The 57,191-nt window shown below is 73.0% G+C and carries 47 protein-coding genes, 1 tRNA gene and 1 pseudogene (2 of these 49 cut by a window edge); 27 read left to right on the top strand and 22 right to left on the bottom strand.

Annotation, left to right across the window (positions count from 1 at the left end; translation table 11 throughout):
- Nucleotides 1–317 carry the start of a dolichyl-phosphate-mannose--protein mannosyltransferase gene (locus tag ACIP5K_RS22765; RefSeq protein WP_401412088.1) on the bottom strand. The gene continues 1,474 nt to the left of window position 1, outside the view, so only the first 317 of its 1,791 coding nucleotides appear in the window; it begins with the start codon at nt 315–317; its stop codon lies off the left edge, out of view.
- A gap of 87 nt (nt 318–404) precedes the next feature.
- Between ACIP5K_RS22765 and rsmI the strand changes: the two genes are divergently transcribed.
- The 9 genes from rsmI to ACIP5K_RS22720 all read left to right on the top strand — a co-directional run bounded on the left by rsmI (nt 405) and on the right by ACIP5K_RS22720 (nt 11,799).
- Nucleotides 405–1,316, top strand: coding sequence for a 16S rRNA (cytidine(1402)-2'-O)-methyltransferase (gene rsmI, locus ACIP5K_RS22760; protein ID WP_401412086.1), 912 nt, complete (start codon nt 405–407; stop codon nt 1,314–1,316).
- Between the two features lie 197 nt (nt 1,317–1,513).
- Nucleotides 1,514–1,966: a hypothetical protein gene (locus ACIP5K_RS22755; protein ID WP_401412084.1), complete on the top strand. Its 453-nt coding sequence runs from the start codon at nt 1,514–1,516 to the stop codon at nt 1,964–1,966.
- A 45-nt stretch (nt 1,967–2,011) separates the two neighbouring features.
- Nucleotides 2,012–2,893, top strand: coding sequence for a TatD family hydrolase (locus ACIP5K_RS22750; protein ID WP_401412083.1), 882 nt, complete (start codon nt 2,012–2,014; stop codon nt 2,891–2,893).
- 148 nt (nt 2,894–3,041) lie between these two features.
- Entirely contained in the window at nt 3,042–4,352 is a 1,311-nt protein-coding gene (locus ACIP5K_RS22745; RefSeq protein WP_401412081.1) for a ubiquitin-like domain-containing protein, read from the top strand.
- 720 nt (nt 4,353–5,072) lie between these two features.
- Nucleotides 5,073–5,939, top strand: a complete 867-nt coding sequence (rsmA, locus tag ACIP5K_RS22740) for a 16S rRNA (adenine(1518)-N(6)/adenine(1519)-N(6))-dimethyltransferase RsmA (protein ID WP_401412080.1) — start codon at nt 5,073–5,075, stop codon at nt 5,937–5,939.
- On the top strand, nt 5,936–6,844 hold the full coding sequence (locus ACIP5K_RS22735; RefSeq protein ID WP_401412078.1) for a 4-(cytidine 5'-diphospho)-2-C-methyl-D-erythritol kinase: 909 nt from the start codon (nt 5,936–5,938) through the stop codon (nt 6,842–6,844). Before rsmA ends, ACIP5K_RS22735 begins: the two co-directional genes overlap by 4 nt.
- Before the next feature lie 346 nt (nt 6,845–7,190).
- Complete coding sequence (locus ACIP5K_RS22730; RefSeq protein WP_401412076.1) at nt 7,191–8,996, top strand: ABC-F family ATP-binding cassette domain-containing protein; 1,806 nt, start codon at nt 7,191–7,193, stop codon at nt 8,994–8,996.
- 439 nt (nt 8,997–9,435) lie between these two features.
- Nucleotides 9,436–10,863, top strand: coding sequence for a PQQ-binding-like beta-propeller repeat protein (locus tag ACIP5K_RS22725; RefSeq protein ID WP_401412074.1), 1,428 nt, complete (start codon nt 9,436–9,438; stop codon nt 10,861–10,863).
- A 231-nt stretch (nt 10,864–11,094) separates the two neighbouring features.
- Nucleotides 11,095–11,799, top strand: a complete 705-nt coding sequence (locus tag ACIP5K_RS22720; RefSeq protein ID WP_401412073.1) for a LuxR C-terminal-related transcriptional regulator — start codon at nt 11,095–11,097, stop codon at nt 11,797–11,799.
- A gap of 237 nt (nt 11,800–12,036) precedes the next feature.
- Here the strand turns inward: ACIP5K_RS22720 and ACIP5K_RS22715 are convergent, their stop codons facing one another.
- Together ACIP5K_RS22715 and ACIP5K_RS22710 are read right to left on the bottom strand one after the other, a co-directional pair.
- On the bottom strand, nt 12,037–12,315 hold the full coding sequence (locus ACIP5K_RS22715; protein WP_401412071.1) for a hypothetical protein: 279 nt from the start codon (nt 12,313–12,315) through the stop codon (nt 12,037–12,039).
- Between the two features lie 17 nt (nt 12,316–12,332).
- Nucleotides 12,333–14,015, bottom strand: coding sequence for a sodium:solute symporter family protein (locus ACIP5K_RS22710; protein WP_401412069.1), 1,683 nt, complete (start codon nt 14,013–14,015; stop codon nt 12,333–12,335).
- Between the two features lie 210 nt (nt 14,016–14,225).
- Here ACIP5K_RS22710 and galT point away from each other — a divergent pair, with 210 nt between their 5' ends.
- From galT to galK, 3 genes are read left to right on the top strand one after another with little or no spacing between them, the layout of a single operon-like run.
- Nucleotides 14,226–15,290, top strand: coding sequence for a galactose-1-phosphate uridylyltransferase (galT, locus tag ACIP5K_RS22705; RefSeq protein WP_401412068.1), 1,065 nt, complete (start codon nt 14,226–14,228; stop codon nt 15,288–15,290).
- Nucleotides 15,290–16,270 (top strand): UDP-glucose 4-epimerase GalE, encoded by a 981-nt coding sequence (gene galE, locus ACIP5K_RS22700; RefSeq protein WP_401412066.1) that lies wholly within the window; start codon nt 15,290–15,292, stop codon nt 16,268–16,270. The genes galT and galE overlap by 1 nt, the downstream gene beginning before the upstream one ends.
- A 13-nt stretch (nt 16,271–16,283) precedes the next feature.
- Complete coding sequence (galK, locus tag ACIP5K_RS22695) at nt 16,284–17,447, top strand: galactokinase (protein ID WP_401412064.1); 1,164 nt, start codon at nt 16,284–16,286, stop codon at nt 17,445–17,447.
- Nucleotides 17,448–17,465: 18 nt separating this feature from the next.
- Here galK and ACIP5K_RS22690 read toward each other — a convergent pair.
- Nucleotides 17,466–17,911: pseudogene (locus ACIP5K_RS22690) on the bottom strand (GNAT family N-acetyltransferase).
- Between the two features lie 264 nt (nt 17,912–18,175).
- Between ACIP5K_RS22690 and ACIP5K_RS22685 the strand changes: the two are divergent.
- Nucleotides 18,176–18,925 (top strand): LuxR C-terminal-related transcriptional regulator, encoded by a 750-nt coding sequence (locus ACIP5K_RS22685; RefSeq protein WP_401412063.1) that lies wholly within the window; start codon nt 18,176–18,178, stop codon nt 18,923–18,925.
- A gap of 506 nt (nt 18,926–19,431) precedes the next feature.
- Here ACIP5K_RS22685 and ACIP5K_RS22680 read toward each other — a convergent pair.
- Nucleotides 19,432–19,929, bottom strand: a complete 498-nt coding sequence (locus ACIP5K_RS22680) for a MarR family winged helix-turn-helix transcriptional regulator (protein WP_401412062.1) — start codon at nt 19,927–19,929, stop codon at nt 19,432–19,434.
- A gap of 89 nt (nt 19,930–20,018) precedes the next feature.
- On the opposite strand from ACIP5K_RS22680, the gene ACIP5K_RS22675 reads away from it, so the two are divergent.
- Nucleotides 20,019–20,834, top strand: a complete 816-nt coding sequence (locus tag ACIP5K_RS22675; RefSeq protein WP_401412061.1) for a trans-aconitate 2-methyltransferase — start codon at nt 20,019–20,021, stop codon at nt 20,832–20,834.
- Here ACIP5K_RS22675 and ACIP5K_RS22670 read toward each other — a convergent pair.
- The 4 genes from ACIP5K_RS22670 to ACIP5K_RS22655 all read right to left on the bottom strand — a co-directional run bounded on the left by ACIP5K_RS22670 (nt 20,762) and on the right by ACIP5K_RS22655 (nt 25,054).
- Nucleotides 20,762–21,763 (bottom strand): formylglycine-generating enzyme family protein, encoded by a 1,002-nt coding sequence (locus ACIP5K_RS22670; RefSeq protein ID WP_401412060.1) that lies wholly within the window; start codon nt 21,761–21,763, stop codon nt 20,762–20,764. The two genes, ACIP5K_RS22675 and ACIP5K_RS22670, sit on opposite strands and share 73 nt — an antisense overlap.
- A 55-nt stretch (nt 21,764–21,818) precedes the next feature.
- Entirely contained in the window at nt 21,819–23,219 is a 1,401-nt protein-coding gene (locus ACIP5K_RS22665) for a sulfatase (RefSeq protein WP_401412058.1), read from the bottom strand.
- A gap of 140 nt (nt 23,220–23,359) precedes the next feature.
- Complete coding sequence (locus ACIP5K_RS22660; RefSeq protein WP_401412056.1) at nt 23,360–24,043, bottom strand: TetR family transcriptional regulator; 684 nt, start codon at nt 24,041–24,043, stop codon at nt 23,360–23,362.
- 12 nt (nt 24,044–24,055) lie between these two features.
- A complete protein-coding gene (locus ACIP5K_RS22655; RefSeq protein WP_401412054.1) occupies nt 24,056–25,054 on the bottom strand; it encodes an acyl-CoA desaturase in 999 nt (332 codons plus the stop codon).
- Nucleotides 25,055–25,411: 357 nt separating this feature from the next.
- On the opposite strand from ACIP5K_RS22655, the gene ppc reads away from it, so the two are divergent.
- On the top strand, nt 25,412–28,150 hold the full coding sequence (ppc, locus tag ACIP5K_RS22650) for a phosphoenolpyruvate carboxylase (RefSeq protein WP_401412052.1): 2,739 nt from the start codon (nt 25,412–25,414) through the stop codon (nt 28,148–28,150).
- 45 nt (nt 28,151–28,195) lie between these two features.
- Here the strand turns inward: ppc and ACIP5K_RS22645 are convergent, their stop codons facing one another.
- The 7 genes from ACIP5K_RS22645 to ACIP5K_RS22615 form a co-directional block, all read right to left on the bottom strand.
- Complete coding sequence (locus ACIP5K_RS22645; protein ID WP_401412050.1) at nt 28,196–28,660, bottom strand: hypothetical protein; 465 nt, start codon at nt 28,658–28,660, stop codon at nt 28,196–28,198.
- Between the two features lie 64 nt (nt 28,661–28,724).
- Complete coding sequence (gene pth / locus ACIP5K_RS22640; RefSeq protein ID WP_401412048.1) at nt 28,725–29,318, bottom strand: aminoacyl-tRNA hydrolase; 594 nt, start codon at nt 29,316–29,318, stop codon at nt 28,725–28,727.
- A 99-nt stretch (nt 29,319–29,417) separates the two neighbouring features.
- A complete protein-coding gene (locus ACIP5K_RS22635) occupies nt 29,418–30,011 on the bottom strand; it encodes a 50S ribosomal protein L25/general stress protein Ctc (protein ID WP_401412046.1) in 594 nt (197 codons plus the stop codon).
- Nucleotides 30,012–30,200: 189 nt separating this feature from the next.
- Nucleotides 30,201–31,178 carry a ribose-phosphate diphosphokinase gene (locus ACIP5K_RS22630; protein ID WP_111665951.1) on the bottom strand — a complete coding sequence of 326 codons (978 nt, stop codon included), beginning with the start codon at nt 31,176–31,178 and terminating at the stop codon, nt 30,201–30,203.
- A gap of 120 nt (nt 31,179–31,298) precedes the next feature.
- Nucleotides 31,299–32,756: a bifunctional UDP-N-acetylglucosamine diphosphorylase/glucosamine-1-phosphate N-acetyltransferase GlmU gene (gene glmU, locus ACIP5K_RS22625; protein WP_401412044.1), complete on the bottom strand. Its 1,458-nt coding sequence runs from the start codon at nt 32,754–32,756 to the stop codon at nt 31,299–31,301.
- 117 nt (nt 32,757–32,873) lie between these two features.
- Nucleotides 32,874–32,944: transfer RNA gene (locus tag ACIP5K_RS22620), tRNA-Gln, on the bottom strand.
- Nucleotides 32,945–32,955: 11 nt separating this feature from the next.
- On the bottom strand, nt 32,956–33,828 hold the full coding sequence (locus ACIP5K_RS22615) for a hypothetical protein (RefSeq protein WP_401412043.1): 873 nt from the start codon (nt 33,826–33,828) through the stop codon (nt 32,956–32,958).
- Between the two features lie 166 nt (nt 33,829–33,994).
- Between ACIP5K_RS22615 and ACIP5K_RS22610 the strand changes: the two genes are divergently transcribed.
- On the top strand, nt 33,995–35,329 hold the full coding sequence (locus tag ACIP5K_RS22610) for a sensor histidine kinase (protein WP_401412041.1): 1,335 nt from the start codon (nt 33,995–33,997) through the stop codon (nt 35,327–35,329).
- A 205-nt stretch (nt 35,330–35,534) separates the two neighbouring features.
- On the opposite strand, the gene ACIP5K_RS22605 is transcribed toward ACIP5K_RS22610, so the two are convergent.
- Both ACIP5K_RS22605 and ACIP5K_RS22600 read right to left on the bottom strand, forming a co-directional pair.
- Nucleotides 35,535–36,020, bottom strand: a complete 486-nt coding sequence (locus ACIP5K_RS22605) for an SUKH-3 domain-containing protein (protein ID WP_401412038.1) — start codon at nt 36,018–36,020, stop codon at nt 35,535–35,537.
- Complete coding sequence (locus ACIP5K_RS22600; protein WP_401412037.1) at nt 36,020–36,568, bottom strand: YwqJ-related putative deaminase; 549 nt, start codon at nt 36,566–36,568, stop codon at nt 36,020–36,022. The genes ACIP5K_RS22605 and ACIP5K_RS22600 overlap by 1 nt, the downstream gene beginning before the upstream one ends.
- 243 nt (nt 36,569–36,811) lie before the next feature.
- On the opposite strand from ACIP5K_RS22600, the gene ACIP5K_RS22595 reads away from it, so the two are divergent.
- The 7 genes from ACIP5K_RS22595 to ACIP5K_RS22565 all read left to right on the top strand — a co-directional run bounded on the left by ACIP5K_RS22595 (nt 36,812) and on the right by ACIP5K_RS22565 (nt 44,614).
- Entirely contained in the window at nt 36,812–37,810 is a 999-nt protein-coding gene (locus ACIP5K_RS22595; protein WP_401412035.1) for an SMI1/KNR4 family protein, read from the top strand.
- Nucleotides 37,811–37,817: 7 nt separating this feature from the next.
- Nucleotides 37,818–40,148, top strand: a complete 2,331-nt coding sequence (locus ACIP5K_RS22590; protein WP_401412033.1) for an SUKH-4 family immunity protein — start codon at nt 37,818–37,820, stop codon at nt 40,146–40,148.
- A 79-nt stretch (nt 40,149–40,227) separates the two neighbouring features.
- Nucleotides 40,228–41,316 carry an LCP family protein gene (locus ACIP5K_RS22585; protein WP_401412032.1) on the top strand — a complete coding sequence of 363 codons (1,089 nt, stop codon included), beginning with the start codon at nt 40,228–40,230 and terminating at the stop codon, nt 41,314–41,316.
- A 145-nt stretch (nt 41,317–41,461) separates the two neighbouring features.
- Nucleotides 41,462–42,400: a cellulose-binding protein gene (locus tag ACIP5K_RS22580; protein WP_401412030.1), complete on the top strand. Its 939-nt coding sequence runs from the start codon at nt 41,462–41,464 to the stop codon at nt 42,398–42,400.
- An 82-nt stretch (nt 42,401–42,482) separates the two neighbouring features.
- Nucleotides 42,483–43,094, top strand: coding sequence for a peptide deformylase (def, locus tag ACIP5K_RS22575; protein WP_401412029.1), 612 nt, complete (start codon nt 42,483–42,485; stop codon nt 43,092–43,094).
- 115 nt (nt 43,095–43,209) lie between these two features.
- Entirely contained in the window at nt 43,210–43,746 is a 537-nt protein-coding gene (locus tag ACIP5K_RS22570) for a CAP domain-containing protein (RefSeq protein WP_401412027.1), read from the top strand.
- A 109-nt stretch (nt 43,747–43,855) separates the two neighbouring features.
- Nucleotides 43,856–44,614 carry a metallophosphoesterase family protein gene (locus ACIP5K_RS22565; RefSeq protein ID WP_401412026.1) on the top strand — a complete coding sequence of 253 codons (759 nt, stop codon included), beginning with the start codon at nt 43,856–43,858 and terminating at the stop codon, nt 44,612–44,614.
- 15 nt (nt 44,615–44,629) lie between these two features.
- Here ACIP5K_RS22565 and ACIP5K_RS22560 read toward each other — a convergent pair whose 3' ends face one another.
- From ACIP5K_RS22560 to ACIP5K_RS22550, 3 genes are all read right to left on the bottom strand, one after another.
- Nucleotides 44,630–46,246, bottom strand: a complete 1,617-nt coding sequence (locus ACIP5K_RS22560; RefSeq protein WP_401412288.1) for a cation acetate symporter — start codon at nt 46,244–46,246, stop codon at nt 44,630–44,632.
- A 29-nt stretch (nt 46,247–46,275) separates the two neighbouring features.
- Nucleotides 46,276–46,626: a DUF485 domain-containing protein gene (locus ACIP5K_RS22555; RefSeq protein WP_401412024.1), complete on the bottom strand. Its 351-nt coding sequence runs from the start codon at nt 46,624–46,626 to the stop codon at nt 46,276–46,278.
- A 614-nt stretch (nt 46,627–47,240) separates the two neighbouring features.
- Entirely contained in the window at nt 47,241–48,740 is a 1,500-nt protein-coding gene (locus ACIP5K_RS22550; protein ID WP_401412022.1) for an MFS transporter, read from the bottom strand.
- Between the two features lie 293 nt (nt 48,741–49,033).
- On the opposite strand from ACIP5K_RS22550, the gene ACIP5K_RS22545 reads away from it, so the two are divergent.
- From ACIP5K_RS22545 to ACIP5K_RS22530, 4 genes are all read left to right on the top strand, one after another.
- On the top strand, nt 49,034–49,822 hold the full coding sequence (locus ACIP5K_RS22545; RefSeq protein ID WP_401412020.1) for an ABC transporter ATP-binding protein: 789 nt from the start codon (nt 49,034–49,036) through the stop codon (nt 49,820–49,822).
- Complete coding sequence (locus tag ACIP5K_RS22540) at nt 49,819–52,401, top strand: ABC transporter permease (protein ID WP_401412019.1); 2,583 nt, start codon at nt 49,819–49,821, stop codon at nt 52,399–52,401. Before ACIP5K_RS22545 ends, ACIP5K_RS22540 begins: the two co-directional genes overlap by 4 nt.
- Before the next feature lie 184 nt (nt 52,402–52,585).
- Nucleotides 52,586–56,119 carry a transcription-repair coupling factor gene (gene mfd, locus ACIP5K_RS22535; RefSeq protein WP_401412017.1) on the top strand — a complete coding sequence of 1,178 codons (3,534 nt, stop codon included), beginning with the start codon at nt 52,586–52,588 and terminating at the stop codon, nt 56,117–56,119.
- Nucleotides 56,120–56,252: 133 nt separating this feature from the next.
- Nucleotides 56,253–56,996 carry an HNH endonuclease family protein gene (locus ACIP5K_RS22530; protein ID WP_401412287.1) on the top strand — a complete coding sequence of 248 codons (744 nt, stop codon included), beginning with the start codon at nt 56,253–56,255 and terminating at the stop codon, nt 56,994–56,996.
- A gap of 85 nt (nt 56,997–57,081) precedes the next feature.
- Here ACIP5K_RS22530 and ACIP5K_RS22525 read toward each other — a convergent pair whose 3' ends face one another.
- A protein-coding gene (locus ACIP5K_RS22525; RefSeq protein ID WP_401412015.1) for a DUF4352 domain-containing protein crosses the window boundary here: on the bottom strand, nt 57,082–57,191 show its end. Its footprint extends 742 nt past the window's final position; the window shows 110 of its 852 coding nt (coding positions 743–852); the start codon falls outside the window, past its right edge; its stop codon occupies nt 57,082–57,084.

Raw genomic sequence — 57,191 nt, 5'->3', positions numbered from 1 at the left:
CGCAGCAGTCCGGCGACGAGCGTGACGAGCAGCGGGCCGCCCCAGCCCACGATCCGGGACAGCCGGGCGGCGGAGAACCCGCCGAGCCCCCACGCCGCCCACAGCCGCGACGACGGCGCGGGATGCGGGGGCACGAGCCGGTCGCGGACGCCGCCGTCCCTGACCTCCGCGCCCCCTTCCGCCTCCGGGCCGCGGTAGCCGAACCTGCGCAGCCCGCGCAGCCACGCCGGGGCCTGCGCCGACGGATCTGCCAGGGGGGCCTGGTCCGGCGGGGGACTGGTCGGGTTCGCCTTGGCCGACGACGAGGTACTGGTCACCGCGCCATCGTAGGGAACAGCGCTGTGCGAGTCCCGTGAGAGGGCGCAGCCGGGCCGGCCGCGTCCCGTGCCTGCGAGGATGGAACCGTGACAGGAACCGCAGATTCAACCGGAACGCCGGCGGGGCCCGCCGCCGGTGCCCAGGCCGGCACGCTCGTGCTCGCCGGGACGCCCATCGGCGCCGTCTCCGACGCCCCGCCGCGGCTCGCCCAGGAGCTGGCCGTCGCCGATGTCGTCGCCGCCGAGGACACCCGCCGCATGAAGCGGCTCGCGCAGGCGCTCGGGGCACAGGTCGGCGGCCGCGTCGTGTCGTACTTCGAGGGCAACGAGAGCGCGCGCACGCCCGAGCTGGTCGAGGCGCTGGCGGGCGGCGCGCGGGTGCTGCTCGTCACCGACGCGGGGATGCCGTCGGTGTCCGACCCGGGCTACCGCCTGGTCGCCGCGGCCGTCGAGCGCGACATCCGGGTCACCGCGGTCCCCGGCCCCTCCGCCGTGCTCACCGCCCTCGCCCTGTCCGGGCTGCCCGTCGACCGGTTCTGCTTCGAGGGATTCCTGCCGCGCAAGGCCGGCGAGCGCCTCTCGCGCCTTCGGGAGGTGGCCGAGGAGCGGCGCACCCTCGTGTACTTCGAGGCCCCGCACCGGCTGGACGACACCCTCGCCGCGATGGCCGAGGCGTTCGGCGGCGAGCGCCGGGCCGCCGTGTGCCGCGAGCTGACCAAGACCTACGAGGAGATCAAGCGGGGCTCCCTGAAGGACCTCGCCGAGTGGGCCGCCGAGGGGGTGCGCGGCGAGATCACGGTCGTCGTGGAGGGCGCCCCGGAGAAGTCCGGCGACGACCTCACCCCCGATGAGCTGGTGCGCAGGGTGCGGGTGCGCGAGGAGGCGGGGGAGCGGCGCAAGGAGGCCATCGCGGCGGTCGCCGCTGATGCCGGGCTACCCAAGCGGGTCGTCTTCGATGCCGTGGTCGCGGCAAAGAATGCGAATCGAAGCACCCCATAGGGGCGTAAAAGACAGGCACCGAAAGCAAAGCGAAGACCGGGTGGCAGGCCGTCCAGGGCGGGGAAATGCCAAATCGGCTCCAACAGTCGACAGGTCTTTTGCGCTCGGCCCGGCGCGGGCGTCCACTGGTTGAAGGGACGCACCCGTCCCCACGCTGCCTCCGGGCAGCGCTTGTCCAGCGGACAAGAGGAGCTGGCATGAGCGAGATCGCGGCCTCCGAGACGGCCACCACCACACCCGCGCACCCGGCGACGAGCCGGGGCACGGCGATATCCGTCGTCCACGAGGCGTACGCGTTCGCCTGCATGCGCTGCGGGCACGGCTGGGAGCAGTCCTACGAGATCGAGCACCACATCGACGGGGAGGGTGCCGAATTCGTCATGTACGTGGCGAACGGCGAGCGGGTGCCGTCGCCGCTGTCCAGTCCCACCTGCCTGAACTGCGGGGGCCACCTCGTACGGATCATGCGGTCCGGCCGCGTCTCGTCCGTGCGCGAGGTGCTGGACCGCAAGCACACCCCGCCGGCCGCCGGACCCGTCGAGGTCCCCGGACCGGCCACCGGGCCCGAGCCCGGCGAGCACCACCACTGGCACCTGTCCGACCTCCTGCACCCCTTCGCCCACCACCGCAAGGACGGGCCCAGGTCCTGACCCGCGGCCCCGGGGTCGCGGCCGGGGCTTCGTAGGATCGGGGGCATGAGCCCCGATCGTGCCAAGGACGTCACCCCGCCACCGCTGCCCGCACCGCTCCCGGTCGAGGTCGCCGACTCCCACACCCACCTGGACATGCAGGCGGGCACCGTGGAGGAGGCCCTCGCCAAGGCGGCGTCGGTGGGGGTGACGACCGTGGTGCAGGTCGGCTGCGACCTCGCCGGATCGCGCTGGGCCGCCGCGGTGGCCCGGGAGCACGCGGCCGTGCACGCCACCGTCGCCCTGCACCCCAACGAAGCGCCGCGCATCGTCCACGGCGACCCCGACGGCTGGTCCCGGCAGGGCGCCCGCACACCGCTCGGCGACGCCGGGCTCGACGAGGCGCTGGCCGAGATCGACCGGCTCGCCGCGCTGGACCAGGTCAAGGGCGTCGGCGAGACCGGCCTCGACCACTTCCGCACCGGCCCCGACGGCAAGGACGCCCAGGAACGCTCCTTCCGCGCCCACATCGAGATCGCCAAACGGCACGGCAAGGCCCTCGTCATCCACGATCGCGAGGCCCACGAGGACGTGCTGCGCATCCTGAAGGAGGAGGGCGCCCCCGAGCGCACCGTCTTCCACTGCTACTCCGGCGACGCCGCCATGGCCCAAGTCTGCGCGGAGAACGGCTACTTCATGTCGTTCGCGGGCAACGTGACGTTCAAGAACGCGCAGCCGCTGCGCGACGCCCTCGCGGTGGCACCGGCGGAACTGGTCCTCGTCGAGACCGACGCGCCGTTCCTGACGCCCGCGCCGTACCGCGGTCGGCCTAACGCCCCTTATCTCATTCCGGTCACGCTGCGGGCGATGGCCGAGGTCAAGGGCGTCACCGAAGAAGCCCTCGCCGCGGCGGTCTCCGCCAACACGGCACGCGCCTTCGGTTACTGAGCCATCACGACCGGACCCGCTCACCCTCGGGCATGATCGTGACACGGTGTGGTCGCGCTGCTTTGGAGAGTGACGATCGCTCCGCTAGGTTCTGCTCGCCCGATCCGCCCTCCCGGGGCCGGACCCTTGGAGCGCCTGGAGCCTCGTCGTGAGCACATCGCCGTACGAGACGACGTATCAGCCGTCGTACGAGCCGCAGGACTCGTACCAGCCCTACGAGCCGTACCCGTCCTACGAGCCGCACGCCGGGGCGGGCGACGAACCGCTGCTGCCGCGCCAGGCGGCGCGCGCCGGCCAGGACGCGGGCCGGGACGGCGGGCGGGCCGCCGCGCGTCGCGCCGCCCGCCGCAAGAAGACCGACCACCGCCCCGACGGGCTGCGCCGGCTGCTGCCGCAGGCCCTCGTCGTGGCGTTCCTCGCGGGCGGCACCTCGGCGTTCGTCGCCAACGACAAGGCCATCGAACTGACCGTCGACGGCAAGGAACGCACCCTGCACACCTTCGCCGACGACGTCACCGAACTCCTCGCCGACGAGGGCGTCGCCGTCGGCGAGCACGATCTCGTCGCCCCCGCCGAGGGCACCGCCCTGGCCAGCGGCGACCAGGTCTCCGTGCACTACGGCCGGCCCGTGCAGCTGACCCTCGACGGACAGCGCCGCAAGGTGTGGACCACCGCCCACACCGTCGACGGCGCGCTGCGGCAGCTCGGCGTACGGGCCGAGGGCGCCTACGTCTCCACCTCGCGCTCGCAGAGCATCGGGCGGCACGGGCTCGACCTCGCCGTCCGCACCGAGCGCAGCGTCACCGTCATGGCCGACGGGCGGCGCCGCACCATCCGCACCAACGCGGCCACCGTCGGCGAGGCCGTCTCCGAGGCCGGGATCACGCTGCGCGGGCAGGACACCACCTCGGTGCCGGCGAGCAGCTTCCCGCGCGACGGGCAGACCGTCACCGTCATGCGGGTGACCGGCACCAAGGAGACCCGGGAGGAGTCGATCCCGTTCGCCGTCGAGCGCACCCGGGACCCGTCGCTGTTCGTCGGCACCGAGGTCGTCGAGCAGGCCGGGGAGGCCGGGGTCAAGCGGGTCACGTACGAGCTGCGCACCGTCAACGGGGTCCGGCAGAGGCCGCGGCGCACCAGGACCGAGGTGGTGCGGGAGCCGCGGGCGCGGGTGGTCAGGGTGGGCACCCGGGCGATGCCGTCGTCCGTCGCCGGGGCCGATGCGCTGAACTGGTCCGGGCTCGCCGCCTGTGAGTCGGGCGGGCGGCCCGGGGCGCTCGACGCCACCGGGACCTATGGCGGCCTCTACCAGTTCGACACCCAGACCTGGCAGAGCCTCGGCGGCTCGGGCCGGCCGCAGGAGGCGTCTGCCGCCGAGCAGACGTACCGGGCGAAGCAACTGTACGTCCGCCGCGGCGCGACCCCCTGGCCCCATTGCGGCCCCCGCTTGCACGGCTAACTCCCGCCCGCCCCCCGGCGACGACCGACACCGGGGCGCCCCGCACTCCTGGGTGGTCTTTCGGGCGCGGCTCGGTGGCCGCGTCTCGCGCAGTTCCCCGCGCCCCTGGGTGGTCTTTCGGGTGCGCCGCCGTCGTGGCTGGTCGCGCAGTTCCCCGCGCCCCTGGGTGGTCGGCCGCCTGCGGCCCGGTGGCCGCGTCTCGCGCAGTTCCCCGCGCCCCTGGGTGGTCTTTTGGGTGCGCCGCCGTCGTGGCTGGTCGCGCAGTTCCCCGCGCCCCTGAGATGCGCACTGCGTGCGCCATCTCATCAGGAGGGGCGCGCCATCGTCCCGCCCCCCAGGAGGGGCGCGCCATCGTCCCGCCCCCCAGGAGGGGCGGACCACCGTCCCGCCTCCTGGGAGAGGTGCACCACCGCCCCGCCTCTCAGGAGGGGCGCGCCACCGTCCGCCTCTCAGTGGAGGCGCGCGAAGCGCAGCCTCAAGGGGAGGCTGCGCGCAGCGCATGCCTCAGGGGCGCGGGGAACTGCGCGAGAAGCGGCCGCCGGGCCGCGGATGACGAACCACCCAGGGGCGCGGGGAACTGCGCGGCCAGCCGCCGCGGTGGCGCGCGTAAGGGACGGCCCAGGGGCGTGGGAAGAGGGGGCCGGGAGGTGTTGCCGGGGTGGTGATGGTGGGGGGTGAAGGGGGCGGTGGGGTGGGGGGAGGCCCGGCTACCCTGGGGAGGTGAGCACCACAGAGCCTCAAGACCCCCTGTTCGGCGCAGCCGACATCCGCGAACTGGCAGCGGCCCTCAACGTCCGGCCCACCAAACAGCGCGGCCAGAACTTCGTGATCGACGCGAACACGGTCCGCCGCATCGTCCGCACCGCGGAGGTCACCGGCGACGACAACGTCGTAGAGGTCGGACCGGGCCTCGGCTCGCTCACCCTCGCCCTGCTCGACGCGGCCCACCACGTCACGGCGGTCGAGATCGACGACGTCCTCGCCTCGGCGCTCCCGGCGACCATCGCCGCCCGCCTCCCGGCGAAGAAGGACGCCTTCGACCTGATCAACATCGACGCGATGCAGGTCACCGAACTCCCCGGCCCGCCTCCCACCGCCCTGGTCGCGAACCTGCCGTACAACGTGGCGGTGCCGGTCCTGCTGCACATGCTCGACACGTTCCCGACCATCGAGCGCACCCTCGTCATGGTCCAGGCCGAGGTCGCCGACCGCCTCGCGGCCCGCCCCGGCAACAAGGTCTACGGCGTCCCCTCCGTGAAGGCCAACTGGTACGCCGACGTCAAGCGCGCCGGCAGCATCGGCCGCAACGTCTTCTGGCCCGCGCCCAACGTCGACTCCGGCCTGGTCGCGCTGGTGCGCCGCGCCGCGCCGGTCGCCACCACGGCCTCGAAGGCGGAGGTCTTCGCCGTGGTCGACGCCGCGTTCGCCCAGCGCCGCAAGACGCTGCGCGCCGCCCTCGCGGGCTGGGCCGGATCGGCGCAGGCCGCCGAGGAGGCCCTGGTCGCGGCCGGGATCTCCCCGCAGGCCCGCGGCGAGGCCCTGACGGTGGAGGAGTTCGCCCGGATCGCGGAGGCCAAGCAGCAGTGAGTGTGACCGTACGCGTCCCGGCCAAGGTCAACGTCCAGCTCGCCGTCGGCGGCGCCCGCCCCGACGGCTTCCACGACCTGGCCAACGTCTTCCTGGCCGTCGGCCTCTACGACGAGGTGACCGTCGAGCCGGCCGACGAACTGACCCTGACCTGCACGGACCCGGGCGGCGACCCCGTCCCCGACGTCCCCCTCGACCGCACGAACCTCGCCGCCCGCGCCGCCCTCGCGCTGGCCGGGCGGCACGGACTCGGCGACCCCGGGGTCCGCATCCGCGTCACCAAGGACATCCCCGTCGCGGGCGGCATGGCGGGCGGCTCGGCCGACGCGGCCGGCGCCCTCGTGGCGTGCGACGCGCTGTGGGGCACCGGGGCGTCCCGCGCCGAACTCCTCGACATCTGCGCCGAACTGGGCAGCGACGTGCCGTTCAGCCTGGTCGGCGGGGCCGCGCTCGGCACCGGACGCGGCGAGCGGCTGCGGCCGCTGCCGGTCGGCGGGGAGTTCTGGTGGGTGTTCGCCGTCGCCGACGGGGGACTGTCCACCCCGGCCGTGTACCGCGAGTTCGACCGGCTCAGCCCCGCGGCGCCCGCACCCGTCGCCGCGCCCGCCCTCCTCGACGCGCTGCGCACCGGCGACGTGGAGCGGCTCGCGGCCACGGTCACCAACGACCTCCAGCCCGCCGCGCTCTCCCTCTTCCCCACGCTGAAGCAGACCCTCGACGCCGGGACGGCCGCCGGCGCCGTGGCCGCGCTGGTGTCCGGCTCCGGCCCGACGACGGCGTTCCTCGCGGCCGACGAGGCGGGGGCCCGCGCCGTCGCCGACCGGCTCGCCGCGTCCGGTACCTGCCGGGCCGTACGGGTGGCGGGCTCACCCGCGCCCGGCGCGACCGTACTCAGCGGTAACTGAGTACGCGCACGGTGCCGCGCCGCCGGTCCGGCGCGGGACGCTGTGCCCATGCAGAGACCACGAGGCCGTCGCCGTCGCCGGATGCGCCGGGTCGCCGTACCGCTCGGGGCGGTCGCCCTGTTCGGGCTGCACGCGGCGCTCGCCGCGCGCGGCCATCCCCTCCCGCCGCCCGGCCTCGGCGCGGGCGCCGGCCGGATGACCCGCCCCCACGAGGTCGCTCCCCTGCTCAGAGGCCGCCGCCGGGGCGTGCCCGGTGGACGGCGGGACACGGCCGGCGCGCTCCCGACTACGCTGGACCGTCGGACCCGTCCGGGAGGGCCCGGCACAACCCCGCGGCAGGAGCAAAATGGCAGTCAATCTGGTCAACGTCGAGAACGTCTCCAAGGTGTACGGCACCCGGGCACTGCTCGACGGAGTCTCTCTCGGCGTCTCGGAAGGCGACCGGATCGGCGTCGTGGGCCGTAACGGCGACGGCAAGACCACCCTCATCCGGATGCTCGCGAAGCTGGAGGAGGCCGACTCCGGCCGGGTCACCCACAGCGGCGGCCTGACCCTCGGCGTCCTCACCCAGCACGACTCCCTCGACCCGGCGGCCACCGTCCGGCACGAGGTGATCGGCGACCTCGCCGACCACGAGTGGGCGGGCAACGCGAAGATCAGGGACGTCCTCACCGGCCTCTTCGGCGGCCTGGACCTGCCCGGCTTCCCGCAGGGCCTGGACACGGTGATCGCCCCGCTCTCCGGCGGCGAGCGCCGCCGCATCGCCCTCGCGAAGCTGCTCATCGCCGAGCAGGACCTGCTCGTCCTCGACGAGCCCACGAACCACCTGGACGTCGAGGGCATCTCCTGGCTCGCCCGCCACCTCCAGGCCCGCCGCTCCGCCCTCGTCTGCGTCACCCACGACCGCTGGTTCCTCGACCAGGTCTGCACCCGCATGTGGGACGTGCAGAAGGGCGACGTCTACGAGTACGAGGGCGGCTACTCGGACTATGTGTTCGCCCGCGCCGAGCGCGAGCGGATCGCGGCGACCGAGGAGACCAAGCGGCAGAACCTGATGCGCAAGGAGCTGGCGTGGCTGCGCCGCGGCGCCCCCGCCCGCACCTCCAAGCCCCGCTACCGCATCGAGGCGGCCAACGAACTGATCGCCGACGTGCCGCCGCCGCGCGACAAGAGCGAGCTGATGAAGTTCGCCAACGCCCGGCTCGGCAAGACCGTCTTCGACCTGGAGGACGTGACCGTCCAGGCCGGGCCCAAGGTGCTCCTGAAGCACCTGACCTGGCAGCTCGGCCCCGGCGACCGCGTCGGCCTGGTCGGGGTGAACGGCGCGGGCAAGACGTCCCTGCTGCGCGCCCTCGCCGACGCCGCCACCAGCCACGGCGACGACCAGCCGGCCGCCGGGAAGGTCGTCGTCGGCAAGACGGTCCGGCTCGCCTACCTGTCGCAGGACGTGACCGAACTCCCGGGCTCGCTGCGGGTGCTGGAGGCCGTGCAGCAGATCCGCGACCGCGTCGACCTGGGCAAGGGCCGCGAGATGACGGCGGGGCAGCTGTGCGAGCAGTTCGGGTTCAGCAAGGAGAAGCAGTGGACGCCGGTCGGCGACCTCTCCGGCGGTGAGCGGCGCCGGCTCCAGCTCCTCCGGCTGCTGATGGACGAGCCGAACGTGCTGTTCCTCGACGAGCCGACGAACGACCTCGACATCGAGACCCTGACCCAGCTGGAGGACCTGCTCGACGGGTGGCCCGGCTCCATGGTCGTGATCTCCCACGACCGGTTCTTCATCGAGCGCACCACCGACAACACCTTCGCGCTGCTCGGCGACGGCGCCCTGCGGATGCTGCCGCGCGGCATCGAGGAGTACCTGGAGCGCAGGCAGCGGATGATCGAGGCCGCCGTCCCGGCGCCGGCCGCCGCCGCGACCGCCGCCAGGTCCGGCCCCTCCGCGGCGGACACCCGCGCCGCGAAGAAGGAGTTGCAGAAGATCGAGCGGCAGATGGACAAGATCTCCGAGAAGGAGGCCAAGCTGCACACCCAGATCGCGGACAACGCGACGGACTTCGGCAAGGTCGCCAAGCTCGACGCCGACCTGCGCGGACTCGTCGCCGAGCGCGAGGAGCTGGAGATGCGCTGGCTGGAGCTGGCCGAGGACGCCTGAGCCGGGGCCGTACGCCGGGTGGTAGAAAGAGGCGTCCGGCGCCCTGGGGAGGCGCGCGTCCGGACGCACGCCACCGGGGGCCGTCAGCGAAGAAAGGGGAGGGCTGTTGACTCAGCCACCCGACCCGAGGCCGTCCGCCGACGGCCCGCCGACGCCCCCGCACCCCCACCACGCCCCTGGCCGGCCACAGGACGCGTACGCCCACCCCCGACCCCCGGCCACCCCGCCGCCCCCACCCGGCCGCACCCCCGCCGCACCCCCGCCCGCCCGGGATCCCGGCCACCCCGGCCCGCCGCAGGACCCGTACGGATCCCGGCGGTCACCGCAGTCCCCGCAGTCCCCGCAGTCCCCGCGATCCCCGGCCACCCCGCCACCCCCGCCGCCCCACAGCCCGGCCACCCCGCCGCCGCCCCCGGCACCACCCGGCCCCGGTGCGCCGGTGGTCTGGATCGTCGTCGCGGCCGTCGTCGTCATCGCGCTGATCATCGGCGGCGGCGTCCTGTACGCGACCTCCGACGGCGGTGGCGGCGCCGGAGGGGCCGGGACCGCAGCCGGCGGCGGGCGCGGTGCGACCGGGACGGGTTCCGGGAGCGGATTCGGCGCCCCGGGCGAGGAGAAGGTCCCCGCCGACCCCGCCGCCCGGCTCGCCTTCGCCCTGCCCGCGCCCCGGGCCGCCGGGAACCGCGTCGACAGCGTCGCGGGCTCCTGGCTCACCGACCGCACGTACGCCAAGGCGGGCGTCGGCGAGATCGTGGGTCACGACCCGGCGACCGGGCGGACGACCTGGACGCTGCGGCTGCCCGGCCAGACCTGCGGCGCCACCGAGGACGTCACCAAGGACGCGCTGGCCGCCGTCGTCAGCGAGAACGGCGCGTGGACCGCGGACGGCCGGCACCCGGTCTGCTCGCAGATCACCCTGTTCGACGTGAACACCGGCCGCAAGGTGTGGACGAGGAGCATCGGCACCGGCTCCTCCACCGTCCCCTTCACGGAACCGGTCCTGTCCGGCGACACCCTCGCGCTCGGCGGCGGCCCGCGCGGCGGCGCCGCCCTCGACGTCACCACCGGCCGGATCCTGTGGCAGCCGCAGCGCGGCGCCTGCGAGGACGTCGGCTACGCGGGCGGCGCCCAGCTGGCCACCGTCCGCAGATGCGCCGTCGGCGGCCGGGACCGGTACGAGGTCCAGCTCCTGGACCCCAGGACCGGCCGCCCCAAGTGGACGTACCAGCTCGCCGACGGGGTCCGCGGCGTCCGGGTGCTGTCCACCGACCCGGTCGTCGTCGGCGTCGCCACCGGACAGGACGCGGCGGGCGCGGTCACCGCCGTCGTCCCGATGAGCGCCACCGGCAAGCCCCTGTCCACCATCTCCCTCGACACCGGCGCGTACGACCTCGGCTGCGACGCCGGCCGGACCGACGGCTGCCGGAAGATCGTCGTCGGCAACGGCCGGATCTACCTGTCGGTCCGTCAGCACGCGGAATCCGGCGCGGGCGACGGGATCGTCTCCTTCGGACTCGCCTCCGGACGGCGCGCGGGCCGGCCGGCCGACGGCGCCGGGCAGCCGCTCTTCCCGCTCCGGACGGACGGCGGGAACGTCCTCGCCTACGCGGGCGGTTCGCCCGCCGAGGGCGCGCGCGTCGTCTCCCTCGACCCCCGGTCGATGAAGGCGACCACACTGCTGCGCACCCCGGCCGGAGCCCGGGCCGCGGCCACCCTCCGCGCCATGGGCGTCGGGCTCGGCGGCTCCGAAGTGCGCTACGCCGAGGGCCGGTTGTTCCTCGGCCGGGCCCAGGTCGGAGGGAGCGCGGCGAAGGGCCATCGGCAGTACGCTGCCGTCGCCTTCGCGGCGGGCGGGCGCGCGCACTGATCACAAGCGGGCGTGTGGCGGCCCGCTTTTGCGCTCCCGCACCCCCAATCACCCCTGAAAAGCTGCGATTTCAGCATTCAGTGCCGCTTCTGACCAGTAGGGGGCGCGCAACGTCGAACAAGCGTGTAGCTTCCGGTGGATGAAGGAGGACGGGGAGTCGGGGGGCTCGCCGGTCCGTGGGGGGCCCAGGGGACATGTGCTGCTTCTGGGTCGAACTGGGGGGTTGGCCCGATGGGAGTGCGGCTCATGGTGGTCGACGACCACCGCCTGTTGGCCGAGGCGCTCGCCTCGGCCCTGAAACTGCGCGGACACCGTGTCCTCGCCGCCGCGGCGCCCGCCGCGGGCGCCGCCGAACTGGTCATCTCCCGCGCCCCGGAGGTCTGCCTCCTGGGCACGTCCGCCCCGGCGGAGCCGGGCACCTTCGACCCGGTCGTCCGGATCAAGAAGGAGCGCCCCCAGGTGGCGGTGGTGGTCCTCGGCCCGGTCCCGTCCCCGCGCGGCATCGCGGCGGCGTTCGCCGCGGGCGCCTCCGGCTACGTACGGCACGACGAGCGGATAGAGGGAGTGGAGCGGGCCCTGATGAAGGCGCGGGCGGGCGAGGCGGCCGTGGCCCCCGCGCTGCTCCAGGGCGCGTTCAGCGACCTGCTCAACCCGGTGGCCCAGCCGGACGACGAGGGGCAGCGGCTGCTCCAGATGCTCACCCCGCGCGAGGTGGAGGTGCTGGTCCGGGTCGCCGACGGCGAGGACACCCGGCTGATCGCGGCCGGCATGGGCATCGCCCCGTCCACGGCCCGCACCCACGTGCAGCGCGTCCTCATGAAGCTGGGCGTCGGCTCCCGCCTGGAGGCCGCCGCCCTCGCGGCCCGCACGGGCCTGCTCGACCGGGCGGGTCCGGTGGCCGAACACTCCTCCGCTTCCCACGACCACGGTTCATGAGCTATAGTCGATCTTGCGTTCGGCGCTGCAACTGACAGTGCGGGACAGTGCGTTGGTGGTCCAAGGAAAGACGCCCCGCTTCCTGCGGGGAAATGCAGGTGCAAGGCCTGCCCGGCGCTCCACAGGTGGAAGGCCCGCCCCGTTCTCGACGGGGCGGGCCTTTCGCGTTCCCGCGGGCGCGGGGGCGCGAAGGGGCCGGGCGCGCCGCGTCGTGCGGTGCGCCCGGCCCCTTCCGCTTCACGCCTCGTCGTCGGGCGTCGGCGGGGCCGTCGGGCGGAGCTTGAGCCACACCAGGAAGAACAGGCCCAGGGCGAGCATGCCGAGGCCCGTCCACAGGTTGATGTTGATGTTCTCGGCCTTCTTCAGGTCGGCGTCCGACGCGGTGATGCCCGCGATCGTGACGATCACGCCGTAGACCACGAACAGCCCGCCGATGATGCGGCGGATGTCGAAGAGCCGCGCCGCGGTCGCCGACTTGCTCTCCAGGTCGGAGACTTCGTTGTGCAGATCGGACATGGGGACCGAGCCTCCGATCAGAGGGAGTAGGGGAGGTAGCAGAGCGCCGCGAGGACGACCGCGCCCCAGCCGAGCAGGGCCGGCCTGCGGTACCAGGCGTCGTCGCCCTGGGCGGGCGGCTCCTCCAGGCCGGGGGCCGTCGTGCCGTAGACCAGACCGGCCAGCTCCGCCTCCGGCTTGGGCGCCGTGAACAGGGTGACGACGATCATGACGACCGCGCCCGCGACGAAGCCGACGATCGCCGAGACGAAGTTGGCGCCCTGGTCGGTCGGGATGTCGATGACGCCCTGCTTGTAGATCCAGAAGTAGTTGAGCATCGCGGCGGTGGTGCCCGCGAGCAGGCCCCAGACGCCGGACTTCATGGAGGCGCGCTTCCAGAACATGCCGATGATGAAGACCACGAACATCGGGACGTTGAAGAAGGAGAACAGCGTCTGGAGGTAGCCCATGATGTTCGAGAACGACGACGCGATGAACGCCGTGCCGATCGACAGGACCACACCGATCGCCGTGATGAGCCGGCCGAACCGGAGGTAGTAGCCGTCGGGCTTGTCGGTCTTCACGTACTTGGCCCAGATGTCGTACGTGAACACGGTGTTGAAGGACGACACGTTGGCCGCCATGCCCGCCATGAAGGCGGCCAGCAGACCGGTCACCGCGATGCCGAGCACGCCGTTGGGGAGCAGCTCCTGCATCAGGTACGGGATCGCGTCGTTGTAGGTGAGGTCGGAGCCGCCCGTGCCGATCTTCGGGACGAGGACGGCGGCGACCATGCCCGGGATCATCACCAGGAACACGATGAAGATCTTCGGGAACGCGGCGATGAGCGGGGTGCGCTGGGCGGCGGAGAGGTTCTTCGCGGACAGGGCGCGCTGCACCTCGGCGAAGTTCGTCGTCCAGTAGCCGAAGGAGAGCACGAAGCCCAGGCCGAGGATGATCGTGAGCCAGTTCGCGCCGAGCGGGTTGGCGTCGCCGATGCCGGTGCCGCCCCAGGCGGACAGGAAGTTGTCGCCGTGGCTCGACTTCAGGGAGTCGGTCATGCCGCCCCAGCCGCCGACGCGCTTGAGGCCGATGATGCAGATCGGGATCAGGGCCGCCAGGATCACGAAGAACTGGAGGACCTCGTTGTAGATCGCCGACGACAGGCCGCCGATCGTGATGTACGCGAGGACGAACGCGCCCGCCACCACGATGGCCACCCACTGCGGCCAGCCGAGCAGGGCCTCGACGACGATCGACAGGGCGTAGAGGTTCACGCCCGCGATGAGTATCGCCGCGAAGGCGAACAGGATCGAGCTGAGCAGGTGGGCCGACCTGTCGAACCGCTGGAGCAGGAACTCCGGGACCGAGCGGACCTTCGAGCGGTAGTAGAACGGCATCATGACCAGGCCGAGGAAGACCATGGCGGGGATGGCGCCGATCCAGTACCAGTGCACGACGGCGACGCCGTACTGCGCGCCGGTCGCGGCCATGCCGAGGATCTCGGTCGCGCCCAGGTTGGCGGCGACGAAGGCGAGGCCGGTCACCCATGCGGGCAGGGAACGGCCGGAGAGGAAGAAGTCGAGGCTGGTCTTCACCGAGCGGCGGGCCATGAAGCCGATGCCGAGGACCACGACGAAGTAGATCGCGAGGATCGCGTAGTCGAGGCCGTTGGTGGGCAGCCGTAGCCCTGCCGCGAGCGTGGTTGTGGGGGACAGCATGAGTACTCGCTTCGTTGCGCGAACTGAAACAGTCGGGAACCTACGCCGTTGCGTTCAATAAGTGAACAGTCAATGTGATGTTCTTTGTTGGATTGTGATCGAGAACTCGTCTTCCCCTCCCGCCTCGGCACAACCCTTGACTCATGTGTTGCCTTATGCTTTGTTGTGTTTGGTTCTGTTTGTTTGTTGGTGCGATGAGGAGCATCGGACGTGAAGAAGACGTCGACCCGGCTCGCCGACGGTCGTGAACTGATCTATTACGACGCGCGGGACGACCTGGTGCGCGACGCCGTGGACCGGCGCCCCCTCGACCCCACGGTCACCACCTCCGAGATCCGCCACGACCCGCTCCTCGGCGACGCGGTCGCCGTCGCCTCGCACCGCCAGGGCCGCACCTACCACCCGCCGGCCGACGAGTGCCCGCTGTGCCCCTCCGCGGGCGAGCGGCTCTCCGAGATCCCCGACTCCGCCTACGACGTCGTGGTCTTCGAGAACCGCTTCCCCTCGCTCGCCGGGGACGCCGGCCGCTGCGAGGTGGTCTGCTTCACCTCCGACCACGACAAGTCCTTCGCCGACCTCGACGAGGAGCAGGCCGGGCTCGTCCTGGAGGCGTGGACCGACCGCACGGCGGAGCTGTCCCATCTCGACTCCGTCGAACAGGTCTTCTGTTTCGAGAACCGCGGGGCCGAGATCGGCGTCACCCTCGGCCATCCGCACGGCCAGATCTACGGCTACCCCTTCACCACCCCGCGCACCGCGCTGATGCTGCGCTCCGCCGCCCGGCACAAGGAGGGGACCGGCGGGCGCAACCTCTTCGACGACACGCTGGCGCGGGAGATCGAGGACGGCGCCCGGATCGTCCTGGAGGGCGAGCACTGGGTGGCCTTCGTGCCGTACGCCGCCCACTGGCCCTATGAGGTGCACCTCTACCCCAGGCGCCGGGTCCCGGACCTGCTCGCGCTGGACGACGCGGCGCGCGCGGAGTTCCCCCGGATGTATCTGGAGCTGCTGCGGCGCTTCGACCGGATCTTCGGCGCGGACCAGCCGGTGACGCCGTACATCGCCGCCTGGCACCAGGCGCCGTTCGGACCGCTGGACGAGTTCGACGGCATCACCCGGGACGACTTCGCGCTGCACCTGGAGCTTTTCACCATCCGCCGCACTTCCGGCAAGCTGAAGTTCCTCGCGGGCTCCGAGTCCGGCATGAGCGTGTTCATCAACGACGTGCCGCCGGAGACCGCGGCCGAGCGACTGCGAGAGGTAGCGAGCAAGTAATGGGCAAGGCCGATTCTCGGAAGTACATGGTCACGGGCGGCGCGGGGTACGTCGGCGGCGTCGTCGCGCAGCACCTCCTGGAGGCGGGCCACGCCGTCACCGTCCTCGACAACCTCTCCACCGGCTTCCGCGAAGGCGTCCCCGCCGGGGCGGACTTCGTCGAGGGCGACATCCGCGACGCCGCCAAGTGGCTCGACGCCTCCTACGACGCCGTGCTGCACTTCGCCGCCTTCTCCCAGGTCGGCGAGTCCGTCGTGAAGCCCGAGAAGTACTGGGACAACAACGTCGGCGGGACGATGGCCCTGCTCGCCGCGATGCGCGCCGCCGGGGTGCGCACGCTCGTCTTCTCCTCCACCGCCGCCACCTACGGCGAGCCGGTCGGCACCCCGATCACCGAGACCGACCCGACCGCCCCCACCTCCCCCTACGGCGCCTCCAAGCTCGCCGTCGACCACATGATCAGCGGCGAGGCGGCGGCGCACGGCCTGGCGGCCGTCTCCCTGCGCTACTTCAACGTGGCGGGCGCGTACGGCGACCACGGCGAGCGGCACGACCCCGAGTCGCACCTCATCCCGCTCGTCCTCCAGGTCGCCCAGGGCCGCCGCGAGGCCATCTCGGTCTTCGGCGACGACTACCCCACCCCCGACGGCACCTGCGTGCGCGACTACATCCACGTCGCGGACCTCGCCGAGGCCCACCTGCTGGCCGTCGATGCCGCCCGCCCCGCCGAGCACCTGATCTGCAACCTCGGCAACGGCAACGGCTTCTCGGTCCGCGAGGTCATCGAGACCGTCCGCGCCGTCACGGGCCACCCGATCCCCGAGACCGTCGCCCCGCGCCGCGGCGGCGACCCCGCGGTCCTGGTCGCCTCCGCGGCCACCGCGCGCGAGCGCCTCGGCTGGAACCCGACCCGCGCGGACCTCGCGGGAATCGTCGCCGACGCCTGGGCGTTCGCCCAGGCGCGCCAGCAGGAGAAGTAGGGGGCCCCGACCCATGTCCATCGCCGCGCAGTTCAGTGATCTGTACGGGTACGAGCCCGCCGGGGTGTGGGCGGCCCCGGGCCGCGTGAACCTCATCGGGGAGTACACCGACTTCAACGAGGGCTTCGTGCTGCCCCTCGCCCTGCCGCACACCGCGGTGGCGGCCGTGGCGCGGCGCGACGACGGGGTGCTGCGGCTGCACTCCGCCGACATCGACGCCCCCGTCGCCGAACTGCGCGTCGACGAGCTGACCCCGCTCAGCAGGTACGGGCAGGGCGGCTGGGCCGCCTACCCGGCCGGCGTGGTCTGGGCGCTGCGCGCGGCCGGCCACCTCGTCACCGGCGCCGACCTGCACCTCGCCTCCACCGTGCCCACCGGGGCGGGGCTGTCCTCCTCCGCGGCCCTGGAGGTCGTGACGGCGTACGCGCTCAACGACCTGTTCGGCTTCGGGCTCGGCACGCAGGAGCTGGCCGTCCTTGCGCAGCGCGCCGAGAACCGGTTCGTCGGCGTGCCGTGCGGGGTCATGGACCAGATGGCGTCGGCCTGCGCCGAGGAGGGCCACGCGCTGCACCTCGACTGCCGCGACCTGTCGGTCCGGCAGGTGCCGTTCGACCTGGCCGCCGAGGGGCTGCGCCTGCTCGTCGTGGACACCCGCGTCAAGCACGAACTGGGCGACGGGGCGTACGCGGAGCGGCGGGCGGGCTGCGAGGAGGGCGCCCGGCTGCTCGGCGTGTCCCACCTGCGCGACGTCCCGTTCGCCGGGCTCGACGACGCCATCGGCACGCTGGAGCGGGCCGGGGCCGACGAGAAGGTCGTCCGCTACGTCCGGCACATCGTCACCGACGACCACCGGGTGGAGCGGGTCATCGACCTGCTCGCCGCCGGGGACGTCCGCGGCATCGGGCCCGTGCTCGACGAGGGGCACGTCTCGCTCCGCGACGACCTGCGGATCTCCTGCCCGGAGCTGGACCTGGTCGTCGCCACGGCCGTGCGGGCCGGTGCGGTCGGGGCCCGGATGACCGGCGGCGGATTCGGCGGGTCGGCCGTGGTGCTGGTCGAGACCGGGGACGCCGACACGGTGACCAAGGCGGTGCTCGCCGCCTTCACTGACGCCGGGTACACCGCGCCCCGGGTCTTCCCGGCCGTGCCGTCGGCGGGCGCCCGCCGGCTGGCCTGAGGCGGCCGGCGAAGGGGCTCAGCCCAGCCGCTTCGTCAGGGTGAATTCCTTGATCCCCGGCGGATAGTCGGGGATCACCGCCACCACCTCGTAGCCGTGCTGGCGATAGAAACCCGGAGCCTGGAAATCCCAGGTCTCCACGCGGGAATTGGCGCATCCGTGCTGTTCGGCCGCGCGGTTCTCGGCCTCCGTCAGCAGCCGGGAACCGAGTCCCGCGCCGCGGTGCCGGTCCGCGACCCACAACTGGTCGACGTGCAGCCAGGTCGCCCACACGTGCCCGTCGAGACCCCCCGCCAGAGAACCGTCCGAGGCGTCGAACGCCCATATCTGCAAGGGGAGTTCGCGCTCGGCGGGGTGCCGCGCAGGGCGCGGATCGCCGGGGAGGCCGCGGTGTTGGCGTCCCTCAGCAGCGAGCGGAGCAGAAGTCCGCGCTCTTTATCGACTTCTGTCTCAAAGTGAAACATGTGCCCCACGATAAACGCGCTGGACAGTCGCCTGTCGGTCAACTGCGGACCAGTTCTGTGAATTGCCTTCCCCTCGGGGCCCGCAGCCCTACTCTGAGGACAGCACCGGTGGGGGCCGGTGTTGATCAGGGGGCGAGACAGCCGGGTACGACGCCCGGAGCGGGGGTAGCGGTTTCAGCGCGGCGGCGGCCGTGCGGCTGCGGTGACCCGAAGCTCCGGGCGCCGTACCTGCGTTGGTCATCCTCCGACCAGTGGGGGTATCTAGTGGTACGAATTCGGGTTCTGGTCGTCGACGACCATCGCATCTTCGCCGAGTCCCTCGCCGCGGCGCTCGCCGCCGAGCCGGATGTCGACGTGTCGGCCGCGGGCAGCGGGCCCGCCGCGCTGCGCTCGCTGGAGCGGGCGGCCGCCGAGGGGCGCAGATTCGATGTGCTGCTCGTCGACGCCGACCTGGGCGCGGCGTCCTTCCAGGGCATGCGCCCGCCGACCGTGGTCCCCGAGGGCGGTGCGCAGGACGGGCTGGTGGACGGCATCTCGCTGGTCGCGGGCGTCCGTTCCGGGCAGCCCGCGGTGCGCACGGTGGTGCTCGCCGAGCGGGACGATCCGCGGCGGGCGGCGCTCGCGTTGCAGGCCGGGGCCTCGGGGTGGGTCGCCAAGGACTGCTCCCTGTCGCGGCTGCTCAATGTCATACGGGGGGTGCTGCGTGACGAGACGCATCTGCCTCCGGCGCTGCTCACCGGGGTGTTGCGGGAGCTGACCGCGGCCCGTAAGCACCGCACCGAGTCGGAGCGGCTGGTGGAGTCGCTGACGCCCCGGGAGCGGGAGGTTCTGCGGTGCATGGTCGCCGGGCTCGGCCGCAAGGCCGTCGCCGAGCGGCTGTTCCTGTCGCCGCACACCGTCCGGACCCATATGCAGAACGTGCTGGGCAAGCTCGGGGTCCACTCCACCCTCGCCGCCGTGGCGCTGGCCCGCCGCGCGGGCGTCGGCCCCGCCGACCTGGAGGCCGCCAGCTGAGCCCCGGGGACCTGCACACCACCGTCCCCGCCAACGACTGATTGCAGGGTCCCCCGCGCCCCTGGGCCGCCTTTCACGCGCGCCCTCGTTGCGGCTGGTCGCGCTCTTGGGTGGTTGGTCGGGCGCGCCACCGTCGTGGCTGGTCGCGCAGTTCCCCGCGCCCCTGAGGCATGCGCTGACGCGCAGCCTCCCCCTGAGGCTGCGCTTCGCGCGCCTCTCCCCGGGGGCGGGGGCGTGCGCCTCTCCCGATGAGATGGCGCACGCAGTGCGCATCTCAGGGGCGCGGGGAACTGCGCGACCAGCCACGACGGTGGCGCGGACGAGATGCGACCTGGGGGCGCGGGGAACTGCGCGAGAAGAGGCCACCGGGCCGCGGACGAAGCGCTACCCAGGGGCGCGGGGAACTGCGCGAGAAGTGGCCGCCGGGCCGCGGACGAGATGCGGCCCAGAAGCGCGGGGAACTGCGCCACCCCCACCGGCCCGCGGGCGGAGAGGTGTTTCGGGGGTCAGCCCGGGATGTTGTCGAAGGGGGCCGTCAACTGGCGGAGCAGCGATGCCAGTTCGGCCCGGTCCCCTCGGGAGAGCTCGGCGAGGATGGCCCGCTCCTGATCGAGCAGCCCGGCGAGCGCCTGATCGGCCCGGTCCTGCCCCTCACCGGTGAGCCGCACCAGCACCCCGCGCCGGTCACTGGGATCGGGCAGCCGCTCGACCAGCCCCTTCTTGGTGAGCCGGTCGATGCGATTGGTCATCGTGCCCGACGTCACCAGCGTCTGCGTGAGCAGCTGCCCGGGGGAGAGCTGATACGGCGCCCCGGCCCGCCGCAGCGAGGTCAGGACGTCGAACTCCCACGGCTCCAGCTGATGCTCGGCGAAGGCCAGCCGGCGCGCCCGGTCGAGATGGCGCGCAAGCCTGCTGACCCGACTGAGCACCTCCAGGGGCTCCACGTCGAGGTCGGGGCGCTCCCGGCGCCACGCTGCGACCAGACGGTCGACCTCGTCCTCCATGACGATCAGTGTAGGGGGTGTGTCGACATGAAGTCTCTTGAAGTCGAGTGTCTTGACATCAAGAGATTCGCGGAGGGAGCCTGGACGCCATGACGATCAGCTCACCCACCTGGGACCCGCAGCAGTACCTCCGCCACGCGGACCACCGCGCCCGCCCCTTCGCGGACCTCCTCGCCCGGATCCCGGAACCGCCCCGCACCCCGCCCCGGATCGCGGATCTGGGCTGCGGCCCGGGCGGACTCACCACCCTGCTCGCGGCCCGCTGGCCGGACGCCTTCGTCACCGGCTACGACAACTCGCCGCAGATGCTCGCCCGCGCCGAGGAGCACGCGGGCCGCACGTCCGGCGGCGGCCGGATCGGCTTCGCGCCCGCCGACGTCCGGCACTGGGCGCCCACGGAGACGTATGACCTGATCGCCTCGAACGCGACGCTGCAATGGGTCCCCGGCCACGTCGACGCCTTCCCGCGCTGGCTCGACGCGCTCGCCCCCGGCGGCACCCTCGCCTTCCAGGTGCCCGGCAACTTCGACGCCCCCAGCCACGCCCTGATGCGGGAGCTGGCCGGCTCCGCCCGCTGGAGGGACCGGCTGGACGGGGTGCTGCGGCACGGCGACGCGGTCCTCGACCCCGCCGGCTACCTGGAGCGGCTCGCCGGGCTCGGCTGCGCGGTGGACGCCTGGGAGACCACGTACCTGCACCTGCTGGAGGGCGCGGACCCGGTGCTCGACTGGGTGAAGGGGACCGGGCTGCGCCCCGTCCTCACCGCGCTCGCCGACGACCCGGCGGAGCGCGACGCGTTCGTCGCCGCCTACCGCGACCTGCTGCGGGCGGCCTACCCGGCGACCTCGTACGGCACCGTGCTGCCGTTCCGCCGGATCTTCGCGGTGGCGGTGAAGCCCGGGTGACCGTCGCCCCCGGCGCCGTCGGCCGCCACCCGGAAGCCCGTGTGGCCCGTCGACGCGTCCGGGGTGTTGGACGTCCGCGCCGAGCAGCGGTAGCGGTTGCAGTACGAGGCGTGGCACAGGTGGGAGCCGCCGCGCAGGGCCCGGGCGGGCGAGCCGGGCGCGAACCGGTCGGCGGTCCACTCCCAGACGTTGCCGACCGCGTGGTGCAGCCCGTAGCCGTTGGGGGCCAGGGAGTGCACGGGGGCGGTGCCGACCGGGGCCGTGGGGCCGTCGGGGAACGTGCCGCGGAAGATCACCGCGCGGTCCGGGGTGGGCGGCTCGTCGCCCCAGGGGTGGCGGGCCTGGTCGAGGCCGCCGCGGGCGGCGTGCTCCCACTCCGCCTCGGTGGGCAGCCGGGTCCCCGACCAGGCGCAGTACGCCAGCGCGTCGTGCCAGGAGACATGGGTGACGGGGTGGTCCAGGCGGTCGTCCGAGGACGATCCGGGGCCTTCGGGCGCGCGGTGCCAGGCGCCCGGCACCGCGAGCCACCAGTCGGCGCCGGGCACGGCCTCCGCCCGCTCCCGGGCCGCGGCGGTGACGCTGCCGCGGAAGACGAACGAGTAGCCGAAGCGCTCGGCATCGGTGCGGTGGCCGGTGGCGTCGGCGAAGGCGCGGAACTCGGCGTGGCTGACGGCCGTGGCCGCGATGCGGAACGGCGCCACCTCGACCGTGCGCACCGGCCCCTCGCCGTCGTCGGGGAACGCGTCGGCGTCCCGGGTGCCCATCCGGAAGGCGCCGCCGGGGAGGGACAGGAGCGGCGCGAAGGCGCCGCCCGGCCGCTCCCCGGGGGCGTGGCCGCCGTGCTGCTCCCCGGCGCCGCGGGCGGGCGGCGGCAGGGTGGTCGGGCCCGGCGCGGCGGAGCGGTCGGGGGCGCAGCAGCGGCGGCTCATCGGGGGTCCTCTCGGTGGTGTCGTCGGGCGTGCGGCGGGGGGTGCGCCGGTGCCGTCAGGCGGTGCGGTCCGCGGCCAGGGCCGCCGCGAGCCCCGGCACCCCGAGGGCCTTCTCCTGCGCGGGCGTCGCCTGGTAGAGGCTGTTGCTGAGCTGGTAGGGGTCCGCCTGGAGGTCGTAGTACTCGCGGAACCCGACCTGTCCGGTGCCGGTCACCGTGCCCGAGGCGTCGGTGTGCAGGTCGTAGTACTCGGTGTACTGGCGGTCCTTGGAGACGTACGACGACCAGGTCTTCTGGCCCGCCCCCGTGCCCTGCTTCCACCACTCGATGAGCAGGTGGTCGCGGGAGTAGCCGCTGAGCAGCGAGCGGCCGTCGTGCGGGGTGTCCGGGGTGATGCCGGCCGCGTCGAGGACGGTGGGCGCGATGTCGATGTTCGCCACGATGCGGTTGTCGGTGGTGCCGCCGCCGAGCCCGCCGCCGGGCCAGGAGAGGTAGAACGGCACCTCGTGGGCGGGCCGGTAGGGCACGCCCTTGCCGGTCAGGCCGTGGTCGGCCCAGTTGAAGCCGTTGTCGCCGATGTAGATGACCAGGGTGTTGTCGAGCTGCCCGAGCGCGGCCAGCTTGTCGTGGAACGCCTGGACCGCGTCGTCCACCGAGCGCAGGGTGCGCAGCTGCTCGGCGCGCACCCGGCGGCCGTCGGCCAGGGTCTGGGTGGCGTTGCGGACGTAGGGGGGCTTGTCGCTGCGGTCGTCCTCGGGCACCGAGGGGCGCCCGTCCCAGGCGGGCACGTCGGTCCCGGCGTACTTGGGCTCGGGGGTGCGCGGGCCGTGCGAGGCGTAGGGGGTGACGTAGGCGAACCAGGGGCGGTCGTCGGTGCGGGCCTTCTCCAGAAAGGCGAGGGTGCGGTTCCTGACCACGGTCGTGGTGTAGCCGTCGATCGTCTGCACGGTCCCGTTCACGTTGAACGTGCCGTCCACGTACGAGGGTCTGAGCAGGGCGAAGTCCTCGAAGTGCGGCGGGTTGTCGGCGACGTTCCAGGAGTTGAGGTACTTGCCGAACAGGCCCGTGCGGTAGCCGGCCTGCGCCAGGTACCGCTGGAGGGTGGTGTGCTGGTCGAGCGCGTGCGAGGCGCCGTTGTTGCGGACGCCGTGGTTGTGGGCGAAGCGGCCGGAGAAGACCGAGGAGCGCGACGGCGCGCACAGCGGGGTGGTGACGTGGCCGTTGGTGAAGCGCACGCCCTGGCCGGTCAGCCAGGAGACGGTCTTCGGGGTGGCCCACTCCGTCTGCTTGGGCTGGTCGTCGGTGACGATCAGCAGCACGTTCGGCCGGGCGGCGGCGCGGGCGGGGGAGGCGGCGAGCGCGGGCAGGGTGGCGCCGGCGGCGACGGCCGCCGCGGTGCCGAGGAGGCCGCGGCGGGTGGGACCGGATGCACTGCCGGACGTGCTGGAGGTGCTCATGACAAACTAACCCTCTCGTCTGCGTGCGGGGCGGTACGAGAACGCTAAGGGCGGGCCCGGGCCGGATCCATGCACGCGGCGCGAAGGGTTTGTTGCCGCTTCGTTGCCGGGGCGCGGGGCCCCCGCGCCCCGGCCGGGGCTCAGCTCTTGCGGTGCCCTATCAGGCGGGGCTTCGGCTCCAGGCCGTCCAGACCGTGCCAGGCCAGGTTCACCAGATGGGCCGCGACCTCCGCCTTCTTCGGCTTGCGGGCGTCCAGCCACCACTGACCGGTCAGCGCCACCATGCCCACCAGCGCCTGCGCGTACATCGGCGCCAGCTTCGGATCGAAGCCCCGGGCCTTGAACTCGCGGCCCAGGATGTCCTCCACCTGCGTGGCGATGTCGGAGATCAGCGACGCGAAGGAACCCGTCGACTGCGGGATCGGGGAGTCGCGCACCAGGATGCGGAAACCGTCCGTGTACTCCTCGATGTAGTCCAGGAGCGCGAACGCCGCCTGCTCGCACAGCTCCCGCGGATGCCCCGCCGTCAGCGAACCGGTCACCATGTCGAGGAGCTGGCGCATCTCGCGGTCCACCACGACCGCGTACAGGCCCTCCTTGCCGCCGAAGTGCTCGTACACCACCGGCTTGGAGACCCCGGCCTTCGCCGCGATCTCCTCCACCGACGTGCCCTCGAACCCCTTCGCGGCGAAGACGGTGCGGCCGATCTCCAGCAACTGCTGCCGACGCTCCGCCCCCGTCATCCGCGTACGGCGCGCACGCCGTGGCTTCTCGGGCCGGTCACTGCTCGGGGTGCTTGAGTCGGTCGCCACGTCATCCATCATGCCGTGCCGGGGTCACGCCGCGTCGGCGGCATCGACCTTGCGGCGCGCGGCGATCCGGTCCTTCGACGGCCACCGCACGTCGTACGCCCAGCCCGCCCGCTCGAACCAGCGGATCAGCCGCGCCGAGGAGTCGACCTGCCCGCGCATCACCCCGTGCCGCGCCGACGTCGGGTCCGCGTGGTGCAGGTTGTGCCAGGACTCGCCGCAGGACAGCACGGCCAGCCACCACACGTTCCCCGACCGGTCCCGGGACTTGAAGGGACGCTTGCCGACCGCGTGGCAGATCGAGTTGATCGACCAGGTCACGTGGTGCAGCAGCGCCACCCGCACCAGCGAGCCCCAGAAGAACGCCGTGAACGCGCCCCACCACGACATCGTCACCAGCCCGCCGATCAGCGGCGGCAGGAACAGCGAGACGAGCGTCCACATCACGAACTGGCGCGAGATCGCCCGGATCGCCGGATCCTTCACCAGGTCGGGCGCGTACTTCTCCTGCGGCGTCTGCTCCTCGTCGAACATCCAGCCGATGTGCGCCCACCACAGGCCCTTCATCAGGGCCGGCAGCGTCTCCCCGAACCGCCACGGCGAGTGCGGGTCGCCCTCCGCGTCGGAGAACCTGTGGTGCTTGCGGTGATCGGCGACCCAGCGGACCAGCGGGCCCTCCACCGCGAGCGAGCCCATGACCGCCAGCGCGATCCGCAGCGGCCGCTTCGCCTTGAAGGAACCGTGCGTGAAGTACCGGTGGAAACCGATCGTGATGCCGTGACAGCCGATGTAGTAGAAGAGCACCAGCAGGCCCAGATCCAGCCAGCTGACACCCCAGCCCCAGGTCAGCGGCACCGCCGCGACCAGGGCCAGGAACGGCACGATGATGAACAGGAGCAGCGTGATCTGCTCCAGGGAGCGTTTCTGCTCACCGCCCAGCGTCGCCGACGGCGGCGCGGCGGCACCGGCGGCGCCGGCGGACGTCTGACGGGGGGCGTCGTCGATCACATCGGAACTTGTGGCCATGGGGCGTCCCTGAGGGTCGAAGGGTGAGATGAATCGTCGAGGGGTGAGATAAATCAAGGATTGAGACGGTCCTGGGCGGGTCAGGAGATCCTCCGGGCTCCCACGGAGTCCGTGGGGGCACCGGGACCGCCGACGGCGCGGCGACGCCATGCCTACGGTTGCGTAACCTACGGCACCGTAAGTATGGCAGCGCGCCACCGGACGGCACGAGGCCCCGGCCCGCGCCCGGCGCACGGGCACATATCCTGGGGAACGGTCGGACAGCGCGGTCCGCTTCGAATCTCCACCCCGGACTAGTACCCGGTTCAGGGGATCCTTCCCTCCAGACGTGCTTCACCACTGCAAGGAGCCGCACCTGTGAGCAGTGCCGACGATCAGACGACTGCGACGAGCACCAGTCCCGAGCTGCGCGCCGACATCCGCCGCCTCGGAGATCTGCTGGGCGAGACGCTCGTCCGCCAGGAGGGGCCCGAGCTCCTCGACCTCGTCGAGAAGGTCCGCCGCCTGACGCGTGAGGACGGCGAGGCCGCCGCCGAGCTGCTGCGCGGAACGGAACTGGAGACCGCGGCCAAGCTGGTCCGCGCCTTCTCCACCTACTTCCACCTGGCCAACGTAACGGAGCAGGTGCACCGCGGCCGTGAGCTGCGCGCCAAGCGCGCCGCCGAGGGCGGCCTGCTCGCCCGGACCGCGGACCGCCTCAAGGACGCCGACCCGGACCACCTGCGCGCCACCGTGCAGAACCTGAACGTGCGCCCGGTCTTCACCGCCCACCCGACCGAGGCCGCCCGGCGCAGCGTCCTCAACAAGCTCCGCCGGATCGCCGAGCTCCTGGAGACCCCCGTCCTGGAGACCGACCGCCGCCGCTACGACACCCGGCTCGCCGAGAACATCGACCTGGTGTGGCAGACCGACGAACTGCGCGTGGTCCGCCCCGAGGTCACCGACGAGTCGCGCAACGCGATCTACTACCTCGACGAACTGCACGCCGGCGCCGTCGGCGACGTCCTGGAGGACCTCACCGCCGAGCTGGAGCGCGTCGGCGTCACCCTGCCCGAGCAGACCCGCCCGCTCACCTTCGGCACCTGGATCGGCGGCGACCGCGACGGCAACCCGAACGTGACCCCGCAGGTCACCTGGGACGTCCTGATCCTCCAGCACGAGCACGGCATCAACGACGCGCTCGACATGATCGACGAGCTGCGCGGCTTCCTCTCCAACTCCATCCGCTACACCGGCGCCACCGAGGAGCTGCTGACCTCGCTCCAGGCCGACCTGGAGCGGCTCCCCGAGATCAGCCCCCGCTACAAGCGGCTCAACGCCGAGGAGCCCTACCGGCTCAAGGCCACCGCGATCCGCCAGAAGCTGGAGAACACCAAGGAGCGCCTGGCACGCAACACCCCGCACGTCGACGGCCGCGACTACCTGGGCACCGCCGAGCTGCTGCACGACCTCACCCTCATCCAGACCTCGCTGCGCGAGCACCGCGGCGGCCTCTTCGCCGAGGGCCGGATGAACCGCACCATCCGCACCCTCTCCGCGTTCGGCCTCCAGCTCGCCACCATGGACGTCCGCGAACACGCCGACGCCCACCACCACGCCCTCGGCCAGCTCTTCGACCGGCTCGGCGAGGAGTCCTGGCGCTACGCCGACATGCCCCGCGACTACCGCGGCAAGCTGCTCGCCAAGGAACTGCGCTCGCGCCGCCCGCTCGCCCCCACCCCGGCGCCGCTGGACGCCGCGGGCGAGAAGACCCTCGGCGTCTTCCACACCGTCAAGCGCGCCCTCGACGTCTTCGGCCCCGAGGTCATCGAGTCCTACATCATCTCGATGTGCCAGGGCGCCGACGACGTCTTCGCCGCCGCCGTCCTCGCCCGCGAAGCCGGACTCGTCGACCTGCACGCCGGCTGGACCAAGATCGGCATCGTGCCGCTCCTGGAGACCACCGACGAGCTGAAGGCCGCCGACACCATCCTGGAGGACATGCTCTCCGACCCGTCCTACCGGCGCCTGGTCGCGCTCAACGGGGACGTGCAGGAGGTCATGCTCGGCTACTCCGACTCCTCCAAGTTCGGCGGCATCACCACCTCCCAGTGGGAGATCCACCGCGCCCAGCGCCGGCTGCGCGACGTCGCCCACCGCTACGGCGTGCGGCTGCGCCTCTTCCACGGCCGCGGCGGCACCGTCGGCCGCGGCGGCGGCCCCTCCCACGACGCGATCCTCGCCCAGCCCTGGGGCACCCTGGAGGGCGAGATCAAGGTCACCGAGCAGGGCGAGGTCATCTCCGACAAGTACCTCGTACCGTCGCTGGCCCGCGAGAACCTCGAACTGACCGTCGCCGCCACCCTCCAGGCCTCCGCGCTGCACACCGCGCCCCGCCAGTCCGACGAGGCCCTGGCCCGCTGGGACGCGGCCATGGACGTGGTCAGCGACGCGGCGCACGCGGCGTACCGCGGACTCGTCGAGGACCCCGACCTGTCCCCGTACTTCCTCGCGTCGACCCCCGTCGACCAGCTCGCCGACCTGCACCTCGGCTCCCGGCCCTCCCGCCGCCCCGGCTCCGACGCCTCGCTCGACGGCCTGCGCGCCATCCCGTGGGTGTTCGGCTGGACCCAGTCCCGGCAGATCGTGCCCGGCTGGTTCGGCGTCGGCTCCGGCCTCAAGGCACTGCGCGAGGCCGGCCTGGACACCGTCCTCGACGAGATGAACGAGCACTGGCACTTCTTCCGCAACTTCATCTCCAACGTCGAGATGACGCTCGCGAAGACGGACCTGCGGATCGCCCGGCACTACGTCGACACCCTCGTCCCCGACCACCTCAAGCACGTCTTCGACGCCATCGAGGCCGAGCACGCGCTGACCGTGGCCGAGGTCCTGCGGATCACCGGCGGCGCCGAACTCCTCGACACCCAGCCCGTGCTGAAGCAGACGTTCGCCATCCGCGACGCCTACCTCGACCCGATCTCCTACCTCCAGGTCGCCCTGCTCAAGCGGCAGCGCGAGGCCGCCGCGGCGGGCGACGAGCCGGACCCCACGCTGGCCCGCGCCCTGCTGCTCACCGTCAACGGTGTCGCGGCCGGCCTGCGCAACACCGGCTGATCCGGAAGCCCGGGTCCGCAAGCACACTTCTCCAGAAGCCCGGGACTAGAAAGTCAGGGCGGCCCAGGCCGCCGACAGCAGCAGCGTCCCGGCGCCTCCCGTGATCCACGCGAGGCGCCGGTGGCGCATCCCGCCCGCGATCACCACACAGGCGAGCAGCAGCGCACCGCCCAGCGGGATCCACGCCTTGAAGAACCCGGCCGGACCGGTCCGGACCGCCTGCGCCGAACCCGGCTTGATCACCACGGGCAACCGGACGCCCTTCCTCTCGCCGACCGACCGGCTCATCGTCACCCTCGGCGTCCGCACCGGCCCCTCGGCCGACGGCTCGAAGGCCCCGGCGCACGTGCCGCCCGAGCACCGGGCCACCACCAGATGACCGTGCTCGCGCCCGGTCTGGAGCATCACGTGCTGGGCCGTCCCCCAGGACGCCCAGAACCCCGCGATCAGCAGGAGCAGGGCGAGAGCCGCCGACACGACCTGGCGCGAGAGGGACACCGCTGAAGCCATGGCCGGGATCCTTGGCCATGGAAGGCCCGCCGGTCAACTGCCGCGGCGGCCATGTCCGTACAGGTCAGGAGTTGTACGACGACTGCGCGCGCTCCAGGCCCTCGGTGACGAGCGCCTCGACCGCGTCGGCCGCCCGGTCCACGAAGTAGTCCAGCTCCTTGCGCTCCGTCGACGAGAAGTCCTTCAGGACGAAGTCCGCGACCTGCATCCGGCCCGGCGGCCGGCCGATCCCGAACCGCACCCGGTGGTAGTCGGGGCCCATCGCCTTCGTCATCGACTTGAGCCCGTTGTGCCCGTTGTCGCCACCGCCCAGCTTGAGCCGCAGCACGCCGTAGTCGATGTCCAGCTCGTCGTGGACCGCCACGATCCGCTCCGTCGGCACCTTGTAGAAGTCGCGCAGCGCCGTCACCGGACCGCCCGACACGTTCATGTACGACATCGGCTTGGCGAGGATCACCCGGCGGTTCGCGGGACCGGGCGGGCCGATCCGCCCCTCCACGACCTGCGCCTGGCCCTTGGTCGCCCGCTTGAACCTGGCGCCCATGCGCCGCGCGAGCAGGTCGGCCACCATGAAACCGACGTTGTGCCGGTTCATCGCGTACTCGGGACCGGGATTGCCCAGCCCGGCGATGAGCCAGGGAGCGTTCTCGTCGGACATGAGCCTTCTTTCGGTGTCACGGAGACGGTCGGACCGAGCAGAACGGGGTGGCGGGCCGAGCCCACCACCCCGTACGGAGCGTCGAAGAACCTAGACGGCTCAGGCCTCCGCGGCGGCCTCGTCGTCCTCGGCGCCCTCGGCCGGGGCCTCCTCGGCCTGCGCGGCCAGGACCTGGACGACGACCGCGTCCTCGTCGACGGCCAGCGTGGTGCCCTTGGGCAGCTCGACGTCCTTGGCGAGGACGGAGTCACCGGCGTCCAGGCCGGCCACGGACAGGGTGACCGACTCGGGGATGTGCGTGGCCTCGGTCTCGACGGCCAGCGTGTTCAGGACGTGCTCCAGCAGGTTCGCACCCGGGGCCAGCTCGCCCTCGATGACGATGGGGAGCTCGACGGTGACCTTCTCGCCGCGCTTCACGAGGAGCAGGTCGACGTGCTCCAGGAAGCCCTTCAGCGGGTCGCGCTGCACGGCCTTCGGGATCGCCAGCTCGTTCTTGCCGTCGATGTCCAGGGACAGCAGGACGTTCGGGGTACGCAGGGCGAGCAGCAGCTCGTGGCCCGGCAGCGTGATGTGGACCGGGTCGGCACCGTGACCGTAGACCACGGCGGGAACCTTGTTCTCACGGCGGATGCGGCGGGCGGCACCCTTGCCGAACTCCGAACGGGACTCGGCGGCGAGCTTGACCTCGGACATGTGCTCTCAACTCCTCGTAGAACTCTCGGGGGAAAGGTCACCCGGCCACGAACGGCCTGCTACGAAGAGCGCGTCGATAACGGACCGCCGCACGCAGACGCGTACGGCCTCCCTCGCCGAGCAACTGTGACAGATTACCCGGCGGGAAGGCCGTACCCAAATGGATCTTCTACGAGGTGCCGGGGCCGATCAGGCTTCGCCCTCGAAGAGGCTGGTGACCGAGCCGTCCTCGAAGACCTCGCGCACCGCGGAGGCGATCGTCGGGGCGATCGACAGGACCGTGATCTTGTCGAGCTCCAGCTCGTTCGGCGTCGGCAGCGTGTTCGTGAAGACGAACTCGCTCACCTTCGAGTTCTTCAGCCGGTCCGCGGCCGGACCCGACAGCACGCCGTGCGTCGCCGTCACGATGACGTCCTCGGCGCCGTGCGCGAACAGGGCGTCGGCGGCGGCGCAGATCGTGCCACCCGTGTCGATCATGTCGTCGACCAGGACACAGACCCGGCCCTTCACGTCACCGACGACCTCGTGCACGGTCACCTGGTTGGCGACGTCCTTGTCGCGGCGCTTGTGCACGATCGCCAGCGGCGCGCCCAGACGGTCGCACCAGCGGTCGGCGACCCGCACCCGGCCGGCGTCGGGGGAGACCACCGTCAGCTTGTCGCGGTCGACCTTCGCCCCCACGTAGTCCGCGAGGATCGGCAGCGCGAACAGGTGGTCCACCGGGCCGTCGAAGAAGCCCTGGATCTGGTCCGTGTGCAGGTCGATCGTCAGGATCCGGTGCGCGCCCGCCGTCTTCAGCAGGTCCGCGATCAGACGCGCCGAGATCGGTTCACGCCCGCGGTGCTTCTTGTCCTGCCGCGCGTAACCGTAGAACGGCACGATGACGGTGATGGAGCGGGCCGACGCACGCTTCAGCGCGTCGATCATGATCAACTGCTCCATGATCCACTTATTGATCGGAGCCGTGTGGCTCTGGATCAGGAAGCAGTCGGCGCCACGAGCGGACTCCTGGTAGCGGACGTAGATCTCACCGTTGGCGAAATCGAACGCCTTGGTCGGGACGATCCCGACACCGAGCTGGTGCGCGACCTCCTCGGCGAGCTCAGGGTGGGCGCGGCCGGAGAAGAGCATGAGCTTCTTCTCGCCGGTCGTCTTGATCCCGGTCACAGCACTAGTCTCCTCAGACGAGTTCGTCCGCCGCAGCTGCCCGCGCGTCCCTATAGCAGCGAGCCAGGCGAATCGTGTGCACCTATCACGGTACGCCGTGTCGGACGCACCGGTTTCCGGTCAGCCCTCGCTGTCCGGCTCCCGAGCAGCGGCTTCGGCCGCCTTCGCGGCCGCGCTCCCGGGTCGCTTACGGGCCACCCAACCCTCGATATTCCTTTGCTGGCCCCGCGCCACGGCCAGCGAACCGGCCGGCACGTCCTTCGTGATCACGGAGCCCGCGGCGGTGTACGCACCGTCCCCGACCGTGACAGGCGCCACAAACATGTTGTCGGATCCGGTCTTGCAGTGCGACCCCACCGTCGTGTGGTGCTTGCTCTCGCCGTCGTAGTTCACAAAGACACTGGCCGCGCCGATGTTGGTGAAGTCGCCGATCGTCGCGTCCCCGACGTACGACAGGTGCGGGACCTTCGTCCCGTCGCCGATCGTCGCGTTCTTCGTCTCGACATAGGTGCCGATCTTGGACTTCACGCCGAGCCGGGACCCCGGACGCAGATACGCGAACGGACCCACCGACGCCTGCGGACCGATCTCCGAGTCGAACGCCACCGCGTTGTCCACCCGGGCCCCCGCACCCACCACCGTGTTCGTCAGCCGGGTGTTCGGACCCACGACCGCGCCTTCCGCGAGATGCGTCGTGCCGTGCAGCTGCGTGCCCGGCAGCACCGTCGCGTCCCGCTCGAACGTCACCGTCACGTCCACGAACGTGGACGCCGGGTCGATCACCGTCACCCCGTCCAGCATCGCCGCGCGCAGCAGCCGGTCGTTCAGGATGCGACGCGCCTCGGACAGCTGTACGCGGTTGTTGATCCCGGCGATCTCGCGGTGGTCGCGGGCGACCGACGCCCCGACCCGGTGACCGGCCTCGCGCAGGATGCCGAGGACGTCGGTCAGGTACTCCTCGCCCTGGCTGTTGTCGGTGCGCACCTTCTTCAGGGCGTCCGCCAGGAGGCGGCCGTCGAAGGCGAAGACACCCGAGTTGATCTCGCCGATCGCGCGCTGCGCCTCGGTGGCGTCCTTGTGCTCGACGATCGCGGTCACCGCGCCGGTGCCCTCCTCGCGCACGATGCGGCCGTAGCCGGTCGCGTCGGGGACCTCGGCGGTCAGCACCGTCACGGCGTTGCCGTCCGCGGTGTGGGTGGCGGCCAGGTCGGTGAGGGTGCCGCCGGTGAGCAGCGGGGTGTCGCCGCAGACCACGATCACCGTGCCGTCGAGGGAGCCGGCCGGGTCGATGCCCTCCAGGCCCATGCGGACCGCGTGGCCCGTTCCGTTCTGCTCGTGCTGGACGGCGGTGCGGGCGTCGCCGTCGATCGCGTTCACGTGCGCGGTGACCTTCTCGCGCTCGTGGCCCACGACCACGACGAGCCGCTGCGGGCTCAACTCCCGGGCGGCGGCCAGCACGTGGCCGACCAGCGAGCGGCCACAGAGCTCGTGCAGGACTTTGGGGGTGGCCGATTTCATGCGGGTGCCCTCACCCGCGGCGAGAACGACTACGGCGGCCGGGTTCGTGGCGCTGCTCACGGGGGTGCCCTTCGGCTCTGGATGCGATGTGGGGTGGACATTCGCAGGATACCGGGGGGTTTCCGGGGGGAAATAAGGGCGGGGCCGGACCGGTGTCGGTCGGGCCCCGCTGCACTGCTCCCGAGGAAGGAATCGAACCCTCATTCAATGGACCAAAACCATTTGTCCTGCCATTAGACGACTCGGGATCGTCTGTGCCCTATGTCCGATTTGCTGAATCGGTGCCGAGCGCCGCCCCTACTATGCCGTACCAAGCGCCTTCGATGCGACGGTACAAGTCGGCACTGCGCCGGACTTTGATCACGAGGCAGCCCCGATAGCCCTCGCCCACATTCTTGCGGACCGTCTTCGGGTTGTGCTTCTTGAGCGTCGTTCTGTAGAAGGCGCTCCGCGGCGCTCCGGTCAGGTCGGCCCAGTACCGCTCGGCTCCCTCCACGTTCGCGGACTCGTGGATCAGCAGCCCGAAGCGGAGCCTGTCGCGGTCGACGCCGAGCAGGTCGAGCCAGGCCAGGAACACCTGGATCATCCCCGGATCGCTGTTCACGAAGGTGACGGTCTCCCGGCGTGCGTGCGGCTTGTCCTTGGTGCCCTCCGCCCAGTAGAGGGCGACTCCCGTGAGGAACAGCTCGCGCCCGGTCAGCGGACCGACGTCCCGCCGGGCCGCCTCCTTGGTCCGCTGTCGCGCGCTCTCCCGCACGGCGCTCTCGTGCTCCCACCGCTTGCTGGCCGCCAGCCGCGCCTGCTCGGACGGGTCGCGCCGCTCCGGCTTCGGCAGATCCCGCACCCACAGCGAGATCGAGCTCTTCGAACAGCCCAGCTCGGCCTGGATCCGGTCGTAGGTCCAGCCGCGCAGGCGCAGCTCGCGAGCGCGGTCGCGCAGCCCGTCCTTGGCGTTCGGGCGCCTGGTCCAGTCGGGCGGCGGCTCGCCCTCCAGGAGGCGGTTGAGGACGTCGTTGTTGTGGATGCCGAGTCGCTCGCGGATCAGACGGCGGCTCAGGCCCTCACGGCGCAGCCGTACCGCGTGCTCCCGCAGGGTCTCGAAATCCGTGGTCGTGCCTGTGGCATGCGTCATAGGCAAAGGCTCCGCCGGAACACCGCGTTCCGGGTGGAAACGTATGGGGGGCCAGCAGTTCGAGTGATACCGGGTGGATTCGCTTCTGTTCGAGGGCGGGGAGTGGTGGGGGCCGGTCCGCGAAACTCACCGGAAATCGGGCGCACACCGCCCGTAGGGTGGAGGGATGACCGCGACGGGGGAAGTTCACCGAGCCACGGCCGGGGGGCCGTGGTGGTGGGAGCGATGGCGCAGCGCGCTGTTCGATCTGGGTCTGGGGGCGCTGTCGGCCGCGGAGTGCGCGGTCGAGGGGGTGTCGTTCGCGGACAAGGCGGGGCTGCCGGCCGCGGCCGGTGTCGTGTTCGGGGTGCTCGCCGGGGCGACGCTGGTGCTGCGGCGGCAGTGGCCGATCGCGGTGGTCCTGGTGTCGGTGGCGATCACGCCGGCCGAGATGGGCGTGCTGATGACCGTCGTCGCCCTGTACTCGCTCGCGGCGTCCGAGATGCCCCGGCGGATCATCGGCGCGCTGGCGTCGATGTCGTTCGCGGGGACGCTGATCGTGACGGTCGTGCGGGCGCAGCAGGACGCGGCGCGCGGTGTCGACGCGTTCCAGGTCGGCAGCTGGCTGGTCCCCTTCATCGCGATCACCACGGCGCTGGGCGTCACGGCGCCGCCGCTGCTGCTCGGCATGTACGTGGGTGCGCGCCGGCGGCTGATGGAGAGCCTGCGGGAGCGCAACGAGTCGCTGGAGCGGGAGCTGTCGCTGCTGGCGGAGCGGGCCGAGGAGCGGGCGGAGTGGGCGCGGGGCGAGGAGCGGACCCGTATCGCGCGGGAGATGCACGACGTGGTCGCGCACCGGGTGTCGCTCATGGTGGTGCACGCGGCGGCGTTGCAGGCGGTGGCCCGCAAGGACCCGGAGAAGGCGGTGAAGAACGCGGCGCTGGTGGGGGACATGGGCCGGCAGGCGCTGACCGAGCTGCGGGAGATGCTCGGGGTGCTGCGGTCCGTCGAGGCGGTGCCGCGGCGGGTGCCCGAGGTGCCGCTCCAGGCCGTCGGGGTGGCGGCGGCGGCCGCCGCGTCGCGGGCGGAGGCCGAGGCGGAGGGCGAGGGCGAGGGCGGTCCGAGCCTGGCCGAGATCGAGGAGCTGGTGGGGCAGTCGCGGGCGGCCGGGATGGTCGTGGAGGTGTCGGTCGAGGGGGATGTGCGGGGGTACGCCTCGGTGGTGGAGCAGACGGCCTACCGGGTGGTGCAGGAGGCGCTGACCAATGTGCACAAGCACGCGGCGGGCGCGAAGACGTATGTGCGGCTCGCGCACCGGGGGGCCGAGGTGGCGATGCAGGTGGAGAACGAGCCGCCGCCGGTGTCGTCGGCGGCCGCGGTGCGGCTGCCGTCGGGGGGGAACGGACTGGTGGGGATGAAGGAGCGGGTGGCCGGGCTCGGCGGGGTGTTCGTGTCCGGGCCCACCGACGCGGGGGGCTTCCGGGTGTCGGCGGTGCTGCCGGCGCGGGTCGCCGCGCTGTAGCGGTGTCCCGCGTCGGGGCTGGGGCCTGTCCGGCGGATCGTGTCGCGGGCGCGGGGTCCGGCACGCCGACCTGCGGCGTTGTCGTCGGTTGCCGACGCTCCGCGTCGACGCCCTCCTCCGCCTTGCATCCCGACGCACCGGACCCCGCTCACCAGCACAGAAATACGCGGGCCACCCGACTGCGACCTGATCCGCCGGACACGCCCTAGGCGGCCTGGAGGCGGGGTGGCTGGAGGCCGGTGATCAGGGTTTCCAGGGCCTGGTCGATGGTGGGGCCGAGGTACCAGTCGCCGCTGTGGTCGAGGGCGTAGACCCGGCCCTCGGTGTCGATGGCGAGCAGTGCCTCGGTGCCCGACTCGGCGCCGAGCGGGCTGACCTCGGTGTCGAGGGCGCGGCCGAGGTCGCCGAGGGTGCGGGCCATGTGCAGGCCGTGCAGCGGGTCGAGGTGCGGCTGGGAGGGCGCTATGTGCCGGCCGGGTCCGGTCGGGGTGACGTGCAGTCCGCCGAACTCGGCCCAGGCCTCGACGGCGGCGGGGAAGACGGCGTGCCGGTGGCCCGCGGGGGAGACGTGGGTGCGCAGGGCGTCGGCCCAGTACTCGGCCTGCTTGATGTCCCAGCGTCCGGGCTGCCAGCCGGCGGCGCGCAGGGCCGCGTCGGCGGGGGCGGTGAAGCGGGCGGGGGAGTCGGGCATCAGCGGGCGGCCTCGTCGGATTCGTCGGTCGGGTCCACCACGCGGACGCCGAAGTGGGCGGTCAGCGCGGCGCAGGCGCGGCAGGGGCGGGCGAAGCCGCCGTGCAGCGGGTCGCCGTCCTCGCGGATCCGGCGGGTGGTGAGTTTGGCGTGCTTGAGGGACTTGCGGGCCTCGCTCATCGTCATCGGTCTGCGCCGGGCCCGTTTGGACTTCTCCGTGCGCTCGGTGTCCGTCGAGGACAGGTGCCGGGAGATGAGGATGGCTTCGGCGCAGCGGCCGGTGAAGCGGTCGCGCTGGGTGCTCGTCAGGGTGTCGAGGAAGTCCTTGACCAACGGGTGCAGGGCGGGCGCCTGTTCACCCCGGGCGGCGGTGGAGGTGAGGGTGGAGCCGCGGACGGACAGGGCCGCGGCGACGGTGGGCAGGATGCCGTCGCGCCGGCCCCGCAGCGCCGGTGCGGGCGCGGTGCCGGTGGCGCTCCAGCCCACGCGTGGGTCGGCGCCCGCCGTGGTGTCGGCGGGTGTGGCGGACTGGGCCGTGGCGCTGTTCATGTGGTGCTTCCCCTCCTGCGGTCGCCCGCTGCGAACCCCCGGGTTGCCTGGACAGAGTGCCAAATGGGGCGGGCGGTGCGGAAGTCGGTACCCCGCGACACGCCCGTTCGTCACGGGGTGGTGACGGTGGGGTGACTGCTGGTCATGGAAGTGGAGGCCCGATGCCCGGTGTCGTACAACCGCATAGGCTGTCATGACGGGGAACCATCAACATCGTCCACAGCGCCGCAGGGGGCAACCGCCATGACGACAGGTCGGCTCGGGCAGCAGGCCGCGCCGCCGAACGCGGCCTACGCCGGGCAGGTAGTGCACTTCCCGGATCCGGTCCGTGCCGCCCGCCATCCGCGCGGGGTGCGGATGGACCGTGACGGCTATCCGGACTTCTCCGCGTACGCGCGCGCGGCGGCCGAGATCGCCGAGCCGCCGGAGGGGTTCGGCGTCGATGAACTGCGGCTCACGGACTACGTGTCGGCGAACGCGGTGCAGGCGGCGGCGGGGCACGAACTGTGGGACACCATCCCGCCGGTGGCGACTCCGCACGGCTGGACGTGGCACCACGTGCGGGGGTCGCGCCGCCTGGAGCTGGTGCCGGTGGAGGTGAAGGCGCTGTTGCGTCATCACGGCGGTCTCGCCACGGCCGGCGTCGACCAGCACAAGCGGGGCACGCGTGCGTTGCAGGACACCCGGCCCGCGCACTTCGGGCTGCCGAAGTCGGCGGTGGCGGTGACGGAGCAGCAGGTGCTGGGCGCCGAGGAGGACCTGGGCTGCCGACTGCCGGGCGCCTACCGGTCGTTCCTGAAGGCGGGCGGCGGGTGCGCCCCGGTCGGGGCGGCGCTGGACGCCGAGTTGGGGCTGCTGATCGACCAGCCGTTCTTCACGGTGCGCGACGAGGCGGCGGTCAACGACCTGGTGTACGTCAACAAGTGTCTGCGTGATCACCTGACCAAGGACTATCTGGGTGTCGCGTTCGTGCAGGGCGGGATCCTCGCCGTGCGGGTGCGGGGCGAGGCGACCGGTTCGGTGTGGTTCTGCGCGTACGACGACGCGCGGGACGGCGGGGGGACGGCGCACTGGTCGGTGCCGGAGCGGGTGGAGCGGCTGCTGCTGCCCTGCGGTGACGACTTCGACGCCTTCCTGTCCCGGCTGGCGGGCAATCCGCCGGAGCTGGAGACGGTGGCGAATCTGATGGTGGACGGCGGTTTCGCGCAGGCCGTGCCGACCGGTGCGCCGGACGAGGGGTGAGGGTCCGATGGTGACGTTCGCACAGGCGCAGGAGCGCGCCGAGGAGTGGATCAACGGTGACGTGCCCGCGGTCCGGCACCGGGAGGTGCGGGTCCGGGAGTTCGAGCTGGGCTTCGTGGTGTGGGCCGAGGACCGTGAGGGCGGTGCGGTCTCCGAGGGGGGCCGGCAGCGGCTGGTGATCGCCCGGGACTCGGCGGAGGCGACGCTGTGGCCCTGTCTGCCCGTGGGGGAGGTCATCCGGCGGTACGAGGAGGAGTACGGGCTGCCGGAGGCTCCGACGGGGGCCGGGGCGCCGCGGCCGCCGGAGCGGGTGGACCTGAATCAGACGTCGTTCCTGCTGTCGCCGCCGGAGTGGTTGCAGGAGGCGGCGGACAAGCTGGGCATCGCGGGCGGTGGCCCGGCGGCGGAGCGGTCCGGGGCCGCGGAGCCGCAGGACGCGGTGCCGGCCGGTGCGTCCGCCGCGCCGCCCGCGCCCGAGCCCCCCGCGCCCGAGCCGCTCCCCGCGCCGGTGCCGGCCGACGCGACGCCGTGGGCCGGTACGGACACCAATGGGGTGGGGGACGAGGAGGACCGGCTGGTCCCGCTGCCCGACACGGTGTTCTCGCCCCCGCCGCCGCCGGTCGAGGAGGCGCTGCCCGAGCCGGTGCCGGACGCGGCCCTGCTGACGCCTCCGCCGCCTCCGGTGTCGCCGCCGCTGCCGCCGCCGCCCGCCGCGGGTCCTGCCGCGGGGTCCGGCGGGCTGTCCGGGGGTGCGCCGCTGCCGCCGCCGGTGCCCGGTACCGCCGTGCCGCTGACGCCGCCGCCGGGGGCGGTGCCCGCGTACGGCTATCCGCAGGGCGCCGGGGGGCCGCTGCCGCCCGACGCGCGGGACATCGCGGACGCCGCGACCAGCAAGGCGCCGCCGCCGCGTGGCGGGGGTGCGCAGACCCCGCCGCCGCCCGGCAGCCCGGGGACGCCCGGCGGCGGGTACGTGCCGACGCAGCTGGTGCGGGCGCCCGGCCCCGACGGGCAGCCGCAGCCGCCGGCCGCGCCGCCCGGCGCCGGGGTGCACCACGCGGCGACCATGCTCTCGGGCCCGCCGCTCGCGGGCCCGGGTGCGCCCGGCGCCCCGCAGCCGCCCGGTCCGCCCGGTGCGCCCGGCACTCCGCAGCCGCCCGGTCCGCCGGGTCCGCCTCCGCCTCCGGTGCCGGGCGGGGACGCGGTGCACCACGCGGCCACGATGCTCTCGGGTCCCGGATCGCAGCTGCCGCCGCCCGGCCCGGTGCCGCCGGGCGCGATGCCGCCGCCGGTGCCCGGGCAGCAGGTCCCGGGCGGGCCGCCGCCCGCGTACGGATATCCGCAGCCGGCTCCCGCCGGCCGCCCGGCCGGTCCGCCGACGGTGGGGCCCGGCTACCAGGCGGTGCTGCGCTACCGCGCGCCCGACGGCTCCGAGCAGCAGCTCATCCGCCGCTCGGCGCCCGGTGTCCCGCACCCCGAGTGGCAGATCTTCCACGAGCTGCGCGGCATGAACGTCCCGCCGGACCAGGTGCTGGAGCTGCACACGGAGCTGGAGTCGTGCGCGCTGCCCGGCGCCTACTGCTCCCGCATGATCCAGGAGCAGTGGCCGCAGGCGCGGATCACGTCCATCGCGCCGTACGGCACCGATCACGCCTCGCGCCAGCAGGGCATGTCGCAACTGCTGGCGCACCAGGGCGAGTTGCACCAGGTCGCCGACGGTCCGGCGCGTCCGGCGCCGGTGCGCGCGCCGCTGCCGCCCGCGCAGCCGGCGCCGCCGGTGCCGCCGGAGGGCATCGCGCAGGAGCTGGCGGCGGCCTTCGGGCCCGGGGTGTTCCGCTTCGACCAGCGGGCGGTGTCGCGCCAGGGCGTCCCGGACGTCGTCGCGCACACCCTCGTCGTCGCGGGGCTGCCCGCCGACTTCGGGCCGTTCTTCTGGGCGCAGGCCCAGCCGGGCCGGCCGGTGCCGACGCTGGCCGAGCTGGCGCAGGAGCGCGGGGCGCGGCCGGCGCCGGACGCGGGCTCGTACCTGGTGATGGGCTCCGACTTCGGCAAGGCGCTGTGCGTGCAGTACGGGACGGCGCACATCGTGGCCGTGCCGGTGGAGGCGGCCGGGGCGCCGGTGCCGCCGCAGTTCGTGAACTCGGGGCTGCCGGAGTTCGCCCGGTCGCTGGCGCTGCTGGGCCGGATGTGGCGGCTGCGCTACGGGCTCAATCCGGAGCAGGCGGGCCGCTGGACCGTGGACTTCCAGGCCCAGCTGAACGCGCTGGACCCGGCCGCGCTCGGCTCGCCCGAGACCTGGTGGTCGGTGCTCCTGGAGCAGATGTGGGACGGGCTGCTGTAGGGGTCCGTGCGGCGTGGGGCGATGCACCGTAAGGGTGCGTCGCCCTGCGGCTTTTCTGGTGCTGTGTCAGGTTCGTACCATGACGACGCCGCCAGAGCAGCCGGGACCGGAGCGGCCGGACCGCCCGCTGCCGCCCGCGAGCAGCACCACGGTGTACCGCTCGGGGCGGCGCGGGTGGCGGCGCGGGCGCGGCGCCGGGGGTGCCCGGCGGCGCGGTCCGCTGCGGCGGATCCTGCTGGCGCTCCTCGTGGTGGTCGTGCTCGTGGTCGCGTACGGGGTCGGGGTCGGGATCTGGGCCGTGGCGCAGGTCCAGCGGACGGACGCCCTGGGCGGTTACGCGGGGCGGCCCGCCGCGGGCAAGGGTACGAACTGGCTGCTGGTCGGCTCCGACACCCGCAAGAACCTCAGCAAGGAGCAGCAGCAGGACCTGCATGTCGGCTCCGACTCGGGCGACGAGACGGACACCATCATCGTGCTGCACTACGGCGCGAGCGGCCCGTATCTGGTGTCGATCCCGCGCGACAGCTACGTCGGCATCCCCGGCCACGGCAAGAACAAGATCAACGCCTCGTACGCGCTGGGTGGGCCCGCCCTGCTGACGCGCACGGTCGAGCAGGCGACGGGGCTGCGCCTCGACCACTACGCGGAGGTGGACTTCGGCGGGTTCGTGGACGTCGTGGACGCGCTGGGCGGGGTCGAGGTGTGTGTGCCGCGGGACGTCAGCGACTCGTACTCGGGGGCCGACTTCAAGGCCGGCTGCCAGACCATGGACGGCACCCAGGCCCTGGCCTACGCCCGCGACCGGCACAGCTACGCCGACGGCGACCTGGGCCGGGTCCGGGCGCAGCAGCAACTGATCGCGGCGATCGCGGACAAGGCGCTGAGCCCGGGCACGCTGCTGCTGCCCTGGAGGCTGCTGCCGTTCCTGGGCGCCTCGCTGGACGCGCTCACTGTGGACCGGGACGCGGGACTGCTGAATCTCGGCAAGCTGGGTACGGAGATGGACGACATCTCGCACGGCGACGGCTCCACGACGACGGTGCCGATCGCGGGCGAGCCCTCCGTTCCCGGGGTCGGTGACGTCGTCGAGTGGGACGCGGCCGAGGCCGCGGAACTCTTCTCGGCGCTCCGCTCCGACACGACGATTCCGACTTTCGGCAGCAATTGACGCATCCTTGACCGAGTGGGTCATGCGGTGTGTGACGTGTGTCGCGTTATGAGCACTTCCGTCTGATCTACAAAGATGTGCGCCAATCACGCAGAACGTCGTGCGTCGGTCGGCCGCTGTGTCGGTGTGGAGAGGTGAACCCAGAATGAGCCCTGTGAGCGCCAGCGGTGCGGGTACGGGTGCGTCGGCTTCCGGAGCGTCGGCGTACGGCTTCGTCGTCACCCGGGGCCGGGGTGTGCGCGGCTACCGGCCCGAGCAGGTGGAGGCCTTCGCCGGGGGGCTGTCGCAGGAGCGCGACGCCGCCTGGGAGCGGGTCGCGCGGCTGACCGTCCTGCACAAGGAGATGGAGGCGGAGGCGGAGCGGCTGCGCGAGGCCGTGGCCCGGCTCGCCCCTCAGACGTACGCCTCGCTGGGCAAGCGCGCCCAGTACCTCCTGGAGCTGGTGGAGGAGGAGACCGCCGCGGTGCGGCACACCGGGCGCGGCGACGCGCAGAGCGCCACCGAGGCCGCCGGGCGGGCCGGCGCCGAGCTGCGGGACGCCGCGCAGGCCTACGCCGACGAGGTGCGCGGCGCGGCCGAGGAGTGGGCCCGGCAGCGGGAGGCGGCGACCCGGGCCGCCGCCGACGAGGTCCGCGTCGCCGCCCGCCGGGAGGTCAAGGAGACGCGGAGCGCGGCCCTGGAGGCGCTGCGGGACATGCGCCGCCGCTGCGAGAGCGCCCTCGCCGACCAGGCCAAGGAGCAGGCCGGGCGGATCGAGGAGCTGGAGCGCGAGGACGCCGGACGCGTGGCCGCCGCCGAGGCCCGGGAGACCGCCGCCGTCGCCGAGGCCGAGGCGCGGCTGTCCGACGCGAAGCGGGCCCTGGCCGAGGCCGAGGAGGCGGCGCGGCACCGGCAGGAGGACGCCGACGCCGCCGCGGCCGAGCTGGTCGCGCAGGCCAGGGCGCGCGAGGAGCGGATCGGGCGGGAGACCGAGGGGGTGCTGCGCGAGCACGGGGAGGCGCGCGAGGAGCTGCGGGCCCACATGGACCACGTACGCAGCTCGCTGGCCGCGCTGACCGGGCGGGCGCCGGCCGAGTCCGAGTAGGGGGGCCGCCGGGCGGGTGCCGCCTGCTACGTTGCCGGGACCGGCGCCGCCGGGGCGCCAACGGGCATACGGAAGGCAGGGGTTGACGGTGACGAGCGAGGAGCGGCTGCTGCCGGAGGTCGAGCGGGGAGCCGTGCGGCGCATCACCGTCGTCGGCGAGGACGTGCTGCGGCGGCGCTGCCGGCCGCTCACCCAGGAGCACTTCGGCACCCCCGCGCTCGACCGCCTGATCGACGACATGTTCGCCACCAACCACGTCGCCCACGGCGCGGCCATCGCCGCCAACCAGGTCGACGTCGACCTCCAGCTGTTCGTCTACGACATGGAGGACGACTGGGGCGTGCGGCACACCGGCGCCATCGCCAACCCGGTGCTCGACGAGGAGCCGCCGGCCCGGCGGCGGCTGATCGAGGGCATGGAGGGCTGCCTGTCCGTGCCCGGCCCCTACAAGGCGGTCGCCCGCGCCGACCACACGGTCGTGCGCGGCCGGGACAAGGACGGCGCCCCGCTGGTGGTGGAGGGCCGCGGCTACTTCGCCCGCTGCCTCCAGCACGAGACGGACCACCTGCACGGCCGCCTCTACCTCGACCGCCTCGCCCAGCGCGAGCGGCGGGACGCGCTGCGCGAGATGGCGGAGCTGCGCGACGGGGTGCTGGCCCGGCGGGCGGCGGTGGCGGAGCGCCTGGGCAAGTGAGTTCGGCGCCCGCCGCCCGGCATGTTGCGCCGGGCCCGGGCCCCCGCTCGTCGGCACACTGCTGGCAGCGCCCCGGTGAACGGTCCGCGGGCGCGGCGCGACGAGAGGGACGAGCGTGAAGCGCAGCACGATGGCGGGGGTCCTGGCGACGGCGGCGGCCTCGGTGGCCCTGCTGGCCGGGACCGCGGGCACGGCGGCGGCCGGGGCCCCGGAGCCCGGGGCCGCCTACCACCCGGACGTGGACTGGATCACCTGCCAGGTCAACCAGGAGCGGGCCGCGCACGGGCTGCCCGGCCTGCGGCTGTCCGACCGGGCCTCCGAGGTGGCGGGCGCCCACGCCCGCGACATGGCGGGCCGGGGCCGGCTCAGCACGGTGGGCAGCGACGGGCGCGACCTGCGGACCCGGCTGACCGACGCCGGACTCTTCTCCGCCCACGCCGAGGAGTTCATGTACTCCGGCTACCGGAACGACGCCTACTTCGCGGACACCGTCACCGACCCGGACCCGGGCAACGACATCTACGCGTCCCTGATGAGCCGCGAGGTCACGGCGGTCGGCATCGGCTACGACCGCGCCTACTGGGACGTGGACCTCCTCGGCCCGCACCGCAAGCTGGTCACGCGGGCGGCGGTGTGCGCGGCCGCGCCCTGATCCCCGCCGCCCGCACCCGCGGTGCCCCAGTCCCCCCGGACCCATGGCTTCGTCCACGCGTCCGGGGGAACCCGGCAGGGTCCACCACCCGAGGTCGCGAGGTCTGCCCATGGTCGCCAGTGTCGCCGTCCTGTCCGATGTCCACGGCGTGCTGCCGGCCCTGGAGGCGGTCCTGGCCGAGCCCGACGTCCGGTCGGCCGAACTGATCGTGGTCACCGGCGACCACGTGGCCGGCCCGCAGCCCGTGGAGGTGCTGGACCGGCTGCGGGCGCTCGGCGAGCGGGCCGTCCTGGTCCGCGGCAACGCCGACCGCGAGCTCGTCGCCCTGGCGCGCGGCGCGGTCCCCGGCGGCGCGGCCTGTGACATCGACCTGTGGGCCGCCGGCCGGCTGCGGCCCGCGGACGTCGCGTTCCTCGCGGCGCTGCCCCACCCGGTGACCCGGCACGTCGACGGCTTCGGCACGGTCGTCCTGTGCCACGGGACGCCGCGCGACGACGAGGAGGTCGTCCTCGTCGACACCCGCCCGGAGCGCTGGGCGGAGGTCTTCGCCGACCTGCCCGACGACGTCACGACGGTGGTCTGCGGGCACACGCACATGCCGTTCCTGCGGCTCGTCGACGGACGCCTCGTCGTCAACTCCGGAAGCGTCGGCATGCCGTACGGGAGGCCCGGCGCCTCCTGGGCGCTCCTGCGCGACGGCCAGGTGCAGCTGCGGCACACCGCGTTCGACGTCGACGCGGCCGTGGACCGCATCGCCCGCGCGTCGGACTACCCCGGCGGCCGCGCCTGGGCCGACACGTACGTGCGCGCTGCCGTCGGCGACGCCGAGGCGCTGCGCACCTTCGCCCCGCGCGACGGCCGGCCCTAGCTCCCCGGGGGCCGCTCAGCCGGTGCCGGGCGGTCGGGGGCCGGTGCGTCCGTCCGGCGCCGCCGCCGGCGCGCCCGCCAGGATCCAGGTCTCCACCGCCTCGTACTGCTGCCGCTGGCGTGCCGCCCTGCCCGGCGGGGTCAGGACGGTGCCCAGCCAGCCGAGGAGGAAGCCCAGGGGGATCGAGACGATGCCGGTGGTCGTGAACGGGAACCAGTTCAGGTCGTGGCCGGGGAAGGCCGACCCGGGGGAGCCCGAGACCAGGTTGGAGCCCGCCATCAGGACCAGGCAGGCCGTGGTCCCGCCGAGCAGGGTCCACAGCAGGCCCGCCCGGGTGTAGCGGCGCCAGAAGAGGCTGTAGACCAGGGCGGGGGCCAGGGCGGAGGCGCCCAGGCAGAAGGAGAGCGTGGTCAGCGGCTGGACGTTGCGGTGCTGGACCAGGGTGGCCAGGAGGACGGCGGCGCCGCCCACCGCCAGGGCCGACACCCGGGCCGCCTTCAGCTCGCCGCGCGGTTCCCGCGCCCGCCTCCCGTACGCGAACACGTCGTGGGCCAGCGAGTTGGCGCAGGCCAGGATCATGCCCGCCACCGACGCCAGCAGGGTCAGGAAGATGGCCGTGGTGACCGCCGTGAACAGCAGCGCCTCCGCCGTCGACAGGGTGCGGCCGAACGCGGCGCGCGCTCCGAGCAGGAACGCCGTGCTGCCCTGCGCGCTGGCCGACACGATCCCCGTACGTCCCACCAGGGCGGCCGCGCCGACCCCGAGCACCGCGACGACCAGCATGAAGACGCCGACCGCGGACACCGCCCAGGACATCGAGCGGCGCACCTCGCGGGCGTTGCGCGCCGTGTTCATACGCATCGTGACGTGCGGGAGCGTGGCGCCGCCGAGGACCACGGTCAGCTCCGCGCTGATCATGTCCAGGCGGGGGAAGGCGCTGCCGGTGAACTGGAGCCCCGAGGTCAGGTAGGCGCGGCCCGCGCCGCTGCGGTGGGCCGCCTCGGCGAGCAGGGCGCCCGGGTCCCAGTCGAAGCGGTACAGGATCACCGCCGCGACGGCGACGCCCGAGCCGAGCAGCATCACCATCTTGAAGATCTGGATGACGGCGGTGCCCTTCATGCCGCCGATCGCCGCGTAGCTGATCATGAGTGCGCCGACGCCGACCACGCAGACCGTCTTGAAGGTCTCGTCGCTGAAGCCCAGCAGGAACGCCAGCAGGTCGCCCGCGCCCGCGAGCTGCACCAGCATGAGCGGGACGAGCGCCGCCAGCGTCACCGCGCAGGCCGCCGTCCGCGCCGCCCGGCCCGGCATCCGGCGGGCGAGGACGTCGCCCAGGGTGAACAGGCCCGCGTTGCGCAGTGGTTCGGCGAGCAGGAACATCAGCAGCGTCAGCGAGAGCGCCGTGCTCAGGGCCAGCACCACGCCGTCGTAGCCGACCAGCGCGATGATGCCGGTGGTCGTCAGGACGGTCGCCGCCGAGATGTAGTCGCCAGCGATCGCCAGCCCGTTGCGCATCGGGGTCAGCCGGCCGAAGCCCGTGTAGAACTCCTCCAGGTCGTCGCGCTCGGGGCTGGTCACGATGCACAGCAGCAGCGTCGCCGTCGCCACCGCCGTGAACGCGGCCAGCGACATGGACTCGGCCGAGGTCGCCCCCAGCGCGGTCACGGGCGGCCGCCCAGGCGGCGCAGCCGGTGGGCCAGCGGGTCGACGCGGCGTCGGGCCGTGCGCTCGTAGAGGATCAACGCGACGCCGGTGACCGGGAGTTGGAGCAGGCCGATGAGCAGCCCCGTCGAGAGGCCGCCGCTGACGGAGCGGTTCATCAGGCCGGGGGCGAACGCCGACAGGAGCAGGAAGAGGGTGAAGTGGCCGAGGGCGGTGAGGGTGGCGACCCGGCGCTGCCAGCGGTAGGCGGTGCGCAGCAGGCGCAGGTCGCCGCTGGGGCCGGTGGGGGGTGGCAGGTCGGGGTGTCGGGGGAGGCGGTGGGTGTGTGTCTGCGGTGGGCGGTACGGCATCCCGGTCTCCTTGCCTGGCTCGGGGCCGCCGGGTCGGGCGGGCCGCAGGGAGGGGTGTGGGGAGCCGGAACGTTACTCGGAGGTAGCCGCCCGGGTGACCCCTTTCCCCGATCCGGCCGGGCCGCGCGCGGGGGTATTTCTCGGGGTGCGGCCCGGTGGGGGCCGGTCGCGCAGTTCCCCGCGCCCCTGGGCCGTCTGTTACGCGCGCCACCGTGGGGGCTGGTCGCGCAGTTCCCCGCGCCCCTGGGTAGTTGTTCGTCTGCGGGCCGGTGGCCGCGTCTCGCGCAGTTCCCCGCGCCCCTGAGGCGTGCGCTGCGCGCAGCCTCCCCTTGAGGCTGCGCTTCGCGCGCCTCTCCCGGGCGCGCGGAACGGTGGTGCGCCTCTCCTGGGAGGCGGGAGGGTGGCGCGCCTCTCCTGGGAGGTGGGTCGGTGGTGCGCCTCTCCGATGAGATGGCGCACGCAGTGCGCATCTCAGGGGCGCGGGGAACTGCGCGACCAGCCACGACGGTGGCGCGCGTGAAGAACGACCTAGGGGCGCGGGGAACTGCGCGACCAGCCGCGACGGTGGCGCGCTCGACGAGCCGTCCGGAAGGGCGGGTTGGGCAATGGTGGGGTCAGTCGTGGGGGGAGGGGTGGGGCAGGGGGTGGGGGAGTGTTGTGGGGGGAGTGGGGGGTGAGGTCAGGACCGGGAAGCGGCGCGGGGCCAGGGCGATCAGTACGGCGAGCGCCACGGCACCGGCACACGCGGCACCCACGTACACGGCATCGACCGCCGCGTCGATGGCCCGGCGCACACCGTCCGTGCCGGCCCCGCCGACCACCGAGTCGAGATCGGTGCCGGCGCCGAGCCGGTGCGAGATCACGCCGTTGGCGACGGCCCCGAAGACGGCCGCGCCGACGGTCTGCCCGATCTGCCGGTAGAAGAGGATGGACGCGGTGGCCGTGCCGCGCTCCGCCCACCCCACGGTGGACTGCACGCCGATGATGAGCGGCAGTTGGAACAGCCCGAGCGCCGCCCCGAGCAGCAGACTCAGCAGCGTGGGCTGCCAGACGGCGCCGGGGAACGGCAGCAGCGGGAACGCGGCCAGCAGCCCGAGCGCCGCCGTCATCCCGATCAGCGCGGTGTCCCGGAAGCCGATCCTGCGATACACGTGCTGGCTGAGCGCCGCCGAGACCGGCCAGCTCAGCGTCATCACCGACAGCACGAACCCGGCCGCCGTCGGCGACAGGCCGAGCACCGACTGCGCGTAGGTGGGCAGGAACGTCGTCGGCGCCACCATCAGCAGCCCCATCGCGCACAGCGCCAGATTGACCGCCGCGATGGTGCGCCGCCGCCACACCCAGCCGGGCAGGATCGGCTCGGGCACCCGCCGCTCGACCAGGACGACCCCGCCGATCAGCGCGACCCCGGTGCACAGCAGCGCCACCGACGTCGCCGACCCCCACGCCCAGGCCACCCCGCCCTGCACCAGCCAGGTCAGCAGCACCCCGCCCGCCGCGAACACCCCGAGCGCGCCCGCCCAGTCGATCCGCGGGCGCGGCCCGGGCGCACGGGCCGGCTCGTGCAGGTGCCGTACGACGAGGAACAGCGCGACCGCGCCGATCGGCAGGTTGATCAGGAAGATCCAGCGCCAGCCCGCCGTCGAGGCGAGCAGCCCGCCGAGCGCCGGACCGAGGACGGACGACGTCGCCCACACCGTCGACAACCGCGCCTGGATCCTGGGGCGTTGCTCCAGCGGGTAGAGGTCGGCGGCCAGCGTCTGCACGGTGCCCTGGATCGCGCCGCCGCCCAGCCCCTGCACCACCCGGAACGCGATGAGCGCCGCCATGTTCCACGCGCTCGCGCACAGCACCGACCCGGCCAGGAACAGCACGCTGCCGGCGAGCAGCACCGGTTTGCGGCCGAGGGTGTCCGACAGCTTCCCGTACACGGGCAGCGTGACCGTCACCGCGAGCAGGTAGCCGGAGAACAGCCACGAGAAGACCGAGAAGCCGCCGAGGTCCCCGACGATCTGCGGCACCGCGGTGGAGACGATGGTGGAGTCGAGCGCCGCCAGCGCCATGGACAGCATCAGTGCGGCGACCACCGGGCCGCGCGTGTTCCTGCTCCGCATTTCTTTCCCCCTGCACCTATCTTCCGGGGGAGCTTATGCGGGTGGAGTCGACCCTGAGTAGGGCTCCACCTCAGGGTGGACCGCCCCTAGGGGTACCTCCGTAGACCGGACCGGGGACGGTTCGTCCCGCCGGAGGAGGAGCGGTGCGGGGGTTCTTCCTACCGTCGAGGGGTGGGGTTTTCCCCCGGGAAGGACGGTGACTTCCACCAGGGCGTCCGGGGCCCCGCGACACGAGACTTGAGGCCACGGCGCGGACACGTATGGATCCGCGTCACCGACATAGGAGACCTACCGTGACATCGGCTGTGACCATTCCCAGGACCGGGGGCACTGGAGAGCGTACGGCCGTTGCCGCGCGGGCGCGGCAGGTCGTGAAGGCGTACGGGTCGGGGGAGACCCGGGTCGTCGCGCTCGACCACGTGGACGTCGACATCGCGCGGGGGCAGTTCACCGCGATCATGGGCCCGTCGGGCTCCGGCAAGTCCACCCTCATGCACTGCCTCGCCGGGCTCGACACCGTGAGCGGCGGCCGGATCCACCTCGACGAGACCGAGATCACCGGCTTGAAGGACAAGAAGCTCACCCAGCTGCGCCGGGACCGGATCGGCTTCATCTTCCAGGCGTTCAACCTGCTGCCGACGCTGAACGCGCTGGAGAACATCACGCTCCCGATGGACATCGCGGGCCGCAGGCCCGACCGCGCCTGGCTGGACCGGGTCGTGGAGACCGTCGGCCTCGCCGGGCGCCTCAAGCACCGGCCCGCGCAGCTCTCCGGCGGCCAGCAGCAGCGCGTCGCCGTCGCCCGCGCCCTGGCCGCCCGCCCCGAGATCATCTTCGGTGACGAGCCGACCGGAAACCTCGACTCGCGGGCCGGCGCCGAGGTGCTCGGCTTCCTGCGCCGCTCGGTCGACGAGCTGGGCCAGACCATCGTGATGGTCACCCACGACCCCGTCGCCGCCGCCTACGCCGACCGCGTCCTGTACCTGGCCGACGGCCGCATCGTCGACGAGATGCACCGGCCGACCGCCGACGCCGTCCTGGACCGCATGAAGGACTTCGACTCCCGGGGCCGTACGTCATGAGCGCCAACACCGTCCTGAAGACGTCGCTGCGCAACTTCGTCGCCCACAAGGGCCGGATGGCCCTCTCGGCGATCGCCGTCCTGCTGTCCGTCGCCTTCGTCTGCGGCACGCTCGTGTTCACGGACACGATGGACAAGACCTTCGACAAGCTGTTCACGGCCACGTCGTCGGACGTCACCGTCAGCCCGAAGGGCTCCGCCGCCGAGGGCAGCGCGACCGGCCGCCCCGAGTCGCTGCCCGCCTCCGCCGTCGCCGCCGTCGCGAAGGCCCGGGGCGTCAAGTCGGCCGAGGGCGCGGTCAGTTCGATGAACGTGACCGTCGTCGACGCGAAGAACAAGAACATGGGCTCCGAGAACGGCGCGCCGACGATCGCGGGCAACTGGACCCGCAACGACCTCCGCTCCATGGAGATCACCGCCGGCCACGCCCCGCGCGGACCGACCGAGGTCATGGTCGACTCCGACACCGTCGCCAAGCACCACCTGAAGCTGGGCGACGAGCTGCGCACCATCGCCGCCACCGGCGACCACACGGCCCGGATCGCCGGCATCGCCGCCTTCACCGTCACCAACCCCGGCGCGGCCGTCTTCTACTTCGACACCGCCACCGCCCAGCGCGAACTCCTCGGCACGACCGGCCGGTTCACGCAGATCAACGCCGTCGCCGCGAGCGGTTACAGCGACGCGCAGGTCAAGCGGCACGTCCAGGACGCTCTCACCACCCCGTACAAGGTCCAGACGCAGCAGGAGGCCGCGGACGCCAACGCCTCCGGCGTCTCCTCCTTCATGGACGTCATCAAGTACGCGCTGCTCGGCTTCGCCGGGATCGCGTTCCTCGTCGGCATCTTCCTGATCATCAACACCTTCTCGATGCTGGTCGCCCAGCGCACCCGCGAGATCGGCCTGATGCGCGCCATCGGGTCGAGCCGCAAGCAGGTCAACCGGTCGGTGCTCGTCGAGGCGCTGCTGCTCGGCGTCGTCGGCTCCGTCCTCGGCGTCGGCGCCGGGGTCGGACTCGCCGTCGGGCTGATGAAGCTGATGTCCGCCGCCGGCATGGACCTGTCCACCGACGACCTCACCGTGCGGTGGTCGACCCCCGCGATCGGCCTGCTCCTCGGCATCGTCGTCACCGTCCTCGCCGCCTACCTGCCCGCCCGCCGGGCCGGCAAGGTCTCCCCGATGGCCGCCCTGCGCGACGCGGGCACCCCCGCCGACACCCGGGCCGGAGCCGTCCGCGCCGTCCTCGGCATCCTCCTCACGGGCGGCGGCGGGTACGCCCTCTACCTCGCGACCCGGGCCGACAAGGCCGGCCAGGGCTCGCTGTGGCTCGGCGCCGGCATCGTCGCCACCCTCATCGGGTTCGTCGTCGTCGGTCCGCTCCTGGCCGGGCTCGTCGTCCGCGTCATCAGCGCCGTGCTGCTCCGCTTCTTCGGGCCCGTGGGCCGCATGGCCGAGCGCAACGCGCTGCGCAACCCGCGCCGCACCGGCGCCACCGGCGCGGCCCTGATGATCGGCCTCGCGCTCGTCGCCTGCCTCTCCGTCGTCGGCTCCTCGATGGTCGCCTCGGCCACCGACCAGCTCGACAGGTCGGTCGGCGCGGACTTCATCGTCGAGCCCGGCAACGGCGTGATCACCCCGCAGGCCGCCGCCGCCCTGAAGAAGGTCACGGCGACCGGCGACCTCGACCACGTCACCGAGGTCAAGTACGTCCAGACCACGCTGACCACGCCCGACGGCACCCAGGAGAAGCAGGAGCTGGTCGCCGCCAGCCCGTCCTACGCCCAGGACCTGCGCCGCGAGGCCACCTCCGGCACGCTGGCGGCGGCCTACGGCAAGAACGCCATGTCGGTCGGCTCCGCCTTCGCCGAGAAGACCGGCGTCGAGGTCGGCGACGTGCTGACCGTCGCCTTCGAGCACGGCCGCACCGCGAAGCTCAAGGTCGCCGCGATCACCTCCGACGACACCGTCTTCGACAAGGGCGCGATGTACACCAATATCGCGACCCCCGCCCGGTACCTGCCCGAGGACCGCGTCCCGCTCAACGGGATGATGTTCGCCAAGGCCGCCGACGGCAAGGCCGACCAGGCGTACGCGGCGCTCAAGAAGTCCGTCGCCGCCGACCCGACCGTCAAGGTCAAGGACCAGACCGACTACAAGCAGACCCTCAAGGACCAGATCGGCCAGCTCCTCAACATGATCTACGGGCTGCTCGCCCTCGCGATCATCGTGGCGGTGCTCGGCGTCGTGAACACCCTCGCCCTGTCGGTGGTGGAGCGCACCCGGGAGATCGGCCTGATGCGGGCCATCGGCCTCTCCCGCCGCCAGCTGCGCCGCATGATCCGCCTGGAGTCGGTCGTCATCGCCCTCTTCGGCGCCCTGCTCGGCCTCGGCCTCGGCATGGGCTGGGGCGCGACCGCCCAGCAGCTCCTCGCCCTGGAGGGACTGGGCGTCCTGGAGATCCCGTGGCCGACGATCCTCTCGGTCTTCGTCGGCTCGGCCTTCGTCGGACTGTTCGCCGCGCTGATCCCGGCGTTCCGGGCGGGCCGGATGAACGTACTGAACGCGATCGCCACCGACTGACCGGCCGGTGCCCCGAGGGGCCCGGGGAGCGCACGCTCCCCGGGCCCCTCCGGCCGTGCCCGCCGCGGGGACGGCCTCGTCCGGGCGGCACCCGCTCCGGCGACGTACCCTGGAGGACCCCGGCCCGTGAGACGTGTCGGGCCCTTTGCGTTGCCCACCCCGGACGGGAAAGGCCTAGGCCCCCATGAGCCTGCACGGACTGCTCGACGCCGTCGTCAAGGACGCGGCCCTCACCGAAGCGGTGAAGGCCGCGGGTGACGGCAACCGCATGCACATCGACCTGGTGGGCCCGCCCGCGTCCCGCCCCTTCACGGTGGCCGCGCTCGCCCGCGAGGCCGGGCGGCCCGTGCTCGCCGTCACCGCGACCGGCCGGGAGGCCGAGGACCTGGCCGCGGCGCTGCGCTCGCTGCTGCCCGCCGACGGCATCGTGGAGTACCCCTCCTGGGAGACGCTGCCGCACGAGCGGCTCTCCCCGCGCTCGGACACCGTCGGCCGCCGCCTCGCCGTGCTGCGCCGGCTGCGCCACCCCCGCGCCGACGACCCGGAGACCGGCCCGGTCTCGGTGGTCGTCGCCCCGATCCGCTCCGTGCTCCAGCCGCAGGTCAAGGGCCTCGGCGACCTGGAGCCCGTGGCGCTGCGCACCGGCGAGTCCGCGGATCTGAACGCGACGGTGGGAGCGCTCGCCGCGGCGGCCTACGCGCGCGTGGAGCTGGTTGAGAAGCGCGGCGACTTCGCCGTGCGCGGCGGCATCCTCGACGTGTTCCCGCCGACCGAGGAGCACCCGCTGCGCGTGGAGTTCTGGGGCGACGACATCGAGGAGATCCGCTACTTCAAGGTCGCCGACCAGCGTTCCCTGGAGGTCGCCGAGCACGGGCTGTGGGCGCCGCCCTGCCGCGAGCTGCTGCTCACCGACGACGTCCGGGCCCGAGCGGCCGAGCTGGCGGAGCGCCACCCCGAGCTGGGCGAACTGCTCGGCAAGATCGCCGAGGGCATCGCGGTCGAGGGCATGGAGTCGCTCGCCCCCGTCCTCGTCGACGAGATGGAACTGCTGATCGACGTGCTCCCGGCCGGCGCCATGGCCGTCGTCTGCGACCCCGAGCGCGTGCGCACCCGCGCCACCGACCTGGTGGCGACCTCCCAGGAGTTCCTCCAGGCGTCCTGGGCGGCGTCCGCGACCGGCGGCGAGGCCCCCATCGACGTGGGCGCGGCCTCGCTGCGCGCCATCGCCGAGGTCCGGGAGCGGGCCCGCGAGCTGGGCATGATGTGGTGGACGGTGTCGCCGTTCGCCGCCGACGCCGCCGGGCTCGACGCGGACACCCTCCAGCTCGGCATGCACGCCCCCGAGACCTACCGGGGCGACACCGCCCGCGCCCTGGCCGACACCAAGGGCTGGCTCGCCGACGGCTGGCGCGCGGTCTACGTCACCGAGGGGCACGGCCCCGCCTCCCGCACCGTCGAGGTGCTCGGCGGCGAGGGCATCGCCGCCCGCCTGGACAAGGACCTGGGCGACCTGGCGCCCTCCGTCGTCCAGGTGTCCTGCGGCAGCCTCGAATTCGGCTTCGTCCACCCGGACCTGAAGGTCGCCGTCCTCACCGAGACCGACCTCACCGGGCAGCGGACGGCCGGCAAGGACGGCCAGCGGATGCCAGCCCGCCGCCGCAAGACCATCGACCCGCTCACCCTCGAATCCGGCGACTACATCGTGCACGAGCAGCACGGCGTCGGCCGCTACATCGAGATGGTGCAGCGCACCGTGCAGGGCGCCACCCGCGAGTACCTGGTCGTCGAGTACGCGCCCGCCAAGCGCGGCCAGCCCGGCGACCGGCTGTACATCCCCACCGACCAGCTGGAGCAGATCACCAAATACGTGGGCGGCGAGGCCCCCACGCTGCACCGGCTCGGCGGCGCCGACTGGACCAAGACCAAGGCGCGCGCCAAGAAGGCCGTCAAGGAGATCGCCGCCGACCTGATCAAGCTGTATTCGGCCCGCATGGCGGCGCCCGGCCACGCCTTCGGCGCGGACACGCCCTGGCAGCGCGAGCTGGAGGACGCGTTCCCGTACGCGGAGACGCCCGACCAGCTGACCACGATCGCCGAGGTCAAGGACGACATGGAGAAGACGGTCCCGATGGACCGGCTGATCTGCGGCGACGTCGGCTACGGCAAGACGGAGATCGCCGTCCGCGCGGCCTTCAAGGCGGTCCAGGACGGCAAGCAGGTCGCGGTCCTGGTCCCGACGACGCTGCTCGTGCAGCAGCACTTCGGCACGTTCTCCGAGCGCTACGCCCAGTTCCCGGTCAGCGTGAAGGCGCTGAGCCGGTTCCAGACGGAGACCGAGTCGAAGGCCACCCTGGAGGGGCTGCGCGAGGGCTCCGTCGACATCGTCATCGGCACCCACCGGCTGTTCTCCTCCGAGACCAGATTCAAGGACCTGGGCCTGGTCATCGTCGACGAGGAGCAGCGGTTCGGCGTCGAGCACAAGGAGCAGCTGAAGAAGCTGCGGGCCAACGTCGACGTGCTGACGATGTCCGCGACCCCCATCCCCCGTACGCTGGAGATGGCCGTCACCGGCATCCGCGAGATGTCGACGATCACGACGCCGCCCGAGGAGCGCCACCCGGTCCTCACCTTCGTCGGCCCCTACGAGGAGAAGCAGATCGGCGCGGCCGTCCGCCGCGAACTGCTGCGCGAGGGGCAGGTCTTCTACATCCACAACCGGGTCGAGTCCATCGACCGCGCGGCGGCCCGGCTGCGCGAGATCGTGCCGGAGGCGCGGATCGCGACGGCGCACGGCCAGATGTCCGAACAGGCCCTGGAGCAGGTGGTCGTGGACTTCTGGGAGAAGAAGTTCGACGTCCTGGTCTCCACGACGATCGTCGAGTCCGGCATCGACATCTCGAACGCCAACACCCTCATCGTCGAGCGCGGCGACAACTTCGGCCTGTCCCAGCTGCACCAGCTGCGCGGCCGGGTGGGCCGCGGCCGCGACCGCGGCTACGCGTACTTCCTGTACCCGCCGGAGAAGCCGCTCACGGAGACCGCGCACGAGCGGCTCGCGACCATCGCCCAGCACACGGAGATGGGCGCCGGCATGTACGTGGCGATGAAGGACCTGGAGATCCGCGGCGCGGGCAACCTGCTCGGCGGCGAGCAGTCGGGCCACATCGCGGGCGTCGGCTTCGACCTGTACGTGCGCATGGTCGGCGAGGCCGTCGCCGACTACCGGGCCTCCCTGGACGGCGGGGTGGAGGAGGAGCCGCCGCTGGAGGTGAAGATCGAGCTGCCGGTCGACGCGCACGTCCCGCACGACTACGCGCCGGGGGAGCGGCTGCGCCTCCAGGCCTACCGCTCCATCGCCTCGGCGAACTCCGAGGAGGACGTCACCCACGTCCGCGAGGAACTCACCGACCGCTACGGCAAGCTGCCCGAACCGGTGGAGAACCTGCTGCTGGTGGCGGGGCTGCGCATGCTGGCGCGCGCCTGCGGGGTGGGCGAGATCGTCCTCCAGGGCAACAACATCCGCTTCGCGCCGGTGGAGTTGCGGGAGTCGCAGGAGCTGCGGCTGAAGCGCCTGCACCCCGGCACGGTCATCAAGCCGGCCACCCACCAGATCCTCGTCCCCCGCCCGAAGACGGCCAAGGTCGGCGGCAAGCCCCTGGTCGGCCGTCAGCTGCTGGCCTGGGTCGGCGAGTTCCTGACGACGATCCTGGGGTCGTGACCCCCGCTCCCCGGGCGCCCGGCGCGCCCGGGGAGCCCCCGCATCCCCCGGCCCGCACGGGGCATTCGTAGCCTTGGACCGGCGTGGCCGGTGCGACGGGCATCGGATGCGGACGTGTGGGAGGGGTGGCGTGATGCGAGGCGTGGGGCGGGGTGCGGTGGCCGTCGTGCTGGCCGGGGTGGCGGTCACCGGCTGCAAGGCCGAGCTGGACACCGGCGGGAGCGCGACCGGGAGCGGGGGCGGGAACCCGGGAGCCGGGGCGCGGGGCAAGGCGGGCAGCGCGCTGGCGGCCGTCGACTCGCTCACCGTCAAGGGGCGGGCGCCCAAGACCGGTTACGCGCGGGAACGGTTCGGCACCGCCTGGGCCGACACCGACTCCAACCACTGCGACACCCGGGACGACATCCTCAAGCGGGACCTGAAGAGCGTCCGGTTCTCCGACGGCGAGTGCAAGGTCTCCGGCGGCCGGCTCGACCCCGACCCGTACAGCGGCAAGGACGTCACCTTCACCCGCGGCAGCAGCAAGGTCGACATCGACCACCTGGTCTCCCTGTCCGACGCCTGGCAGAAGGGCGCCTTCAAGTGGGAGCCGGGCAAGCGCATCGCGCTCGCCAACGACCCGCTGAACCTGCTGGCCGTCGACGCGACCCCCAACCGCAGCAAGGGCGACGGCGACACCGCGACCTGGCTGCCGCCCGACAAGGGCTTCCGCTGCACGTACGTCGCCGGTCAGGTCGCCGTGAAGAAGAAGTACGGGCTGTGGGTGACCGGCGCCGAGCGCGACGCCATGAAGAAGGTGCTGGGCGGCTGCCCCGACCAGAAGCTGCCCACCGGCGGGAATCCGACCGCGGCGCCCTCGCGCTTCCACGCCAGATGAACCCAGATGAACACGGCACGCGCTCTTCGGCGCGTGCCGTGTTCGGCGTCCCCTCGGGCGGGCTCTCGTCCGCGACCGCGCGGGATCAGATGGTGAGGTCCCACTGCGTGCCGTCGTACTCGAAGCTCGGCGTGACCTCGACCGTGAGGTTCTCGGCGTCGGCCGGGGCGTCGAAGGCGTAGACGACCGTCGCCT

Origin of the sequence: Streptomyces sp. NPDC088785 (genome assembly GCF_044750685.1) — a bacterium.
Taxonomy (GTDB): domain Bacteria; phylum Actinomycetota; class Actinomycetes; order Streptomycetales; family Streptomycetaceae; genus Streptomyces.
This window is presented reverse-complemented; position numbering and strand designations above follow the sequence as displayed.

What these genes read in the sequence shown, in the direction of transcription:
- ACIP5K_RS22755 (WP_401412084.1), top strand. Translation starts at nt 1,514, where the DNA reads ATGAGCGAGATCGCGGCCTCCGAGACGGCCACCACCACACCCGCGCAC.
- ACIP5K_RS22750 (WP_401412083.1), top strand. Translation starts at nt 2,012, where the DNA reads ATGAGCCCCGATCGTGCCAAGGACGTCACCCCGCCACCGCTGCCCGCA.
- ACIP5K_RS22730 (WP_401412076.1), top strand. Translation starts at nt 7,191, where the DNA reads ATGGCAGTCAATCTGGTCAACGTCGAGAACGTCTCCAAGGTGTACGGC.
- ACIP5K_RS22720 (WP_401412073.1), top strand. Translation starts at nt 11,095, where the DNA reads ATGGGAGTGCGGCTCATGGTGGTCGACGACCACCGCCTGTTGGCCGAG.
- ACIP5K_RS22715 (WP_401412071.1), bottom strand. Translation starts at nt 12,315, where the DNA reads ATGTCCGATCTGCACAACGAAGTCTCCGACCTGGAGAGCAAGTCGGCG.
- ACIP5K_RS22710 (WP_401412069.1), bottom strand. Translation starts at nt 14,015, where the DNA reads ATGCTGTCCCCCACAACCACGCTCGCGGCAGGGCTACGGCTGCCCACC.
- galE (WP_401412066.1), top strand. Translation starts at nt 15,290, where the DNA reads ATGGGCAAGGCCGATTCTCGGAAGTACATGGTCACGGGCGGCGCGGGG.
- galK (WP_401412064.1), top strand. Translation starts at nt 16,284, where the DNA reads ATGTCCATCGCCGCGCAGTTCAGTGATCTGTACGGGTACGAGCCCGCC.
- ACIP5K_RS22680 (WP_401412062.1), bottom strand. Translation starts at nt 19,929, where the DNA reads ATGGAGGACGAGGTCGACCGTCTGGTCGCAGCGTGGCGCCGGGAGCGC.
- ACIP5K_RS22675 (WP_401412061.1), top strand. Translation starts at nt 20,019, where the DNA reads ATGACGATCAGCTCACCCACCTGGGACCCGCAGCAGTACCTCCGCCAC.
- ACIP5K_RS22670 (WP_401412060.1), bottom strand. Translation starts at nt 21,763, where the DNA reads ATGAGCCGCCGCTGCTGCGCCCCCGACCGCTCCGCCGCGCCGGGCCCG.
- ACIP5K_RS22665 (WP_401412058.1), bottom strand. Translation starts at nt 23,219, where the DNA reads ATGAGCACCTCCAGCACGTCCGGCAGTGCATCCGGTCCCACCCGCCGC.
- ACIP5K_RS22660 (WP_401412056.1), bottom strand. Translation starts at nt 24,043, where the DNA reads ATGATGGATGACGTGGCGACCGACTCAAGCACCCCGAGCAGTGACCGG.
- ACIP5K_RS22655 (WP_401412054.1), bottom strand. Translation starts at nt 25,054, where the DNA reads ATGGCCACAAGTTCCGATGTGATCGACGACGCCCCCCGTCAGACGTCC.
- ACIP5K_RS22645 (WP_401412050.1), bottom strand. Translation starts at nt 28,660, where the DNA reads ATGGCTTCAGCGGTGTCCCTCTCGCGCCAGGTCGTGTCGGCGGCTCTC.
- pth (WP_401412048.1), bottom strand. Translation starts at nt 29,318, where the DNA reads ATGTCCGACGAGAACGCTCCCTGGCTCATCGCCGGGCTGGGCAATCCC.
- ACIP5K_RS22635 (WP_401412046.1), bottom strand. Translation starts at nt 30,011, where the DNA reads ATGTCCGAGGTCAAGCTCGCCGCCGAGTCCCGTTCGGAGTTCGGCAAG.
- ACIP5K_RS22615 (WP_401412043.1), bottom strand. Translation starts at nt 33,828, where the DNA reads ATGACGCATGCCACAGGCACGACCACGGATTTCGAGACCCTGCGGGAG.
- ACIP5K_RS22610 (WP_401412041.1), top strand. Translation starts at nt 33,995, where the DNA reads ATGACCGCGACGGGGGAAGTTCACCGAGCCACGGCCGGGGGGCCGTGG.
- ACIP5K_RS22605 (WP_401412038.1), bottom strand. Translation starts at nt 36,020, where the DNA reads ATGCCCGACTCCCCCGCCCGCTTCACCGCCCCCGCCGACGCGGCCCTG.
- ACIP5K_RS22600 (WP_401412037.1), bottom strand. Translation starts at nt 36,568, where the DNA reads ATGAACAGCGCCACGGCCCAGTCCGCCACACCCGCCGACACCACGGCG.
- ACIP5K_RS22595 (WP_401412035.1), top strand. Translation starts at nt 36,812, where the DNA reads ATGACGACAGGTCGGCTCGGGCAGCAGGCCGCGCCGCCGAACGCGGCC.
- ACIP5K_RS22590 (WP_401412033.1), top strand. Translation starts at nt 37,818, where the DNA reads ATGGTGACGTTCGCACAGGCGCAGGAGCGCGCCGAGGAGTGGATCAAC.
- ACIP5K_RS22585 (WP_401412032.1), top strand. Translation starts at nt 40,228, where the DNA reads ATGACGACGCCGCCAGAGCAGCCGGGACCGGAGCGGCCGGACCGCCCG.
- ACIP5K_RS22580 (WP_401412030.1), top strand. Translation starts at nt 41,462, where the DNA reads ATGAGCCCTGTGAGCGCCAGCGGTGCGGGTACGGGTGCGTCGGCTTCC.
- ACIP5K_RS22565 (WP_401412026.1), top strand. Translation starts at nt 43,856, where the DNA reads ATGGTCGCCAGTGTCGCCGTCCTGTCCGATGTCCACGGCGTGCTGCCG.
- ACIP5K_RS22560 (WP_401412288.1), bottom strand. Translation starts at nt 46,246, where the DNA reads ATGTCGCTGGCCGCGTTCACGGCGGTGGCGACGGCGACGCTGCTGCTG.
- ACIP5K_RS22555 (WP_401412024.1), bottom strand. Translation starts at nt 46,626, where the DNA reads ATGCCGTACCGCCCACCGCAGACACACACCCACCGCCTCCCCCGACAC.
- ACIP5K_RS22550 (WP_401412022.1), bottom strand. Translation starts at nt 48,740, where the DNA reads ATGCGGAGCAGGAACACGCGCGGCCCGGTGGTCGCCGCACTGATGCTG.
- ACIP5K_RS22540 (WP_401412019.1), top strand. Translation starts at nt 49,819, where the DNA reads ATGAGCGCCAACACCGTCCTGAAGACGTCGCTGCGCAACTTCGTCGCC.
- mfd (WP_401412017.1), top strand. Translation starts at nt 52,586, where the DNA reads ATGAGCCTGCACGGACTGCTCGACGCCGTCGTCAAGGACGCGGCCCTC.
- ACIP5K_RS22530 (WP_401412287.1), top strand. Translation starts at nt 56,253, where the DNA reads ATGCGAGGCGTGGGGCGGGGTGCGGTGGCCGTCGTGCTGGCCGGGGTG.